Source organism: Kitasatospora sp. NPDC023120, from assembly GCF_055560835.1.
This window is the reverse complement of record NZ_JBVHHY010000017.1, coordinates 1-57671: the sequence shown is the minus strand read 5'-3', so window position 1 is coordinate 57671 and position 57671 is coordinate 1. Positions and strand designations below refer to the sequence as shown.

General features: G+C 72.5%; 47 protein-coding genes and 1 pseudogene (1 of these 48 running past the window's edge). 17 read left to right on the top strand and 31 right to left on the bottom strand.

The features are described from left to right. A protein-coding gene (folP, locus tag ACZ3TI_RS24570) for a dihydropteroate synthase (protein ID WP_465729829.1) crosses the window boundary here: on the top strand, positions 1-385 show its final stretch. Its footprint begins 428 nt before the window's first position; 385 of the gene's 813 nt are visible here — the last part of the coding sequence; its start codon lies off the left edge, out of view; the stop codon is at positions 383-385. Positions 386-417: 32 nt separating this feature from the next. Here the strand turns inward: folP and ACZ3TI_RS24565 are convergent, their stop codons facing one another. After that, on the bottom strand, positions 418-1227 hold the full coding sequence (locus tag ACZ3TI_RS24565) for an LOG family protein (RefSeq protein ID WP_465729593.1): 810 nt from the start codon (positions 1225-1227) through the stop codon (positions 418-420). A gap of 113 nt (positions 1228-1340) precedes the next feature. After that, positions 1341-2417 carry a succinyl-diaminopimelate desuccinylase gene (gene dapE / locus ACZ3TI_RS24560; RefSeq protein ID WP_465729591.1) on the bottom strand — a complete coding sequence of 359 codons (1077 nt, stop codon included), beginning with the start codon at positions 2415-2417 and terminating at the stop codon, positions 1341-1343. A 294-nt stretch (positions 2418-2711) separates the two neighbouring features. Here dapE and ACZ3TI_RS24555 point away from each other — a divergent pair, with 294 nt between their 5' ends. Both ACZ3TI_RS24555 and ACZ3TI_RS24550 read left to right on the top strand, forming a co-directional pair. Continuing rightward, positions 2712-3707, top strand: a complete 996-nt coding sequence (locus ACZ3TI_RS24555) for a VldE C-terminal domain-containing protein (protein ID WP_465729827.1) — start codon at positions 2712-2714, stop codon at positions 3705-3707. A gap of 305 nt (positions 3708-4012) precedes the next feature. Then, entirely contained in the window at positions 4013-4801 is a 789-nt protein-coding gene (locus ACZ3TI_RS24550; RefSeq protein WP_465729589.1) for a hypothetical protein, read from the top strand. Positions 4802-4924: 123 nt separating this feature from the next. Here ACZ3TI_RS24550 and dapC read toward each other — a convergent pair whose 3' ends face one another. Together dapC and fdxA are read right to left on the bottom strand one after the other, a co-directional pair. Beyond that, entirely contained in the window at positions 4925-6073 is a 1149-nt protein-coding gene (dapC, locus tag ACZ3TI_RS24545; protein WP_465729587.1) for a succinyldiaminopimelate transaminase, read from the bottom strand. 20 nt (positions 6074-6093) lie between these two features. Then, positions 6094-6420, bottom strand: a complete 327-nt coding sequence (gene fdxA, locus ACZ3TI_RS24540) for a ferredoxin (RefSeq protein ID WP_030061559.1) — start codon at positions 6418-6420, stop codon at positions 6094-6096. Positions 6421-6550: 130 nt separating this feature from the next. Between fdxA and ACZ3TI_RS24535 the strand changes: the two genes are divergently transcribed. Continuing rightward, positions 6551-7591 (top strand): GNAT family N-acetyltransferase, encoded by a 1041-nt coding sequence (locus tag ACZ3TI_RS24535; RefSeq protein WP_465729585.1) that lies wholly within the window; start codon positions 6551-6553, stop codon positions 7589-7591. 58 nt (positions 7592-7649) lie between these two features. Then, entirely contained in the window at positions 7650-8522 is an 873-nt protein-coding gene (locus ACZ3TI_RS24530) for a transglutaminase family protein (protein ID WP_465729583.1), read from the top strand. Between the two features lie 12 nt (positions 8523-8534). On the opposite strand, the gene ACZ3TI_RS24525 is transcribed toward ACZ3TI_RS24530, so the two are convergent. After that, entirely contained in the window at positions 8535-9164 is a 630-nt protein-coding gene (locus ACZ3TI_RS24525) for a response regulator (RefSeq protein ID WP_465729581.1), read from the bottom strand. 64 nt (positions 9165-9228) lie between these two features. Here ACZ3TI_RS24525 and ACZ3TI_RS24520 point away from each other — a divergent pair, with 64 nt between their 5' ends. Both ACZ3TI_RS24520 and ACZ3TI_RS24515 read left to right on the top strand, forming a co-directional pair. Further along, the gene (locus ACZ3TI_RS24520) at positions 9229-10173 is read left to right on the top strand and encodes a MerR family transcriptional regulator (protein ID WP_465729579.1); all 945 of its coding nucleotides are present in this window, start codon (positions 9229-9231) and stop codon (positions 10171-10173) included. After that, positions 10167-10658, top strand: coding sequence for a GNAT family N-acetyltransferase (locus tag ACZ3TI_RS24515; RefSeq protein WP_465729577.1), 492 nt, complete (start codon positions 10167-10169; stop codon positions 10656-10658). The genes ACZ3TI_RS24520 and ACZ3TI_RS24515 overlap by 7 nt, the downstream gene beginning before the upstream one ends. 159 nt (positions 10659-10817) lie before the next feature. On the opposite strand, the gene ACZ3TI_RS24510 is transcribed toward ACZ3TI_RS24515, so the two are convergent. From ACZ3TI_RS24510 to ACZ3TI_RS24495, 4 genes are all read right to left on the bottom strand, one after another. Then, on the bottom strand, positions 10818-12077 hold the full coding sequence (locus ACZ3TI_RS24510; protein WP_465729575.1) for a sensor histidine kinase: 1260 nt from the start codon (positions 12075-12077) through the stop codon (positions 10818-10820). 7 nt (positions 12078-12084) lie between these two features. Beyond that, positions 12085-12807: an ABC transporter permease gene (locus ACZ3TI_RS24505; protein ID WP_465729573.1), complete on the bottom strand. Its 723-nt coding sequence runs from the start codon at positions 12805-12807 to the stop codon at positions 12085-12087. Further along, on the bottom strand, positions 12804-13754 hold the full coding sequence (locus tag ACZ3TI_RS24500; RefSeq protein WP_465729571.1) for an ABC transporter ATP-binding protein: 951 nt from the start codon (positions 13752-13754) through the stop codon (positions 12804-12806). The genes ACZ3TI_RS24505 and ACZ3TI_RS24500 overlap by 4 nt, the downstream gene beginning before the upstream one ends. A gap of 195 nt (positions 13755-13949) precedes the next feature. Beyond that, positions 13950-16100, bottom strand: a complete 2151-nt coding sequence (locus ACZ3TI_RS24495; protein WP_465729569.1) for a S9 family peptidase — start codon at positions 16098-16100, stop codon at positions 13950-13952. 317 nt (positions 16101-16417) lie between these two features. Between ACZ3TI_RS24495 and ACZ3TI_RS24490 the strand changes: the two genes are divergently transcribed. From ACZ3TI_RS24490 to ACZ3TI_RS24470, 5 genes are all read left to right on the top strand, one after another. After that, positions 16418-16612 carry a DUF2304 domain-containing protein gene (locus tag ACZ3TI_RS24490; protein WP_465729567.1) on the top strand — a complete coding sequence of 65 codons (195 nt, stop codon included), beginning with the start codon at positions 16418-16420 and terminating at the stop codon, positions 16610-16612. Positions 16613-16642: 30 nt separating this feature from the next. Further along, complete coding sequence (mshB, locus tag ACZ3TI_RS24485) at positions 16643-17566, top strand: N-acetyl-1-D-myo-inositol-2-amino-2-deoxy-alpha-D-glucopyranoside deacetylase (protein ID WP_465729565.1); 924 nt, start codon at positions 16643-16645, stop codon at positions 17564-17566. Continuing rightward, a complete protein-coding gene (locus ACZ3TI_RS24480) occupies positions 17563-18021 on the top strand; it encodes a DUF6113 family protein (RefSeq protein ID WP_465729563.1) in 459 nt (152 codons plus the stop codon). The genes mshB and ACZ3TI_RS24480 overlap by 4 nt, the downstream gene beginning before the upstream one ends. 243 nt (positions 18022-18264) lie before the next feature. Next, complete coding sequence (locus ACZ3TI_RS24475) at positions 18265-20646, top strand: peptidoglycan binding domain-containing protein (RefSeq protein ID WP_465729561.1); 2382 nt, start codon at positions 18265-18267, stop codon at positions 20644-20646. Between the two features lie 130 nt (positions 20647-20776). Beyond that, on the top strand, positions 20777-22489 hold the full coding sequence (locus ACZ3TI_RS24470) for an ABC transporter family substrate-binding protein (protein WP_465729559.1): 1713 nt from the start codon (positions 20777-20779) through the stop codon (positions 22487-22489). A 24-nt stretch (positions 22490-22513) separates the two neighbouring features. On the opposite strand, the gene ACZ3TI_RS24465 is transcribed toward ACZ3TI_RS24470, so the two are convergent. The 19 genes from ACZ3TI_RS24465 to ACZ3TI_RS24375 form a co-directional block, all read right to left on the bottom strand. After that, a complete protein-coding gene (locus ACZ3TI_RS24465) occupies positions 22514-23563 on the bottom strand; it encodes an ABC transporter ATP-binding protein (RefSeq protein WP_465729557.1) in 1050 nt (349 codons plus the stop codon). A 163-nt stretch (positions 23564-23726) separates the two neighbouring features. Continuing rightward, on the bottom strand, positions 23727-24824 hold the full coding sequence (locus ACZ3TI_RS24460) for an ABC transporter ATP-binding protein (RefSeq protein ID WP_465729555.1): 1098 nt from the start codon (positions 24822-24824) through the stop codon (positions 23727-23729). Then, entirely contained in the window at positions 24814-25866 is a 1053-nt protein-coding gene (locus ACZ3TI_RS24455; RefSeq protein ID WP_465729553.1) for an ABC transporter ATP-binding protein, read from the bottom strand. Before ACZ3TI_RS24455 ends, ACZ3TI_RS24460 begins: the two co-directional genes overlap by 11 nt. A 16-nt stretch (positions 25867-25882) precedes the next feature. Beyond that, complete coding sequence (locus ACZ3TI_RS24450) at positions 25883-26797, bottom strand: ABC transporter permease (protein WP_465729825.1); 915 nt, start codon at positions 26795-26797, stop codon at positions 25883-25885. Positions 26798-26873: 76 nt separating this feature from the next. Further along, positions 26874-27800: an ABC transporter permease gene (locus tag ACZ3TI_RS24445; RefSeq protein ID WP_465729551.1), complete on the bottom strand. Its 927-nt coding sequence runs from the start codon at positions 27798-27800 to the stop codon at positions 26874-26876. A 164-nt stretch (positions 27801-27964) separates the two neighbouring features. Beyond that, positions 27965-29587, bottom strand: coding sequence for a peptide ABC transporter substrate-binding protein (locus tag ACZ3TI_RS24440; RefSeq protein ID WP_465729549.1), 1623 nt, complete (start codon positions 29585-29587; stop codon positions 27965-27967). Positions 29588-29834: 247 nt separating this feature from the next. Beyond that, on the bottom strand, positions 29835-30851 hold the full coding sequence (locus tag ACZ3TI_RS24435; protein WP_465729547.1) for an ABC transporter ATP-binding protein: 1017 nt from the start codon (positions 30849-30851) through the stop codon (positions 29835-29837). Next, a complete protein-coding gene (locus ACZ3TI_RS24430; protein ID WP_465729545.1) occupies positions 30844-31893 on the bottom strand; it encodes an ABC transporter ATP-binding protein in 1050 nt (349 codons plus the stop codon). The genes ACZ3TI_RS24435 and ACZ3TI_RS24430 overlap by 8 nt, the downstream gene beginning before the upstream one ends. Before the next feature lie 19 nt (positions 31894-31912). Then, the gene (locus ACZ3TI_RS24425) at positions 31913-32860 is read right to left on the bottom strand and encodes an ABC transporter permease (protein WP_465729543.1); all 948 of its coding nucleotides are present in this window, start codon (positions 32858-32860) and stop codon (positions 31913-31915) included. Beyond that, the gene (locus ACZ3TI_RS24420; RefSeq protein ID WP_465729541.1) at positions 32853-33779 is read right to left on the bottom strand and encodes an ABC transporter permease; all 927 of its coding nucleotides are present in this window, start codon (positions 33777-33779) and stop codon (positions 32853-32855) included. The genes ACZ3TI_RS24425 and ACZ3TI_RS24420 overlap by 8 nt, the downstream gene beginning before the upstream one ends. Positions 33780-33920: 141 nt before the next feature. Beyond that, on the bottom strand, positions 33921-35561 hold the full coding sequence (locus tag ACZ3TI_RS24415; protein ID WP_465729539.1) for a peptide ABC transporter substrate-binding protein: 1641 nt from the start codon (positions 35559-35561) through the stop codon (positions 33921-33923). A gap of 431 nt (positions 35562-35992) precedes the next feature. Beyond that, on the bottom strand, positions 35993-37897 hold the full coding sequence (gene typA / locus ACZ3TI_RS24410) for a translational GTPase TypA (RefSeq protein ID WP_465729537.1): 1905 nt from the start codon (positions 37895-37897) through the stop codon (positions 35993-35995). 238 nt (positions 37898-38135) lie between these two features. Continuing rightward, positions 38136-39887: an ABC transporter family substrate-binding protein gene (locus ACZ3TI_RS24405; RefSeq protein WP_465729535.1), complete on the bottom strand. Its 1752-nt coding sequence runs from the start codon at positions 39885-39887 to the stop codon at positions 38136-38138. A gap of 85 nt (positions 39888-39972) precedes the next feature. Then, positions 39973-42582: a SpoIIE family protein phosphatase gene (locus tag ACZ3TI_RS24400; RefSeq protein ID WP_465729533.1), complete on the bottom strand. Its 2610-nt coding sequence runs from the start codon at positions 42580-42582 to the stop codon at positions 39973-39975. Between the two features lie 240 nt (positions 42583-42822). Further along, entirely contained in the window at positions 42823-45567 is a 2745-nt protein-coding gene (locus ACZ3TI_RS24395; RefSeq protein WP_465729531.1) for a SpoIIE family protein phosphatase, read from the bottom strand. A gap of 138 nt (positions 45568-45705) precedes the next feature. Then, positions 45706-46194 (bottom strand): NUDIX domain-containing protein, encoded by a 489-nt coding sequence (locus ACZ3TI_RS24390; protein WP_465729529.1) that lies wholly within the window; start codon positions 46192-46194, stop codon positions 45706-45708. Positions 46195-46212: 18 nt separating this feature from the next. After that, a complete protein-coding gene (locus ACZ3TI_RS24385; protein WP_465729527.1) occupies positions 46213-46407 on the bottom strand; it encodes an SPOR domain-containing protein in 195 nt (64 codons plus the stop codon). A 158-nt stretch (positions 46408-46565) separates the two neighbouring features. Then, on the bottom strand, positions 46566-48053 hold the full coding sequence (locus tag ACZ3TI_RS24380; protein WP_465729525.1) for a DUF4190 domain-containing protein: 1488 nt from the start codon (positions 48051-48053) through the stop codon (positions 46566-46568). Positions 48054-48236: 183 nt separating this feature from the next. Then, a complete protein-coding gene (locus tag ACZ3TI_RS24375) occupies positions 48237-49055 on the bottom strand; it encodes a methyltransferase domain-containing protein (protein ID WP_465729523.1) in 819 nt (272 codons plus the stop codon). Between the two features lie 165 nt (positions 49056-49220). Here ACZ3TI_RS24375 and ACZ3TI_RS24370 point away from each other — a divergent pair. Further along, positions 49221-50362 (top strand): annotated as a pseudogene (locus ACZ3TI_RS24370) (dihydrofolate reductase family protein). A gap of 279 nt (positions 50363-50641) precedes the next feature. Continuing rightward, positions 50642-50917 carry a peptidoglycan-binding domain-containing protein gene (locus ACZ3TI_RS24365; protein ID WP_465729521.1) on the top strand — a complete coding sequence of 92 codons (276 nt, stop codon included), beginning with the start codon at positions 50642-50644 and terminating at the stop codon, positions 50915-50917. A gap of 81 nt (positions 50918-50998) precedes the next feature. On the opposite strand, the gene ychF is transcribed toward ACZ3TI_RS24365, so the two are convergent. Next, positions 50999-52072: a redox-regulated ATPase YchF gene (ychF, locus tag ACZ3TI_RS24360; RefSeq protein WP_465729519.1), complete on the bottom strand. Its 1074-nt coding sequence runs from the start codon at positions 52070-52072 to the stop codon at positions 50999-51001. Positions 52073-52320: 248 nt separating this feature from the next. Here ychF and ACZ3TI_RS24355 point away from each other — a divergent pair, with 248 nt between their 5' ends. Beyond that, positions 52321-52935, top strand: coding sequence for a DUF6542 domain-containing protein (locus ACZ3TI_RS24355; RefSeq protein WP_465729517.1), 615 nt, complete (start codon positions 52321-52323; stop codon positions 52933-52935). A 42-nt stretch (positions 52936-52977) separates the two neighbouring features. On the opposite strand, the gene ppgK is transcribed toward ACZ3TI_RS24355, so the two are convergent. Further along, positions 52978-53724: a polyphosphate--glucose phosphotransferase gene (gene ppgK / locus ACZ3TI_RS24350; protein WP_465729515.1), complete on the bottom strand. Its 747-nt coding sequence runs from the start codon at positions 53722-53724 to the stop codon at positions 52978-52980. A gap of 171 nt (positions 53725-53895) precedes the next feature. Next, the gene (locus ACZ3TI_RS24345) at positions 53896-54870 is read right to left on the bottom strand and encodes a 4-hydroxy-3-methylbut-2-enyl diphosphate reductase (protein WP_465729513.1); all 975 of its coding nucleotides are present in this window, start codon (positions 54868-54870) and stop codon (positions 53896-53898) included. A 109-nt stretch (positions 54871-54979) separates the two neighbouring features. Between ACZ3TI_RS24345 and ACZ3TI_RS24340 the strand changes: the two genes are divergently transcribed. Continuing rightward, positions 54980-56335 (top strand): APC family permease, encoded by a 1356-nt coding sequence (locus tag ACZ3TI_RS24340; RefSeq protein WP_465729511.1) that lies wholly within the window; start codon positions 54980-54982, stop codon positions 56333-56335. A gap of 10 nt (positions 56336-56345) precedes the next feature. After that, the gene (xseA, locus tag ACZ3TI_RS24335) at positions 56346-57575 is read left to right on the top strand and encodes an exodeoxyribonuclease VII large subunit (protein ID WP_465729509.1); all 1230 of its coding nucleotides are present in this window, start codon (positions 56346-56348) and stop codon (positions 57573-57575) included. The last annotated feature ends 96 nt before the right edge of the window (positions 57576-57671 follow it).

Below are 57671 nucleotides of genomic sequence, written 5' to 3'. Positions count from 1 at the left end.
GGACATCCTCCGGGTGACCGTGGGGCTGGCCGAGCGCGCAGTGGAGCTGGGCGTGCGACGGGACGCGGTGATCATCGACCCGGGGCACGACTTCGGCAAGAACACCCGGCACTCGCTGGAGGCCACCCGGCGGCTGCCGGAGATGACCGCGACCGGCTTCCCGGTGCTGGTCTCGCTCTCCAACAAGGACTTCGTCGGCGAGACCCTGGACAAGCCGGTGGACGAGCGGCTGCTCGGCACCCTGGCGACCACGGCGGTCTCGGCCTGGCTGGGCGCGCAGGTCTACCGGGTGCACCAGGTCGCGGAGACCCGCCAGGTGCTGGACATGGTCGCCTCGATCCGGGGCACCCGCCCCCCGGCGGTCGCCCGCCGGGGGCTGGCGTGAACCGTCGCCGGACGTCGCCGTTCGGCTAGCCCCTAGATCTCGTTCACGGGCCGACGGGCGTCGGCGAGGATCTTCATGACCTCGTCGACCTCGTCGGTGATGTGGAACAGCTCCAGGTCGTGCGGAGCCGCCTTGCCCTGCGCGACCAGGGTGTTCTTCAGCCACTCGAAGAGGCCGCCCCAGTACGCGGTGCCGTAGAGGATCACCGGGAAGCGGGTGACCTTCTTCGTCTGCACCAGGGTGAGCGCCTCGAACAGCTCGTCCAGGGTGCCGAGGCCGCCGGGCAGGACCACGAAGCCCTGCGCGTACTTCACGAACATCGTCTTGCGGACGAAGAAGTAACGGAAGTTCAGCCCCAGGTCGACGAACTCGTTGAGGCCCTGCTCGAAGGGCAGCTCGATGCCGAGCCCGACGCTGAGGCCGCCGGCCTCGGAGGCGCCGCGGTTGGCGGCCTCCATCGCGCCCGGGCCGCCGCCGGTGATCACCGCGTAGCCGGCCTCGGCGAGGGCCCGGCCGATGGTCACGCCGGCCTCGTACTCGGGCGAGTCGACCGGGGTCCGGGCGGAGCCGAAGACGCTGATCGCGGGCGGGAGTTCGGCGAGGGCTCCGAAGCCCTCGACGAACTCGGAGGTGATCCGCAGCACCCGCCACGGGTCGGTGTGCAGCCAGTCGGTCGGACCGGTGGTGTCCAGCAGGCGCTGGTCCGTGGTGCTCGTGCCGACCTGGTCCCGGCGCACCAGCACCGGGCCTTTCTGCTTCTCGGGCCAGGCCTTCTTCTTCCGCGGCACGCCGACCTGCTCGGGGCCGTGTCCGTAGTGCTTCTCGTCTCCTGTGCCTGTCATGACGAAACCCTACGCCCGCCTTCCCCCGTTTTCAGGCAACGGGGGAAGGTCGGTTGGGCAACCGGAAGATGGCGTTCGACCGGTGATCGGTTCAGCCGTCCGGGGCGCGGGACTCAGCTGGTCAGCCAGACCCGCAGCCGCTCCTCGGTCTCGGCGATGGCGCTCAGCGAGCAGTGCTCCTCCCGCTTGTGCGCGAGGTTCGGGTCGCCGGGGCCGTAGTTGACCGCCGGGACGCCCAGCGCGCTGAACCTGGCGACGTCCGTCCAGCCGAACTTGGCCCGGGCCTGGCCGCCGGTGGCCGCCAGGAAGGCCTGCGCGGCCGGCTGGGAGAGACCGGGCAGGGCGCCCGGGGCGAAGTCGGTGACGGTCAGCTCGAAGCCGTCGAAGACCTCGCGCACGTGCTTCTCCGCCTCCGCCTCGCTGCGGTCCGGCGCGTAGCGGAAGTTGACCGTCACGACGCACTCGTCCGGGATCACGTTGCCGGCGACGCCGCCGTCGATCCGGACCGCGTTCAGGCCCTCGCGGTACTCCAGGCCGTCGATCTCCACCCGGCGCGGCTCGTAGTTCGCCAGCCGGGTGAGCACCTCGGCGGCGTGGTGGATGGCGTTGTCGCCGAGCCAGCTGCGGGCCGCGTGGGCACGCACGCCGGTGAGCCGGACCTGTGCCCGCAGGGTGCCCTGGCAGCCGCCCTCGACCATCGCCCCGCTGGGCTCCATCAGCACCGCGAAGTCGGCGGCCAGCCACTCCGGGCGCTCCCGGGCGAGGTGGCCGAGGCCATTGCGGTGGGCCTCCACCTCCTCGCAGTCGTAGAACACGAAGGTGAGGTCCCGGTTGGGCTCGGCCAGGGTGGCGGCGAGCCGCAGCTGGACGGCCACGCCGGACTTCATGTCCGAGGTGCCGCAACCGTAGAGCAGGTCGCCCTCGACGTACGAGGGCAGGTTGTCGGCGATCGGCACGGTGTCCAGGTGGCCGGCCAGGACGACCCGCTCGGCGCGGCCCAGGTTCGTCCGGGCGACCACGTTGTTGCCGTACCGGTCCACGGTGAGGTGCGGGTAGCCGCGCAGGGCGGCCTCCACGGCGTCGGCGAGCGCCTGCTCGTCGCCGCTCACGGAGGGGAAGTCGACGAGGCGGGCGGTCAGCGTTCCGCCGTCGAGCGTGAGGTCCAGGGGCGTCGGGTTCGGGCTGCTCATGGCGCCAGCCTAGTCCCGGGGGTCGTGCGCCCTGCGTGGTCGTCCGGTGACAGGGCGGGACAGGGTCCGTGACATGGACAGGGCCCGGTTCGTGACATGGACCGGACGCGGTCTGTGACACGGATCGGCTTCGTTTCGGCAACCGGGGGGCGCCGCACATCCGTCCGAGTGGGTACGGTGTCGGATCAAGGTGCAGGCGCGAGAGGGGCGACGGTGGCCAGGAGAAGGAGCAGCGAGGAGCTGGGCGACGACGAGACGCCCGCCCGCCGCCGCGGGCCGCTGCGCGCGCTGCTGATGGTGATCGTCGGGCTGCTCGGCCTGGCGCTGGTCGCGGGTCTGGCCGTGGTCGGCATCTGGTGGTTCGGCTTCAAGCCGGGCGAGTCCGAGGAGTGCACGGTGAAGACCGCGGCCGGCAACGGCACGCTGGAGCTGCCGCAGGCCGCCAACGCCGCGACGATCGCCGCGGTGGCGCGCTCGCGCGGGCTGCCGGACCGGGCCACCACGATCTCGCTGGCGACCGCCATGCAGGAGTCCAAGCTGCGCAACCTGGCGGGCGGCGACCGGGACTCGATCGGCCTGTTCCAGCAGCGGCCGTCGATGGGCTGGGGCACCCCCGCGCAGATCTCGGACCCGGTGTACGCGACCAACAAGTTCCTGGACGGCCTGGTCAAGGTCCCCGGCTACACCCGGCTGCCGCTGACCGACGCCGCGCAGGCGGTGCAGAAGAGCGGGTACCCGCAGGCCTACGCCAAGCACGAGACCAAGGCGACCCTGCTCACCTCGGCGCTGGCCGGCCGGGAGCCCGGCTCCTTCTCCTGCGTCGTGCACGACTACGCCAAGCCGGACCCGGAGGACTCGGCCTCCGCCACCCCGGGCGCCTCCCCCGTCGCGGGCGCCTCCGCGACCCCGGTCGCGGCACCGGACCGGGCGCAGGTGCTGTCCGACCGGGTGCGCCGGGAGTTCGGCCGTACCGTCACCCCGGCCACCGGCTACGCCTCGACCATCAAGGGCGCCGAGAACGCCGTCGCGCTGACCCCGGACCCGGCCACCGCCGCGCTGACCTCCTCGGCGGACGCCGGGGCGGACGGCGGGGTGAGCGCCGAGCGGGCCAGCGGCTGGGAGGTGGCCCACTGGGCGGTCGCCCAGGCCCAGCAGCTGGGCATCGCGACGGTCGCGTACGACGGGAAGATCTGGCGCAAGACCAAGTCCGGGGACGGCTGGCAGCCGCAGCCCTCGGGCACGTCGACCAAGCTGGTCCAGGTCACCCTGGCCCCGTCCGACAAGAGCTGACGAACAGACGTACGGGTAGCCGCCGGACGGGTGATTCAGGTCAACCTCGGTGGACCGGTCCCCCGTTCCGGCACCCCTCGGTGGAGAACCGTCACTTCCCTTGGCGGGGGCCGGTCGGACGGCTCCCCGCCGGGCCCGGCGGGCGCCACTGCTGCGGTCGTACGATCCGATGGTCGGTCAGACACTTTCCTTGCACCGGCCGAAACCTTCTGGCTTCTCAAGCGGTAACCACGTCGTCCGCCCGGTCGTCCACGCCCGGTCCCACGGGCGGACGGGACGGAACCCAGACCCCTTCGAGGAGCCCCATGTCTCACCCCCTCACGCGCCGGATCGCCCAGGCCGCGCTCGTCGTGGCGGCCGGAGCGACCCCGCTGGTCGCGGCCGGCTCCGCGTCCGCACTGGGCGGGGACGCCCTGCTGCCCAAGAGCGACCTCGCGGCGCCGCTGGGCCAGCTGACCAACACCGACACCGGTTCCACCCTGCAGCACACCACCCACCAGCTCGGCCAGGCCGCCGGCACCACCGGCGCGGCCACCGTCGCCGCGGGCGTACCGGCCTCCGCCGACGCGGCCGGCAACATCGTCGCCCACCAGCTCCCCGAGGCGAACGAGAAGGCCGGCTCGCTGACCGCGCCGGTGGACCAGACCGCCGCCACCACCGGCCAGCTCTCCGCCGTCACCCCGAAGGTCGCCTCCGCGCTGGCCGGCAAGCTCGGCGAGGCCGTCACCGGCAAGGGCATGGGCACCCGCAGCGCCAACGCGGGCACCAGCCCGGTCGGCGGGCTCGCCCAGACCGGCTCCGTCGCCCAGGCCCTGCCGGGTGCCGACAAGCTCCCCGGCACCAACGCCGTCACCGACGCGCTGCCGCTGGGCTCGGTGCAGCGCGCGCTGCCGCTCGGCTCGGTCGAGCACACCCTCTCCGGCGCGCCCGGCGCCGACGTGCTGGGCCTGGCCGAGCACGGGTCGGCCAACCGCCTCGGTGGCGCCGACCTCGGCCCGAACAACCCGCTGTCCGGCCTCACCGGCGCGCTCGGCCCGCTGGGCGGCCTGCTGAACGGCGTGAACGGCGGCAGCGTCAGCGGCCTGCCGCTGTAGTCCGCGTGCGGTAGTCCGCACGGGCTGGTCCCAGGCCGAAGGGCCGGTGCTCCTCCTCGGAACACCGGCCCTTCGGCATGCCGTTCGGCGTGCGCCCGGCGCGCTACGTTCAGCGCGCTACGTTCAGCGCGCCGCGTTCAGCCGCTCCACGGCCGAGGCGACCCGCTCGTCGGTCGCGGTGAAGGCGACCCGGACGAAGCGCTCGCCCGCCGGCCCGTAGAAGTCCCCGGGCGCCACCAGGATCCCCAGCTGCGCCAGTTCGGCGACGGTCTCCCAGCACGGACGGTCCTGGGTCGCCCACAGGTAGAGGCTGGCCTCGGAGTGCTCGATCCGGAAGCCGTACGCCTCCAGCGCCGCCCGCAGCGCCGAGCGCCGGGCCGCGTACCGCTCGCGCTGCTCGGCCACGTGCGCGTCGTCCGCGAGCGCGGCGACGGTCGCCGCCTGGACCGGCGCGGGCACGATCATGCCGCCGTGCTTGCGCACCTCCAGCAGCTCCTTGACCACCACCGGGTCACCCGCGACGAAGGAGGCGCGGTAGCCCGCCAGGTTGGAGCGCTTGGAGAGCGAGTGGACGGCCAGCAGGCCCTCGTGGCCGCCCCCGCACACCTCCGGGTGCAGGACGGAGACCGGCTCGGCCTCCCAGCCCAGCTCCAGGTAGCACTCGTCGCTGACCAGCAGCGCCCGGTGCTCGCGCGCCCACTCCACGGTGCGGCGCAGCTCCTCCGCGCCCAGCACCCGGCCGGTCGGGTTGGACGGCGAGTTCACCCAGATCAGGCGCACCCGGGAGCCGTCCAGCTCGTCCACCGAGTCGTACTCGACCGGCTCGGCGCCGCACAGCCGGGCGCCCACCTCGTACGTCGGGTAGGCCAGCCGCGGGTAGGCGACCTGGTCGCCGGGGCCGAGGCCGAGCTGGGTCGGCAGCCAGGCCACCAGCTCCTTGGAGCCGACGGTCGGCAGGACGGCCTGCGGGCCGATCTCGGCGCCGACGCGGCGGTGCAGCCAGCCGGCGATGGACTCGCGCAGCTCCGGCGTGCCCCAGACGGTCGGGTAGCCGGGGGTGTCGGTGTGCGCGGCCAGGGCCTTCTGGATCACCTCGGGGACCGGGTCCACCGGGGTGCCGACGGAGAAGTCGCAGAGGCTGCCAGGGTGGGCCAGGGCCGTCTCCTTGTACGGCTCCAGCTTGTCCCAGGGGAAGACCGGCAGGAGGTCGGAAACGCGGCGCGCCGCCCCCGGGTGGCCCGGGAACGGCGCGTGCGTGCTGTCGTTGCTCACAGCTTCGATGCCACCGATCGTCAGTGGTCGGCGTTCTGCGGCGGCAGAGCGGCGATGAACGGGTGGTCACGCTCGATCAGGCCCAGCTTCGAGGCACCACCGGGCGAACCGAGGTCGTCGAAGAACTCGACGTTCGCCTTGTAGTAGTCCTTCCACTCCTCGGGAGTGTCGTCCTCGTAGAAGATCGCCTCGACCGGGCAGACCGGCTCGCACGCGCCACAGTCGACACACTCATCCGGGTGGATGTAGAGGGAACGCTCGCCCTCGTAGATGCAGTCAACCGGGCACTCTTCGATGCACGCCTTGTCCTTCACGTCGACACAAGGCTGCGCGATGACGTAAGTCACGCTGTCGTTCCTCCTCGGAAGGGCCTGGTGGCCCGTTCTGTTCTGCTCGCGTGCGCGGTGAGCGCGGCGTCGTCGATGCCCGCCCCTAGTATCGCGGGTCGGGGACCGCAAATGCACAGGAGGTGGCCAGATGGCGACAGGCAACCCGGTCGACGGCCGTCCAGAGGTCCGGATAGATCGCTCTGACGTGGGACTTCGCGTGTCCGTCCGGCGCCTCGCCGAGTTCGTCGACGACCGACCGGTGTTCCGGGATTCGATCGGCGTGCTCACATCGTGGGACGATCATGGGTTGACGATCGCGCCGCGGTCCGGGGATCCGGTCCTCGTGCCGGAGAAACTGCTGGTCGCGGGCAAGGTCGTCCCGCCGTTCCCGGCCCGGCGCGCTCCGCTGCCGGTCGCGACGCCGGTCGAACTGCAGCGGATCGCGGGCCGCGGCTGGCCGGCCGTCGAGGAGGAGCCGCTCGGCGAGTGGACACTGCGCGCCTCGGCCGGGTTCACCCGGCGGGCCAACTCCGTCCAGGCCCTCGGCGAGCCGGGCCTGCCGCTGCCGCAGGCGCTGGAGGCCGTCCGCGCCTGGTACGCGGAGCGCGGGCTGCCCTCGTACGTCGAGGTGATCACCCCCGGGTCCCCGGAGGCGCTGCGGGCGGAGCTGGACCGGCTGGGCGCCGGGTACGCGCCCACGCTGGTCCTCACCGCCCCGCTGGCCGGGCTCGCCCGGGCCGGCGGCGGGCACATGGGGGCACCCCCGGCCGGAGGCTGGGGGAGGGTACGGCTGGCGCGGACGGCGGACGCGGCGTGGCTGTCGCTGTACCGACGGGTGAGCGGCGACCCGGCGGTCGAGGAGGCGGCGCGGCAGGTGCTGCACGGCGGACCATCGGTCTGGTTCGCCACCGTGCCGGGGGCGCCAGGGCAGCCGCCGCTGGCGATCGGACGCTGCGTCATCGACGGCCCCTGGGCCTGCTTCGGCGCGATCGAGGTGCAGCCGTACGCCCGGCGGGCCGGGCTGGCGACGGCGGTCATGGCGGTGCTCGCCTCACGGGCGGCCGAGGAGGGGGCGAGCGGCGGCTACCTGCAGGTCGAGGCGGAGAACGCGGGGGCGATCGCGCTCTATGACGGACTCGGCTTCACGACCAGTCACACTTACCACTACGCCCTGCTTCCCCAGGGGTAGCAGCCCGCCCGTTCTTGCCCGATTGTCCGCCCGCCGTACGAAAGCCGTCGCCGTCACCGTGACCGAGCAGAGCAGAGACCGCTTCCGGACCGCCGCCCGCGCCGAGCACCCCGACCCGGTGCTGCTCTGCCTGCTCGCCGCCGCCGAACACGGCACGGCGCTCGACCCCGACGACCCCGGCGAACCGCCCAGCCCGGACGCCCTGCTCGCCGCCTGCGAGGCCGCGCTGGAGCGGCACGCGGCCGCCGTCCGGCAGGCCGTCGCCGAGCGCGCGCCCGCCGGGCCGGAGGAGACCGCCGCCCTGCTCGCCGCCGTCCTCGGCGGGCGGGAGCGCTTCCACGGGCGGCAGGCCGACTACCGGCGGCTGGAGTCCTCGCTGCTGCCCGAGGTGCTGCGGCGGCGGCGCGGGCTGCCGATCATGCTCTCGCTGGTGTGGATGGCGGTCGGGCAGCGGGCCGGGCTCGCCGTCCACGGCATCGCGCTGCCCGGGCACTTCATCGTCGCCGTCGGCGGGCCGGCCGGCGGCGAGGAGTACGTGCTGGCCGACCCGTTCCACGGCGGGCGGCTGCTCGACGCCGGGGACGTCCAGCAGCTGGTCGCCGCCGCCGGGCAGGAGTTCACGCCCGCGCTGCTCACCCCCGCCCAGCCGCTGGACATCGTGCTGCGGGTGCTCGGCAACATCCGCGCCTGGGCCGCCGACCGCCCCGAGCACGCCCGCACCCAGCTCTGGGCCACCGAACTCGCCCTGCTGCTGCCCCGGCACCCGGCGCAGCTCCGGCTGGAGCGGGCCGAACTCCTCGTCCGCACCGGGGACTTCCTCGGCGGCTCGGCGGAGATGGACGCCTACGCGCAGATCCTGGACGCCTTCGACCCGGACGGCGCCGCCAAGGTCCGCCAGGAGGCACGGGCGGCGCGGCACCGGCTCAACTGAGCTCCCGCGGGATCACAGCCAGCCCTTCTCGCGGGCGATCCGGACCGCCTCGGTGCGGTTGCGGGCCTCGGTCTTCTGGATCGCCATCGACAGGTAGTTGCGGACCGTCCCCTCCGACAGGTGCAGCCGCTTGGCGATGTCCGCGTTCACCGCGCCGTCGGCGGCCGCGCCCAGCACGTCCCGCTCGCGCGGGGTCAGCGGGTTGGCGCCCTCGGCCAGCGCGGCCGCCGCCAGCGCCGGGTCGATCACCCGCTCGCCGCGCAGCACCCGGCGGATCGCCTCGGCCAGCTCGGAGGCGGGCGCGTCCTTCACCAGGAACGCGTCCGCGCCGGACTCCATCGCCCGGCGCAGGTAGCCGGGGCGGCCGAAGGTCGTCGCGATGACCACCTTGGTGCGCGGCGCCCGCCGGTGCAGCTCGGCGGCCGCCTCGATGCCCGTCATCCCCGGCATCTCGATGTCCAGCACGGCGACCTGCACGTCGTTCGCCAGCACCGCCGCCACCACCTCGTCCCCGCGGCCGACCTGCGCGACGACGTCGATGTCCCCCTCCAGCCCGAGCAGCGCCGCCAGCGCCTCCCGGACCATCCCCTGATCCTCGGCGAGCAGCACGCGGATCGAGGCCCCGTTGTCAGTGTCGTTCATGGCCACGACCTTAGAGGGGAACGGGGTTGAGTCTCCCGTAGGGGGAGACGCCAAGGTGGACCGCATGGACGGCAGCGACACGCTCTACTCGATCGGCGACCTCGCCCGGCGCACCGGACTCACCGTCAAGACCATCCGGTTCTACGCCGACACCGGCCTCGTCCCGCCCACCGACCGCAGCGCCGCCGGCTACCGGCTGTACGACATCCACGCCCTCGCCCGGCTCGACCTCGTCCGCACCCTGCGCGACCTCGGCCTCGACCTGCCCGCGATCCGGCGCGTCCTGGAGCGGGAGGCGCCGCTGCACGAGGTCGCCGCCGCGCACGCCGAGGCGCTGGAGGTGCAGATCCGCACGCTGCGGCTGCGCCGGGCGGTGCTGCTCGCGGTCGCCGGGCGTGGCTCCACCCCCGAGGAGATGACACTCATGCACAAGCTGGCCAAGCTGTCGGACGCCGAACGCCGGCGTCTCGTCCACGACTTCATCGACGAGGCCTTCGGCGGCCTGGACGCCAACCCCGAGTTCGTCGCCATGATGCGCTCGGCGATGCCCGAACTGCCCGACGAGCCACGGCCGGAGCAGGTCGAGGCCTGGGTCGAGCTGGGCGAACTCGTCCAGGACCGGGACTTCCGCGCGGCCGTGCGGAGGATGGCCGAGCACCAGGCGCGCGAACGGGCGGAGGGCGACCGCACCGGCCTGCACACCGCGCTGACCGAGACCGTGACCTCCCGGGTCCGCGCCGCGCTGGCCGCCGACCTCGCCCCCGGCTCCCCCGAGTCCGACCCCGTCGTCGACGCCCTCACCGCCGCCTACGCCGAGACCTTCGACCGCCCGGACGACGCGGAGTTGCGGCGGTGGCTGTTGGACCGCCTCGGGACCGCCGACGACCCGCGCGCCGAGCGCTACTGGCAGCTGCTGGCGACCATCAACGGCTGGCCGCCCCAGGAGAGCCTGCGCGACGTATTCGAGTGGTTCACCGAGGCCCTGCGGACGAGACTGGCCGGATGCTGACCCTCGAACGCCTCCGCCCCGACCACGCCGACGCCCTGCTCGCCTTCGAACTCACCAACCGCGCGTACTTCGCCCGCACCGTCCCCGACCGCGGGGACGCCTACTTCGCCGAGTTCGCGGACCACCTCGCCGCCCGCCTCGCCGAACAGGAAGAGGGCACCTGCCGGTTCCACATCGTCCGCGACGCGGCCGGCGAGCTCGTCGGCCGCGTCAACCTCGTCGACCTCGCCGACGGCACCGCCGAACTCGGCTACCGCATCGCCGAATCCGCCACCGGCCGCGGACTCGCCAAGGCCGCCGTCGCCGAGGCCTGCCGGCTGGCAGCCCGCTCCTACGGCCTCCGCTTCCTCACTGCCGCCACCACCGTCGACAACCCCGCCTCACAAGCCGTCCTCGCCCACAACGGCTTCCGGTTCAGGTACGAGTTCCACCTCGACGACCGCCCGGCCCTCGCCTACCGCCGTGACCTGGCCGACCTCGTCTGAGGCCCGGGGCGTGGCCGTCGCCACCGTCTCCCCAGCACTGCAGCGCCTTCGGATGGCGACTCCGGAGTGGGAGGTCGGCCCGGCCGAGGATGAGAACAGTGGACATGTCCGGAACGACGATCGGCCCGGTCGGCCGGGTTCCCCGCGGAGGAACGGCCCCTAGAGCGGCTTCGGGGGCGGCGTCGACACCGTCCGCAGCGGTACCGCGGCCCGCAGGCGGAAGCCCTTGCCGCGCTCGCCCGGGCCGGCCTCGAGCCGGCCGCCGACCAGTGCCAGTCGCTCCTCCAGGCCGGAGAGCCCGTTGCCCGGCTGGGACTTGCCCGGGCCGGGCCCGTCGTCGGCGATCTCCAGGACGGCGTAGCGCTCGCCGTTCGTCTCCCAGCTCTCGTCCGCCCTCACCGTGCAGACGGTGGCGCCCTCGCCGTGCCGGACCACGTTGGTGACGGCCTCGCGCAGCGCCCAGGCCAGCGCGCCCGCCTCCTCGTTGGCCAGCCCCGGCCAGCTGTCCACCAGCTCCGGCGCGGCCTCCAGCCGGACCTGCGCGGCGGCCAGGGCCGTACGGGCGGCGGCGAGTTCGACCGGCAGGGTCGGACGGCGGAAGCCGGTGACCGCCTCCCGGACGTCGATCAGCGACTGCCGGGCGACCTGCTCGATGTCGGCGACCTGCGCCCGCGCCGCCTCGTCCTTGCCCGCGTCCATGAACCGTCCGGCCAGCTCGCTCTTGATGGTGATCAGCGAGAGCGAGTGCCCGAGCAGGTCGTGCAGGTCGCGGGCGAGCCGCAGCCGCTCCTCGGAGGCGGCCAGGTGGGCGACGGCGGCCCTCGCCTCGCGCAGCTCGTTCATGGTGGTGACCAGCCGCTGCAGGCCGGTCATCGCGATGCCGGAGAGGAAGGCGCTCAGCGCGAAGGTGGAGATGTTGTTCGCACTGGCGCCGATGCCCACCCCGACCGCGGCGGTGAGCACCGCCATGGCGAGCAGCGCCCGCAGCGCGTACTTCGCCGGGATGATGATGGCCACGCAGACCGAGGCGTAGATGAACAGCGTCAGGAACGCGGTGCCGAGCGCCACCGCGGCGGCGGTCGCCAGCCCGATCATCGTCGTGACGATCACCACGCAGGCCCGCGGCCGCATCCCCGCCTGCGAGCGGAAGATCACCAGCAGGACGTACGCGGCCACGAACCCGGCCAGGCAGCACCAGCCGAGCACCGTCCCGGCCGGGCCGTGCCCGCCGCCCAGCAGGTCGCCCGCCGGGTACGCCAGGTAGAGCATCCACAGCAGCATCCAGGCGATCTTGACCAGCAGCTGCCGCCTGGTCTCCACCGGGGAGCCGGGGACGTTCATGAACGAGGCGCGGGCCGCGCCCACCTCCGGCGGTTCGTCGGGGCGGTGGGCCCGGCCTGCGTCACTCATGTCGATCATGACGCCATCATGCCGCTCGGGTGTCGCGGCGGTACAGCACTGCCGCGGCGGCACCGAACACCGCGAGGAAGGCCGCCAGCCCGCCGACCGCGGCGGTGTCCAGGGAGTGCCCGGGCTGGGTGAAGGTGGCCAGGTGGTTGTACAGGTACACCGGGTTCAACCGGGCGAACCTCTCCAGGGTGCCGGTCACCGGGAACCACGTCCCGCCGAACAGCGCCATCACCATGTAGGTCACCATCACGATGGTCTGCACCGAGTCCGGCGCCGCCGCGTAACCGAGCGCCACCCCGAGCGCCGCGAAGACGAAGCTGCCCAGCCACAGCGCCAGCAGCAGGCCGGCCCACTGCGCCGCGCTCAGCGAGACGCCCTGGGTGGCGCCGATCGCGAAGACCACCAGGATCGCCGGCAGCGTGGTCACCGAGCTCGCGGCGATCTTGCCGACGGTGTACGCCCGCCCGGGCAGCGCGGTCAGCCGCAGCTGGCGCGTCCAGCCGCTCTTGCGCTCCAGCGAGATCCGCTGCGCGCTGCCGCTCAGCACGCCGCCGACCGCGCCGAAGGTGGCCATCGAGACCATGAAGTACGTCTTCACCGGCAGGCCGCCGGCCAGCTTGGTGGAGTCGTAGGCGTGGATGAAGAAGAAGTACATCAGCGCCGGGTAGGCGATGGTGAAGAGCAGGTAGCGACGGTTGCGGAGGGTCCGCAGGATCTCCAGCTTGATCAGGGTGGTCATCGCGCACTCTCCATGGCGGCCTCGTTCTTGTCCTGCTCCCCGGTGATGGTCAGGAACGCCTGCTCCAGGCCCAGCCCGGCGACCTCCAGCCCGCGCGGGTACAGGCCCGCCCGGTAGAGCCCGGCGACACTCGCGTCGGCGTCCGCGGTCCGGATCCGGACCGTGCGCACCCCCGGGACCCTCGCGGTGACGTCCAGCGACTGCACGCCCGGCAGGGCGCGCAGCAGGCCCTCGTCGAAGAACTGCCCGTCCGCGTCGTGGAGTTCGAAGGCGATCCGGCGGGCGCCGGCGCGCGCCTTGATCTCGGCGGAGCTGCCGTCGGCGATCAGCCGGCCCCGGTGCAGCACCAGGACGCGGTCGGCGATCGAGTCGGCCTCCTCCAGGTAGTGGGTGGCGAACAGCACCGTGCGCCCGGCGTCGGCCTGCGCCCGCATGCTCGCCCAGAACGCCTGCCGGACGCTGACGTCCATGCCGGTGGTGGGCTCGTCCAGCACGATCAGGTCGTTGTCGCCGGCGATCGCCAGGGCGAAGCGGACCCGCTGCTCCTGGCCGCCGGACAGCTTGTCGACCCGCCGCTCCGCCAGCTCGGTGATCCCGGCGTCGGTCAGCACCCCCGTGACCGACCGACCGCGCGGGTGCACGTCGCAGGCGAGCCGGACCAGCTCGCGCACCTTGACGTCGGACATCAGCCCGCCGCTCTGCAGCATCGCGCCGACCCGGCCGGTCGCGATCGCCGCCCGTGGGGTCCCGCCGAACAGCGTCACGCTGCCCTGGTCGGGCTCCCGCAGGCCGAGCAGCAGGTCCAGGCTGGTGGACTTCCCGGCGCCGTTCGGACCGAGCAGCGCCACGGTCTCGCCCGGCCTCAGCACGAGGTCCAGTCCGTCCACGGCGCGTACCCGCCCGTAGCTCTTGCCCACGCCGCGGAAGGCGGCCACCTCGGTGTCCATCGCCCGGCTCCTCTCCCCTGATGGTGTCGCGCTCGTGGTGTCACGACCGGTGCTGTTCGCACCACCTCAGAGTCCCGCGCGGGCGGCTTCCGGCGGCAGTGTCCGCCGTCGTGCCTTCGGCATGACATCCGTCATGCCGGCGGCCGGTACCCGAGTCACCGGTACCGGCCGCCGAAGGTGCCGGTCAGGGCTGCGTCAGCGGGCCAGCGCGCGCTTCACGAAGTCGACCTGGAGCAGCAGCAGGTTCTCCGCGACCTCCTCCTGCGGGGTCATGTGCGTGACGCCGGACAGCGGCAGCACGGTGTGCGGGCGCCCGGCGGCGAGCAGCGCCGAGGAGAGCCGCAGGGTGTGCGCGGCCACCACGTTGTCGTCGGCCAGCCCGTGGATGATCATCAGCGGGCGCTCCAGCCCGGCCGCGTACCCGCTCAGCGAGTTGGCGGCGTACACCTCGGGCCGCTCGGCCGGATCGCCCAGGTAGCGCTCGGTGTAGTGGGTGTCGTACAGCTCCCAGTCGGTCACCGGCGCGCCGGACACCGCCGCGTGGAAGACGTCCGGGCGCCGCAGCACGGCGAGCGCCGAGAGGTAGCCGCCGTACGACCAGCCGCGGATCGCGACCCGGTCGAGGTCCAGCGGGAACTCCCCCGCGAGCGCCTGCAGCGCGTCCACCTGGTCGTCCAGGGTGGCTCCGGCGAAGTCGAAGGCGATCGACTTCTCCCAGGCCGGCCCGCGCCCCGGGGTGCCGCGCCCGTCGGCGACGACCACCGCGAAGCCCTGGTCGGCGAACCACTGCGAGTTGAGGTGCGGGTTGTGCGCCTGGACGACGCGCTGCCCGTGCGGGCCGCCGTACGGGTCCATCAGGACGGGCAGCAGGCCGTCGCGCTCGCGGTCGTAGCCGGTGGGCAGGAAGACGGCGGCCGGGATGCGGCGCTCGCCGGCGAAGCGGAAGACCGGGCGGGCGGTGATGACCGGGGTCTCGGCGTACGAGGCGATGGTGGCGACGTCGTCGACCACCACGCCCTCGGGCAGGTCGCGGGCGACCCGGACGAGGGCGCCGGGCAGGTCGGGCTCGGCGGTGGCCCGGACGGTGATCCCGCCGCCGTGTACCGCGCCGGTGACGGAGGTGAACGGCCGGCCGTTGGCGGACTCCCAGCCGAGCCGCTTGCCGTCGTGGCTGATCCGGCCGACGGCGATCCAGCCGGGCTCCGGGTCGGTCTCGGTGGCACCGCCGGAGGCGGTGAAGAACACCTCGTCCTCGGTGACGGTGATGACGGACCTGAGGTGCAGGTCGGCCCCGGTGACGGCCTGGTCGCCGACCACCAGCGCCCTGACCCCTCCCTCGTCGGAGATCCGCACCAGCTTGCCGTCCGGGGTCCACGCCGGGACGCCCGGGAAGGCCTCCAGCCAGGCGTCGTCGCGCTCCTCGTGCAGCACCTTGGTGGCGCCGGTGGCCACGTCCAGGCCGAGGATCCGCTGGCCGCGCTGGTCGCGGGACTGCACCTGCAGCAGCGGCACGCCGCCCTTCGACCAGTGCACGCGGGCGAGGTACGGGAAGGCGGTGCGGTCCCAGATCACCTCGGTGCGCCCGCCGTGCAGGTCGAGCAGCCAGAGGCCGACCTCGGCGTTGGCGGTGCCGGCCGCCGGGTAGGCGACCTCGGCGGGCTCGCGCTCGGGGTTCGCCGGGTCGGCGATCCACCAGCGGCGCACCGGGCTGTCGTCGGCGCGCTCGACCAGCAGCCGGTCGCTGTCCGGGGACCACCAGAAGCCGCGGTCGCGGTCCATCTCCTCCTGGGCGATGAACTCGGCCTGTCCCCAGGTGACGTTCGGGCCGTCCGGCTCGGCGAGCACCCGGTCGCCGCTGCCGTCGGTCCGGGTCAGCCGCAGCTCGCCGGCCGTGTTGGCGTATGCGACGTACCTGCCGTCCGGGGCCGGGCGCGGGTCCAACAGCGGCCCCTGGGCGGGCAGTTCGGCGGTGGTGCCGGCGGTCAGGTCGGCGGTGAAGAGGCGACCGGAGAGGGCGAAGGCGGCCAGTTCGCCGGCCGCGTCCAGGGCGTAGCCGACGATGCCGGCCGAGCCCTCGCGGCTGCGCTCGCGGCGGGCCTTCTCGGCCGGGGAGAGGTCCTCCTCGCCGCCGCCGAGCAGGACCGCCGGGTCGGCGGCGATCCGCTCCTCGCCGGTGGCGGTGTCGAGGGCCCAGAGCAGGTTGGCCCGGTCGCCCGAGCGCGAGCGGAGGAAGACGACCCGCGAGCCGTCCGGTGCGACGGAGAAGGAGCGGGGCGCGCCGACGGTGTAGCGCAGGGTCCGCGCGTACTGCCGGGGAAAGGTGTCCGCAGGGGTGTGGGAGGTCATGACACCAGACCCTACGACGCCGAACTCCCGCTGCCGGGAGGCTGGTGATCACTCGTTCGGAGCATCGCCCCCGAGTACGCCCCAAAGAGGTCCGAACCCCCTCCGACCGGCCCATGCGCCCCGCGAGTGCCCCGATGCCCCGACGCGCGGGGACTCACTGAATGTAATGCTCCCCTTACCCATCGGGTATGACTTGTCAGGCGAGTGATCGGCGGCCCCGTCCCGGGCCCCGCCCACCCGCAGCCCCCAGTTCCCGCACCGTCCCACCGCCGCCCTCCCCCAACGGGCGGCGTGCCCGAGAAGGGGTGTGAGCCGACATGGCCATGAACATCTCCGCAGCCGTGCTGATGCTGGTCATCGTGGTGGTGCTGATCCGCCGCAACGGCCTGAAGCTGTCGCACGCGATCGTCTGCGCGCTGCTCGGCTTCTACCTGGCCTCCAGCTCGATCGCCCCGTCGATCAGCCAGGTCACCAGCAACCTCGCCGGCATGATCAACGGCCTTCGGCTCTGAGGCCCCGCGGCGGTCGTTAGGCTTCCTCCCATGACCGCGACTACCGGGACCGCCACCACCGGCCGCCGACTCCTCCTCGTGCACGCACACCCCGACGACGAGTCGATCGGCAACGGCGCCACCATGGCCCGGTACGCCGCCGAGGGCGCCCGGGTCACGCTGGTGACCTGCACCCTCGGCGAGGGCGGCGAGGTGATCGTCCCGGAGCTGGCCCGGCTGACGGCCGATCGGGACGACACCCTCGGCGCGCACCGGATCGGCGAGCTCACCGAGGCGATGGACGCCCTGGGCGTCACCGACTTCCGCTTCCTCGGCGGCCCGGGGCGCTACCGCGACTCCGGGATGATGGGCGTGCCCGACAACGACGCGCCCGGCTGCTTCTGGCAGGCGGACGTGGAGGAGGCGGCCGGCCACCTGGTCGCGGTGATCCGCGAGGTGCGGCCGCAGGTCCTGGTCACGTACGACGAGAACGGCGGCTACGGACACCCGGACCACATCCAGGCGCACCGGGTCGCGATGCGCGCGTACGAGCTGGCCGCCGACCCGGCGTACCGGCCCGAGCTGGGCGCGGCCTGGCGGACCGCCAAGGTGTACTGGAACCGGATGCCCCGCTCGGTCATCGAGGCCGGGCTCGCCGAGGCCGCCGCCAAGGCGTCCTTCCCGGGGGTCGCCCAGCCCGCGGACGTCCCCGGCGTGGTCGCCGACAAGGTGGTCACCACGGTGCTGGACGGCGCCGCGTACGCCGGGCGCAAGGCGGCCGCGATGGCCGCGCACGCCACCCAGATCACCGTGGACGGCGCCTTCTTCGCGCTCTCCAACGACCTCGCCCAGCCGCTGCTCGCCACCGAGTACTACCAGCTGGTGCGCGGCCAGGCCGGGCCGGGCGAGCCGGAGGACGACCTGTTCGCGGGCCTCGACGCCGCCGCCGCGGGCACCGCGGAGGACGTGCGATGAGCAAGCCCGCCCCGCAGCCGCCGCGCCGCTCGGTCCCGGCGACCGTCCTCGGCACCCGCGAGGAGCGGCTGGCCGAGTCTCAACCCCCGCGCACTGCCCGGATCGCGGCGTATGTCCTGTTCTTCCTGCTCGGCTTCGCGGTGTCGGTCTGCGGATCCTTTGTGCAGGCCCTGTGGCCGCCCGTGGGAGTCCTGCTGGCGCTCGCCGCGACCGCCGCCACCTTCTACGCCGGCCTGCGGGTCACCGGCACCAAGCTCGGCGCGGGCGCGCCCGCGGCCGGCTGGTTCCTGGCGATGCTGCTGCTGATCGTGCCCCGGCCGGAGGGCGACAACGTGCTGTGGTCCAACGCCACATCGCTGGCCTGGCTGTTCGTCGGCTCGGTGCTGGGCGTGATCTGCGCCACCCTGCCCACCCGTACCAGCTGGTTCCCGGGGGTCCCCGGCCCGCCGCGCTGACCCCGGCCGAGCGCTGCGTACGGTACCGCGTACGACGCGCAGTCAGGAGCACACGGCCTTACTCTCATACCGGAGGAACCGGACGTATCAGGATCTGTCCGAAGCCGTTCACCGCTCAGTTCTTCCCAGTATGGTGGTCCCGCAGAACGCCGTACCCGACCGCCGCCCGCCCCAGCCGGGCCCGGCGACCACGAACCGCGGTCGCGCCGCACGGCCCGCCCGCGAACCCGGAGCAGAGCAGCATTGAGCAGCCGCGAATCTGACAACGCCCACCCGACGCCTCGGCGCACGGGCCCGGACGCCTACCCGTCGGGCACCCCGCCCTACGGCACGCCCGGGCTCCCCGGCGGCGACCGGGCCGCGGCCGGCGCCGGCCAGGGCGCCGCGTCGGGCGGCGAGGACGACGGTCCGAAGACCGAGACCACCCTGACGACCCGGGTCCGGATCAACATCCCCGGCTCGCGTCCGATCCCGCCGGTCGTCGTCCGCAGCACCGTCAAGAACGAGGACGGCCCGGCCGAGGACGCCGCGGCCGCCGCCGAGCAGGGCGGTCCGCGCCACCGCTCGGCGCCCGCCTCGCCCGTCCTCGGTGTGATGGACGGCGGCGGCACCGCCACCCCGGACCTGCCGCCGGAGTGGGAGATCCCGGCGATCCCGCCGGCGACCTCGGAGTCCGAGTCCACCGGCGCCTGGTTCCGGCCGCGCCAGAAGAAGGCCGCCACCGCCGAGCCCGCGCCGGCCGCCGTGCCGGCCGGGGCCCCGAGCGCGTCGGCTGCCCCGACCGCGCCCGGCACCGCCGCCGAGGCCCGGCCGCAGGGCGCCCGCCAGGGCGGGGGCGCTGCCGCCCGTGCCAACGGCGCCGCGAACGGCCGCCCGGTGCCCGCCCAGGGCAAGTCGCCCAACCCGGGTGCCCCCGCCGCGCCGCGCCGCGCCGAGTCCCCGGTCGAGGAGCCCGGCGTCTACGAGGCCGCCGACCCGTTCGCGCCCGGCGCCGATCCCTTCGGTCCGACCCCCGGCCCCGACGCCGGCACCCGTGGCCCGCGCGGCGGCCGCCCCCAGCAGAACGGGGCGCAGCAGAACGGCGCGCGGCAGAACCGGCCGCAGCCGAACGGCGCCCGCCAGGGCGGCCCGCAGCAGGGCGGCCCGCAGCGGCCCGGCCCGCAGAACGGCTTCCCCCAGGGTGCGCCGGCCGCCGAGCCGAACTCTGAGGACACCTCGGTCGACGGCTTCTCACCGATCCGCGAGAACACCCCGCCGCCCGCCGGGATATCCGGCCGACCCCGCAACGGCGCCCCCCGCGGTGCCGACAGCCGTCCGCAGCCGGGCCTGTTCGCCTCGGCGCCCACCGGCGCCGACCCGTTCGCCGCCCAGCGTCCGGCCGCCCCCGGCCAGGACGGCCCCGTCGCCCCGGCGGCTCCCGGCGGGCTCTTCCCGAGTGCTCCCGGTGCGGGCCCGCAGTCCGGCCGTCCCCAGCAGCCCGGCCGCGACCCCGAGGCCACCGCGGTCACCCCGCTGCCCGTTCCGGGCACCGGCCCCCGGCCCGAGGCCGCCCAGGGCCCCAACGCTCCCAAGGGTCCGAAGGGCCCCAACGGCGCACCCGCGCCCGCCCCGACGCCACCCCCGGCACCCGCCAAGGCCTCCCCGGCGCCCGCCAAGGGCAAGGCCAAGGCCGGCGGCGGCAAGAAGCTGGTCAAGCTGGGCGTCTACGGCATCGGCGGTGTGCTGTTCCTCGGCGCCGCCGCGTACGGCACCGGCCTGATGCTCAACCAGTCCGACGTGCCCAAGGGCACCGTGGTGCTCGGCACCGACATCGGTGGCAACAGCCGTGACCAGGCGATCCACTCGCTGGACGAGTCGGTCGGCAAGGCCGGTCAGCAGCCGCTGAAGCTGAAGATCGGCGACCAGACCGTGGACCTCGACCCGACGGTCGCCGGTCTGGGCTTCGACACCACCGCCACCGTGGACGGCCTGGCCCAGCACAGCTACAACCCGGTCGACGTCATCAAGTCGCTCCAGGGCGGCAGCAAGGCCGTCGCACCGGAGGTCAAGGTCGACCGGGCCAAGCTCAAGGCCGCCCTCGACTCGCTGGCCGTCGGCTCGGGCCAGGGCCTGCAGGAGGGCTACGTCAAGTTCGGCGACCCCAACGGCGAGCCGATCGTCGTCCCCGGCCGGGCCGGTCAGGCGGTGGACTCGGCGGCCGCCCTGGACGCCGTCGAGCAGGCCTACCGCGACCGCGCGGCCGGCAAGGCCGACCAGCCGATCGCCCTCGCCGTCACGGCCGCCCAGCCGAAGGTCTCCGCCCAGGCCCTGCAGGCCGCCGCCGACAGCCTCGGCAAGCAGATCGCCAATGGCAAGGTGCACGTGCTGGCCGGTACCAAGAACTGGGACTTCGGCCCGAAGACCGCCGCCAAGGTGCTCACGCTCGTCCCGGACGCCTCCGGCAAGATCGTGCCCAAGTGGGACCTCGACGCGCTCGGCGCCCAGCTGGGCAACGTGTTCGACAAGGTGAAGGTCAAGAAGAACGGCCAGCTCGTCCCGGTCACGCCGCAGGACGTCGCGGACGGCATCGCCTCGGTCTTCGACAAGACCGGCGACAAGGACCGCACCTTCAAGTTCGCGGTCTGATCCGCGTCCGACGTTCCGACCGCCGTCGGGGGGCGGGTCCGCATCCGGGCCCGCCCCTCGACAACTCCACCCCCGGTCAGCAAGATGTGACGCCACACCTTCCGTCACATCCACCTCGGGGAGCACGCCGATGGGCCGCCGCCTCCAGCACCACGGGACGGCCCTGCTCGCCGGCCTCACCGCCCTCACCCTCTCGCTGACGCTCTGCTCCTGCGCCTCCGGCCAGGGCGACGCCGCCGACGCGCTGCCGTCCCCCGCGTCGCCCAAGCTCACCTCGGTCGACATCAACCCCCACGACCGCGGGCAGCTGCGCCAGGGCGGCACCCTGAACCTGGCGATCGCCCAGTTCTCCCACCAGTGGTCGCCGATCCACACCGACGGCAGCGAGTCCTCGACCATCGCCGTCACCAAGCCGCTGCTGCCGACCTTCTTCCGTTCGGACGCGGCCGGCGCCCAGACCGTCAACCCGGCCTACCTGCAGGAGGCCCACTCCGAGCTGAAGGACGGCCGGCAGGTCGTCACCTGGACGCTCAACCCGAAGGCGCACTGGTCCGACGGCACCCCGATCACCTGGCGCGACATCGAGGCCAACTGGCGGGCCCTGAACGGCAAGGACCCGGCCTACAAGCCGTCCAGCACCTCCGGCTTCGAGCTGGTCTCCTCCGTCGAGCGCGGCAAGGACGACTTCCAGGCCGTGATGACCTTCGACCGGCCGTTCTCGGAGTGGCAGTCGATGTTCAACGGCGCCGGCAACGCCCCGCTGCTGCCGGCCGCCCGGATCTCCACCCCCGAGCTGTTCAACTCCGCCTACCTGGACGCGATCCCGGTCACCGCCGGTCCGTTCAGGCTCGAGCAGCTCGACCGCACCGCGCAGACCGTCACCCTGGTCGCCGACCCCGGCTGGTGGGGCGACAAGCCGATGCTGGACCGGATCGTCTTCCACGCGATGCTCCCGGACGCGATGTCCGCCGCCTTCGCCAAGGGCAAGCTCGACCTGGTCAACATCGGCCCGGACGTGGCCGGTTACCAGACCATCCGGGCCACCAAGGGCGCCGTGGTCCTCCGGGCCGGCGGCCCGGACTTCCGGCAGTTCACCCTGAACGCCCGCACCCCCGCGCTGAGCGACGCGACCGTGCGCCAGGCCGTGTTCCAGGCGATCAACCGGGACGTCGTCATCCGCTCCGACCTCAACGGCCTGGACTGGCCCGCCGTCCCGCTCAACAACCACCTGCTGGTCGTCAACCAGAACGGCTACCGGGACAACTCCCTCGGCCTGGCCCGCTACGACCCCGCCGAGGCCGCCCGCAAGCTGGACTCCGCGGGCTGGAAGCTCGACGGCGACGTGCGCCAGAAGGACGGCCGGGAGCTGAACCTGCGGATGGTCATCCCGGCCGGTGTCACCCAGGCGCAGAACGAGGCCGCGAACACCACCAAGATGCTCAAGGACGTCGGGATCAAGGTCAGTGTCGTGACCGCCCCCGTCAACGAGTTCTTCGACAAGTACGTCAACCGCGGCGACTTCGACATCACCGCCTACTCGCTGCTCGGCACGCCCTTCCCGGCCAGCGGCAACCGCGCCAACTTCGTCCAGAACGGCGGCACCAACCACGTCGGCGCGGGCAGCTCCGCGGTCGACGCCGCGCTCGACCGGGCCGCCGCCGCCACCGACGCGGCCACCGCCACCGAGGCGACCAACCAGGCCGACGGCGAGCTCTGGAAGGTGGCCGGCGTCCTGCCGCTCTACCAGCGCCCGCAGCTGTACGGCGCCCGCGCCGACCTCGCCAACATCGGCGCGCAGGGTCTGTCCGACATCGTCTGGGAGAACGTCGGCTTCGTGAAGTGACCTCGTGAGCGGCCGCCGGCGGGCTCAGCCGTGCAGTGTGTCCTGCGCGTAGTGGCAGGCGCTGCGGCGACCCGCCAGCTCCTCACCGTGCTCGCCCACCACCGGTACCAGCGGCGGGAGTTCGGCCCGGCAGCGGTCCTGCACCCGGTCACAGCGGGGGTTGAAGGCGCAGCCCTCCGGGATCCGCAGCAGGCTCGGCGGCAGGCCCTTGATCGCGTGCAGGTCCTGGCCCTTCTGGTCCAGGCGCGGGATCGAGTCCAGCAGTCCCTTGGTGTACGGGTGCGCCGGGCGCGCGTACAGCTCGTGCACCGGTGCCGTCTCCACGATCCGGCCCGCGTACATCACGGCGATCTTGTCCGCGACGTCCGCGACCACACCGAGGTCGTGGGTGATCAGGATCAAACCCATGTTGAACTCGGACTGCAGGTCCGCCAGCAGGTCCATCACCTGGGCCTGCACCGTGACGTCCAGGGCGGTGGTGGGCTCGTCCGCGATGATCAGGTCCGGCTCCAGGGCCAGCGCCATCGCGATCATGATCCGTTGGCGCATGCCGCCGGAGAACTGGTGCGGGAAGTCGCCGACCCGCTGCCTGGCCGCGGGGATGCGCACCCGGTCCATCAGCTCGACGGCCTTCTCCCGGGCCTCCTTGCGGCCGACGCCGTGGTGGGTCCGGAACATCTCCCCCAGCTGGTAGCCCACGCTGAGCACCGGGTTGAGGGCGGACAGCGCGTCCTGGAAGATCATCGCGATCCGGCGGCCCCGGACGGCCCGCCGGGCGTTGGCGCTCATGGTCAGCAGGTCCTCGCCGCGGAACAGGATCCGCCCCGAGGTGATCCGCCCCGGCGGGATGTCCAGGATGCCCATGACCGCCTGCGCCGTCACCGACTTGCCCGACCCGGACTCCCCCAGCACCGCCAGCGTCTCGCCCGCCGACACCGCGTAGCTCACCCCGTTGACGGCCTTCGCGACCCCGTCCCGGGTGTGGAACTCCACGTGCAGATCCTCGACCTCCAGCAACGGGGTCCCGGGCGCCAGGCTCTCCCGTCCGCCGCCGATCACCTCCACCGCGTCCATGTGAGCAGCCCTCCTCAGCGCAGCAGCGACCATCGATAGGCGCAGAGCAACTATCAAGGACGGGAACGCACTTGGCGAGTGTGCGGCAGATCTCTTTTCCATCACGGGGCAAACGGAGAAGGGCACGCCCCCGACGGGAGGACGCGCCCTCGGGACGGCACCTTCAGCCGGCGCCCTGCTCCCCCGCCTCGCGCTCCGCGGCGAAGTGGCACGCCGAGTCGTGGAACGCCGCCCCGTCCAGCCAGGACGGCGAGGCGAGCAGCGGCACCTCGACCTCGCACCGCTGCTGCGCCTTCCAGCACCGGGTCCGGAAGCGGCAGCCCGACGGCGGATTGGCCGGCGAGGGCACGTCCCCGGTGAGCACGATCCGGTCCCTGGACTCGCGCGCTGTCGGGTCGGGCACGGGCACCGCCGAGAGCAGCGCCTGGGTGTACGGATGGGTGGCGTGGTCGTAGATCTCGGCGTCGCTGCCGATCTCGACCAGCTTCCCGAGGTACATCACGCCGACCCGGTCCGAGATGTGGCGGACGATCGAGAGGTCGTGCGCGATGAACATGTACGAGAGGTTGAACTCGCCCTGCAGCTGCTCCAGCAGGTTGATCACCTGCGCCTGCACCGACACGTCCAGCGCGGACACCGGCTCGTCGCAGATGATGATCTCCGGCTTGAGCGCCAACCCCCGCGCGATGCCGATGCGTTGGCGCTGCCCGCCGGAGAACTGGTGCGGGTACCGGTTGATGTACTCCGGGTTGAGCCCGACCACGTCCAGCAAGTCCTGGACGGCCTTGCGGCGGTCGCCCCTGGGCGCCACCTCCGGGTGGATCTCGAACGGCTCCCCGATGATGTCGCCGACCGTCATGCGCGGGTTGAGCGAGGTGTACGGGTCCTGGAACACCATCTGGATGTTCCGCCGGACGGCCTTGAGCGCCGACCCGGTCAGCCGGGAGATCTCCTCCCCCTTGTACCGGACCGAGCCCCCGGTGGCCGGCTCCAGGTTCATCAGCACCTTGGCCAGCGTGGACTTTCCGCAGCCGGACTCGCCGACGATGCCGAGCGTCTCACCCTGCATCAGGTCGAAGCTGACCCCGTCGACCGCCTTGACCGCGCCGACCTGCTTCTTGAACAGGACGCCCTGGGTCAGCGGGAAGTGCTTGACCAGGTCCCGGACTTCGAGGATCGGCTCGCCGCGCGGCACCTCCTGTACGAAGACGGCCTCCTCCGGCACCGCCGCGCCCAGTGCGCTGGCCCCGTTAGCGGTCATGGAGGGTCTCCTTCCAGAAGAAGCAGGCGCTGCCGCGCCCCTCCAGCGGCGTCCCGTCGTCCTCGGTGACCGGGAACAGCTCCGGCACCTCGGCCCGGCAGATGTCCTGCGCGCGCGGGCAGCGCGGGTTGAAGGCGCAGCCCGGGGGAATCCGCAGCAGGTTGGGCGGCAGGCCCTTGATCGCGTAGAGCTCCTGGCCCTTCTGGTCCAGCCGCGGGATGGAGTCCAGCAGCCCCCGGGTGTACGGGTGCGCCGGGCGCGCGTAGAGCTCGTGCACCGGTGCCGTCTCCACGATCCGGCCCGCGTACATCACCGCGATCTTGTCCGCGACGTCCGCGACCACGCCCAGGTCGTGGGTGATCAGGATGAGCCCCATGTGGAACTCGGCCTGCAGCTCGGCCAGCAGGTCCATCACCTGGGCCTGGACGGTCACGTCCAGCGCCGTGGTGGGCTCGTCCGCGATGATCAGGTCCGGCTCCAGGGCCAGCGCCATCGCGATCATGATGCGCTGGCGCATGCCGCCCGAGAACTGGTGCGGGTAGTCGTTGACGCGCTGCTTGGCAGCCGGGATGCGCACCCGGTCCATCAGCTCGACGGCCTTCTCCTTCGCCTCCGCGCGCGAGACCCCGCGGTGGGCCCGGAACATCTCGCCGAGCTGGAAGCCCACCGACAGCACCGGGTTGAGCGAGGAGAGCGCGTCCTGGAAGATCATCGCGATCCGCCCGCCGCGGATCCTGCGCCTCTCGTCCTTGCTCATCTTGAGCATGTCCTGGCCCCGGAACCGGATCTCGCCGCGCGGGATCCGGGCCGGCGGCATGTCCAGGATGCCCATGATCGCCTGCGCGGTCACCGACTTGCCGGAGCCGGACTCCCCGAGCACGGCGAGCGTCTCGCCGGCCGAGACCGAGTAGTTGACGCCGTTGACCGCCCGGGCCACACCGTCCCGCGTGACGAACTCGACGTGCAGGTCCCGCACGTCGAGCAGCGGTCCCTCGTACGGCGCCTCCCGCTCGTGCTCGGTGGTGTCCACCGCTGTGTTCACGATGCGCTCCCCTCGCTCAGCGAAGCTTCGGATCGAGGGCGTCGCGCACCGCGTCGCCCATCATGATGAAGGCCAGCACGGTGACGGAGAGCGCCGCGGCCGGGAAGAACATCACGTACGGCGCGGTCCGGATCACCTTCTGGGCGGAGGAGATGTCGATGCCCCAGGAGATGGTCGGCTCTTGCAGGCCGATGCCGAGGAAGCTCAACGTCGCCTCGGTCGCGATGTAGCCGCCGAGCGCGATGGTCGCCACCACGATCACCGGTGCGACCGCGTTCGGCAGGATGTGCCGGAACATCAGTCGCCCGGTCCCCGCGCCGAGCGCCCGGCCCGCCACCACGTAGTCGGACTGTTTGACGGTGAGCACCGCGCCGCGCATGACGCGGGCGATCTGGGTCCAGCCGAGGACGGCCAGCGCGACCACCACCGTCCACACCGTACGGATGGTGAACGCGTTCAGCAGCACCAGGGCGCCGAGCAGCAGCGGGATGCCGAAGAAGATGTCGACGATCCGGGAGATCACCGCGTCGACGGCCCCGCCGTAGTACCCGGCGACCATCCCGGTCAGCCCGCCGAGCAGGGTGACCGCGGCGGTCACGAAGATGCCGACGGTGATCGAGGCGCGGGCGCCGTAGACCACCCGGGCGTAGATGGACCGGCCCTGCGCGTCATAGCCGAACCAGCCGGCGCCGAAGAAGTCCGTGGCGTCCGGCCGCTTGAGGTAGTCGTTCACCAGGTCGGCCTTGCGCGGGTTGGCGTCGGTGAAGGCCCAGGGGAAGATCGCCATGATCACCAGCAGCACGATCAGCACGACGGAGAGCAGGAAGATGGGACGCCGCCGCAGGTCCCGCCAGGCGTCGCCCCAGAGGCTGCGGGCCTCTTCCCGCTTCTCGACGTCGCGTTCGACCAGGGTCTCCTGCTCGACCGCCATGCCCTGCTCCCCTGCGTAGTCGAGGCGCGAGACGCCCGGCTTGGGGTGGGGTTCGTACGAGTCCTCGTCGTGGATGTCAGGCATAGCGGATCCTCGGGTCCAGGACCGCGTACAGCAGGTCGACGAGCAGGCTGGCGACCAGGTAGATGATCACCAGGACGGTCACGATGCCGACCACGGTCGGGCCTTCCTTCTGGTTGATCGCCCGGTACAGGACGTTGCCGATGCCCTGCACGTTGAAGATGCCCTCGGTGACGATCGCCCCGCCCATCAGCGCGCCGAGGTCGGTCCCCAGGAAGGTGACCACCGGGATCAGCGAGTTGCGCAGCAGGTGGCGGGAGATGATGGTCCGCCGGGGCAGTCCCTTGGCGGTCGCGGTGCGGATGTAGTCGGCCCGCAGGTTCTCGCCGATGGACGTCCGGGTGAGCCGGGCGACGTACGCGAGCGACAGCGAGCCCAGGACGATCGCCGGCAGGACCAGCTGGGAGAGGTCGTAGCTGTCCTGCACCGTCGGCGTGACCCAGCCCAAGTTGGTGGCGAACACCGTCTGGGCGATGTAGGCGAGCACGAAGACCGGGATCGAGATCACCAGCAGCGTCAGGATGAGCACCAGGGTGTCCGCGATGCTGCCGCGCTTCAGGCCGGAGAGCACCCCGAGGGCGAGGCCCGCGACCATCTCGAAGACGAAGGCGAGCAGCGCGAGCCGGATGGTGACCGGGAAGGCGTCCGCCATGATGTCGGCGACCGGGCGGCCGGTGAAGCTGGTGCCGAAGTCCCCCTGGAAGAGGTTCCCCATGTAGTGCAGGTACTGCTTCCAGAGCGGCTGGTCCAGGTAGTACGTGTGCTTGATGCTCGCGACCACGGTCGGGTCCGCGGCCTTATCGCCGAACAGCGCCACCACCGGGTCGCCCGGCAGCGTGTAGACCATCACGAAGATCAGCAGCGTGGTGCCGAAGAACACCGGGATCATCTGCAGCACCCGCCGCAGCACGTAACTGCCCATCCGGGCCTCCTTCCTAGGTGCCCGACCGGCCGGGCCGGTCGACCGGGAGACCGCGCCCCGCCCTCCGTGCGGGGAGGGCGGGGCCGGCGCGAGGGATCAAGGGCCTGTCCGGTGGATCTCGCGGGCCCGGAGGAGATCCACCGGACCGGCCCCAAGCCCGGGGATCAGCCCTTGACCTCGACCTGGGTCCAGGCCGGGTTGCCGAAGGAGTCGAACTTCACGTTCTGCACCTTGGTCGAGTAGCCCGAGTTGGTGCGGTAGTACCAGAGCGGGATGGCCGGCATGCTGCTCGCGAGCACGGCCTCGGCCTTCTGGTAGCCGGTCGTCGAGTCGCTGACGCTCGGGGCCTCGTCGGCCTGGGTCGACAGCTGGTCGAACTGCGGGTTGCTGTAGCCGGTGTCGTTGGAGGCGGCACCGGTGCGGTACACGTCGGCCAGGAAGTTGGCGTTCAGCGGGTAGTCCTGCACCCAGCCGGTGCGGAAGGCGCCGTTGAGCTGGTGCTGGGTGATGGCCTGGCGGGCGGTCTTGAAGTCGGGCTTCGGGTCGCCCAGGCAGTCGACACCGGTGTTCTGCCGGATCGAGTTGCAGACCGCGTCCACCCACTCCTTGTGGCCGCCGTCCGCGTTGTAGGTGATCAGCACCTTGTTGCCGGGGACGCCGCCGCCCTGCTGGATCAGCTGCTTGGCCTTGGCGGGGTCGAAGTTGCAGAAGTCCCCGCAGGTGCCCGCCTTGTAACCCTGGACGCCCTCGGCCACCCAGGCGCTGGCCGGCGCGCGGGAGCCCTGCAGCACCGTCTTGGTGATGGTCGCGCGGTCGATCGCCATCGACAGGCCCTGGCGCACCTGGGCCTTCTCCGGAGCGGCCCAGTCGGCCTGGTAGAGCGTGAAGCCGATGTTCTGGATGGCGCCCTGCGGGGCGTCCACCGCCCGGTCCCCGAGGTCGTTCTTGTACGTCGCCAGCGCGGACGGCGGCACCTGGTCCATCACGTCCAGGTTGCTGGACTGCAGGTCGGCGTAGGCGGCCTCGGACGTGGTGTACATCTTGAAGACGATGCCGCCGTTCTTCGGCTTGTCCACGCCCTGGTAGTCCGGGAAGGCCTTGGTGGTCACCTGGGTGTTGTGCGCCCAGCTGACGAATTGGTACGGGCCGTTGCCCACCGGCTTCTGCCCGTACCCGGCCGGGTCGCTGAAGAACCCGTCCGGCAGCGGGGAGAAGGCGATGTAGCCGAGCTTGTACTCGAAGTACGAGACCTTGTGGTTCAGCTTGATCGTGAAGTGCAGGTCGTCGGTGACGGCCAGACCGGACATCTTGTCGACGGTCGGCTTGCCGGTGGCCGGGTGGAGGTCCTGGTAGCCCTCGATGTCGGAGAACCAGGAGCTGTTGATCTGGGCGTTGGCGGGGTTGGCGGCCCAGTTCCAGGCGTCGACGAAGTTCTTGGCGTGCACCGGGGTGCCGTCGTGGAACTTCCAGCCGTCCTTCAGCGTGACGGTGTAGGTCTGGGAGTCGGTGGTGTCGATCTTCTCGGCCACCTGCATCCGGAGCTGGGCGTTGCTCGGGTCGTAGTCCACCAGCCCCTTGAAGAGGTTCTGGATGATGCGACCGCCACCGACCTCGTTCGCGTTGGCGGGCTGCAGCGGGTTCTGCGGCTCACTGCTCTGGTAGCTGAAGGTCTTGGTGGCGTCCGACGAGCTGCTGCCTCCTCCGCCGCCGCTGCTGCACCCGGTGGCCACCAGGACCACGGACGTCGCAGCGGCGAGGACCAGGCGAGCGCGGGCGGCTCCGGGCATGAAGGTCCCTCCTCAAGGTGTGTGTCGCATCACACCCCATGAGAAGCTCGGCCCGGCGACGGCGCGAGTCGGGTGCACCCGGACGGGTGCCGTGACCGCCTGCGGAGTTGACGCAGCGCCTGATCCGCGCAGCGGAGAACCACCCGCGCCGATTCCACGCAGCGCGGAACCCGCGAAGCGCCCGGACACGAGAATGCCGGAAGGGCCCGCGGCGGGAAGCCACGGGCCCTTCCGGGGAGAGCGGGGGTCAGGCCGCGGCCTGCTCCCGGACCTCGGGGAAGTGGCAGGCCGACTCGTGCGCGGCCGCGCCCTTCAGCACCGAGGGGACCGCGAGCAGCGGCACCTCCTCGGCGCAGCGGTCCTCCGCCTTCCAGCAGCGGGTGCGGAAGCGGCAGCCGGACGGCGGGTTGGCCGGCGAGGGGATGTCACCGGTCAGGATGATCCGCTCGCGGGACTCGCGCGCCGTCGGGTCCGGCACCGGCACCGCGGAGAGCAGCGCCTGGGTGTACGGGTGGGTGGCGTTGTCGTAGATCTGCTCGTCGCTGCCGATCTCGACCATCTTGCCCAGGTACATCACGCCGACGCGGTCGGAGATGTGCCGGACGATGGAGAGGTCGTGCGCGATGAACATGTACGACAGCTCGAACTCGCTCTGCAGCTGCTCCAGCAGGTTGATCACCTGCGCCTGGACGGACACGTCCAGGGCGGAGACCGGCTCGTCGCAGATGATGATCTCGGGCTTGAGCGCGAGACCGCGGGCGATGCCGATGCGCTGGCGCTGGCCGCCGGAGAACTGGTGCGGGTACCGGTTGATGTACTCCGGGTTCAGACCCACGACGTCCAGCAGGTCCTGGACGGCCTTGCGGCGGTCGCCCTTCGGCGCCACCTCCGGGTGGATCTCGAACGGCTCCCCGATGATGTCGCCGACCGTCATGCGCGGGTTGAGCGAGGTGTACGGGTCCTGGAACACCATCTGGATGTTCCGCCGGACGGCCTTGAGGGCCGCGCCGGACAGCTTGGAGATGTCCTCGCCCTTGAACAGCACCTGGCCGGAGGTGGCCCGCTCCAGGTTCATCAGCACCTTGGCCAGCGTGGACTTGCCACAGCCGGACTCGCCGACGATGCCGAGCGTCTCACCCTTCTTCAGCTCGAAGGAGATGCCGTCGACCGCCTTGACGGCGCCGACCTGCTTCTTGAACAGGACGCCCTGGGTCAGCGGGTAGTGCTTGACCAGGTCCTTGACCTCCAGGATGTTCTCAGCCATGGAGGGTCTCCTTCCAAAGGTGGCACGCGCTGCGGCGGCCGGTGAGCTCCTTGCCGTCCTTGTCGGTCACGTGGTGCAGCGCCGGGATCTCCGTGCGGCACAGGTCGGTGGCGACATCGCAGCGGGGGTTGAACGCGCAGCCGGCCGGGACCTTCAGCAGGTTCGGGGGGAGGCCCTTGATCGCGTACAGCTCCTGGCCCTTCTGGTCCAGGCGCGGGATGGAGCGGAGCAGGCCCTTGGTGTACGGGTGCGCGGGGTTCGCGTACAGCTCGTGCACCGGGGCGGTCTCCACGATCCGGCCCGCGTACATCACGGCGATCTTGTCCGCGACGTCGGCGACCACGCCGAGGTCGTGGGTGATCAGGATCAGGCCCATGTTGTACTCGGCCTGCAGCTCGGCGAGCAGGTCCATCACCTGGGCCTGGACGGTGACGTCCAGGGCGGTGGTGGGCTCGTCGGCGATGATCAGGTCGGGCTGCAGGGAGAGCGCCATCGCGATCATGATGCGCTGGCGCATGCCGCCGGAGAACTGGTGCGGGTAGTCGTTCACCCGCTGCCGGGCGGCGGGGATGCGCACCCGGTCCATCAGCTCGATGGCCTTCTCCTTCGCCTCCTTCTTGGAGGCGCCCTGGTGCACCCGGAACATCTCGCCGAGCTGGTAGCCGACGCTGAGCACGGGGTTGAGGGCGGAGAGCGCGTCCTGGAAGATCATCGCGATCTTCTGGCCGCGGATCTTCCGGCGGTCCTCGTTGCTCATCTTGAGCATGTCCTGGCCGCGGAACAGGATCTCGCCCTGCGTCACCTTGCCCGGAGGCATGTCCAGGATGCCCATGATGGTCTGCGCCGTCACGGACTTGCCGGAGCCGGACTCGCCGAGCACGGCGAGGGTCTCGCCGGCCGCGACGGAGTAGTTGACGCCGTTCACGGCCTTGGCGACGCCGTCCCGGGTGTGGAACTCCACGTGGAGGTCCTTGACCTCCAGGAGCGGGGTACCGACTTCGAGACGGTCGTTCTTCTGGTTGTTCTCGATCACGGTGGTCATCGGGTCGTCACCTCTTCTCTCAGCGGAGCTTCGGGTCGAGGGCGTCGCGCACCGCGTCGCCGAGCATGATGAACGCGAGCACGGTCAGGGAGAGCATGCCGGCGGGGAAGAACAGGGCGAACGGTGCCGTACGGATCACCTTCTGGGCGGTGTTGATGTCGATGCCCCAGGAGATGGTCGGGTCCTGCAGACCGATGCCGAGGAAGCTCAGCGTCGCCTCGGTGGCGATGTAGCCGCCGAGCGCGATGGTGGCGACGACGATCACCGGGGCGAGAGCGTTCGGCAGGATGTGCTTGAACAGGATCCGGCCGGTTCCGGCGCCGAGCGCCTTGGCCGCCGTCACGAAGTCGGCCTGCTTGACCGTGATCACCGAACCGCGCATGACACGGGTCATCTGGGTCCAGCCCAGGGCCACCAGGGCGAAGACCACGCTCCAGATCGTGCGCGAGGTGAAGGCGTTGAGGATCACCAGGGCGCCGAGCAGCAGCGGGATACCGAAGAAGACGTCGGTGACACGGGAGATGATCGTGTCGGTCCAGCCGCCGAAGTAGCCGGCCAGCATGCCGGTGATGCCGCCGAGGATGGTCACACCCACGGTGACGCAGATGCCGACCACGACCGAGGCGCGGGCGCCGTAGATGACGCGGGCGTAGATGCTGCGGCCCTGGAGATCGTAGCCGAACCAGTCGGCCTGGAACAAGTGGCTGTAGTTCGGCTTCGTCAGGTAGTGGTTGCGCAGGTCGCCGGCGCGCGGGTCCACCGAGGTGAACAGGCCCGGGGCGATCGCGATGATGACCAACAGCAGGATCAGCAGCGCGGAGATCACGAAGATCGGCTTGCGGCGCAGGTCGTGCCAGGCGTCCGAGCCGAGGCTGCGGGCCTTCTCCGGCTTGGTCGCCGGGGTGTCGGCGGTGCGCTGGGCCGGGATGTTGTCCCCGGCGGTCTTCTTCTCGGTCAGGTCAGGCATAACGGATCCTCGGGTCCAGGACCGCGTAAAGCAGGTCGACGATCAGGCCGGCGGCCAGGTACACGAGCACCAGGAAGGCGACGAAGCCGGAGACCGTCGTGCCCTCCTTCAGGTTGATCGCGTGGTAGAGCGCGTTACCGACGCCCTTGACGTTGAAGATGCCCTCGGTCACGATCGCGCCGCCCATCAGGGCACCGAGGTCGGTACCGAGGAAGGTGACCACCGGGATCATCGAGTTGCGCAGCAGGTGGGTGCCGATCACCTTGCGCCGCGGCAGGCCCTTGGCCACCGCGGTGCGGACGTAGTCGGCCTTGATGTTCTCGGCTATGGAGGTACGGGTGAGGCGCGCGACGTACGCCAGCGACAGCGAACCGAGCACAACGGCCGGCAGCACGAGCTGGGTGATGTCGTTGGAGTCCTGGACGGTCGGCGTGACCCACTTCAGGTTGGTCGCGAAGACCGCCTGGAAGATGAAGCCGAGCACCGGGACCGGGATCGAGATCAGCAGCAGGGTCATGATCAGGGTGCCCTTGTCGAACGCCTTGCCGCGGCGCAGACCGGCGAAGAGGCCGATGGTGACGCCGAGGACGATCTCGATGGCGAACGCGAACAGCGACAGCCGGACCGTGACCGGCAGCGCCTCGGTGATCACGTCGAGCACCGGCCGTCCGGCCATGGTGGTACCGAAGTCGCCGGTGAGCAGGCCCCCCATGTAGTCGAAGTACTGTGCGTACCACGGCTTGTCGAAGCCCATCTGGTGCTTCAGAGCGGCCATCTGTGCCGGGTCGGGCGCCTTGTCGCCCCACATCGCAGCCACCGGATCACCCGGCAGCGCGTGCACCATCAGAAAGATGAGCAAGGTCGTTCCGAAGAAGACCGGGATCATCTGGAGCAGTCGCCTCGCGACAAAGCGCCCCATCGTGCCTCCATGTATGACTCTGCCGGGCCCGTCAACCCGGCCAGAGATAAGTCGGCGTGCCAACGGCCGGTGCCAGTCCCCGCCCTTGTGGGGATGGGACGGGCACCGGCCGTTGTCACCGGGTCAGGCGGTGCCGACCGATTACTTCTTCTTGACCTCGACGTCGGTGTAGACCGGGTTGCCGAAGGAGTCGAACTTCACGTTCTGGACGTTGTTGGACCAGCCGGAGCTGGTCTTGTAGTACCAGAGCGGGATGGCCGGCATGTCCTTGGCCAGCACGGCCTCGGCCTGCTGGTAGAGCTCGGCGGTCTTCTCGACCGAGGTGGCCTCGTCGGCGGCCTTGGCGAGCTTGTCGAACTCCGGGCTGGAGTAGCCGGCGTCGTTCGCGGAGGCGCCGGTGCCGTAGACGTCACGCAGGAAGTTCGCGTTCAGCGGGTAGTCCTGCACCCAGCCGGTGCGCATCATGCTCGGCACGGTCTTCTTGCGGATGATGTCGCGCGAGGTCTTGAAGTCCGGCTTCGGGTCGCCGAGGCACTCGACGCCGGTGGCCTGGCGGATCGAGTTGCAGACCGCGTCGACCCACTCCTTGTGACCGCCGTCGGAGTTGTAGATGATGCCGATCTTGTTGCCCGGGACGCCGCCGCCCTCGGCGATCAGCTGCTTGGCCTTCTCCGGGTTGTACTTGCAGGCGTCGCCGCAGGCACCGGCCTTGAAGCCCATGACGCCGGGCGCCACGAACGCGTCGGCGGCCTGACGCGTGCCGTTCAGCACGGTCTTGGTGATGGTCTCGCGGTCGATGGCCATCGACAGACCCTGGCGGACCTTGGCCTTCTCCGGCGCGCTCCACTCCGCGTTGTACAGGGCGAAGGAGATGTTCTGGATGGCACCCTGCGGCTGGTCGACCGCGCGCTTGCCCAGGTCGTCCTTGTACTTCGGCAGGTCGGTCGGGTCGACCTGGTCCAGGACGTCCAGGGTGTCCGACATCAGGTCCTTGTACGCAGCCTCACCAGCGGTGTAGTTGCGGAAGACGATGCCGCCGTTCTTGGCCTTGTTGGCGCCGGCGTACTTGTCGTAACGGGCCAGGGTGATGGCCTTGTTGTGCTCCCACGAGACGAACTTGTAGGGGCCGTTGCCGACCGGCTTCTCACCGTAGCCCTTCGGGTCGGCGAAGAAGCCGGCCGGGAGCGGGTAGAAGGCCGAGTAGCCGAGCTTGTACGTGAAGTACGAGACCGGGCCGGTCAGCTCGATGGTGAAGTGGGTGTCGTCGACGACCTTCAGGCCGGACATGGTGTCGGCGGTCGGGTCACCCTTCTCCGGGTGCACGGCGTCGTAGCCGACGATGTCGGAGAACCAGTCCGAGTTGATCTGGTTGTTCTTGGTGTTGGCGGACCAGTTCCAGGAGTCCACGAAGGACTTGGCGGTCACCGGGGTGCCGTCGTGGAAGGTCCAGCCGGACTTCAGGGTGACGGTGTAGCTCTTGGCGTCGGTGGTCTCGATCTTGTCGGCCACCTGGTTGCGCAGAGCACCGGTCGCGGGGTCGTAGTCCACGAGACCCTGGAACAGCTGCTTGACGATGCGGCCGCCCTGGTTCTCCATGGCGTTGGCCGGCTGCAGCGGGTTCTGCGGCTCACCGCTCTGGTAGCTGAAGATGCCGTCGGCGTTGACCGCAGCGCCATCGGAGCTACCCCCGGAGGAGTCGCTGCTGCCGCCACCACAAGCAGTCGCGGCGAGGGCGACCGCAACAGCTGCGACAACCCACTTGGCCTGGCTCGCACCACGCATCGGTGTGCCTCCTGAATTCGACGTTGCAACGAGGAGAGCACTGCGGAACGGTTCTCACCTGGCCCGCCGTGCCATCCGCGCTCGTGGTTTCGGCGCGCACCCCTGCGCGTTAACCCTTGACCCGAGCCTGACTGGCTCCACTATCCGTCACGCACGGACACGAAAGTGACCAGTGACGATCTCAATTAGGTCACATGAACAGTCGGTAAGTTTCGAAAACCGGACATTTGAGACATAGCCAGACAGGTACCAAACGGACAGTCGTCATGCATGACGAACCGTCGCGTCCGCTCAGCGGACACCCGGGTGTGATGAGCGTTATTCCGTTAATACCGGCCCTGACAACTTGGAGTAGTTGAAAAAGTTCGCCCCCCTCTCCAATGGAAAGGGGGGCGAATCATTCCGGCCAATGGCCGTTCAGTGCGTCCGGATCACGCCTTCTTGGCGCGCGAGGCAGTGCGTCCGCGGTCCTTCTGGTCCAGGACGACCTTACGGATGCGAACCGTCTCCGGGGTCACCTCGATGCACTCGTCCTCGCGGCAGAACTCCAGCGACTGCTCCAGCGAGAGCTTGCGCGGCGGGACGATCGACTCGGCCACGTCGGCGGTCGAGGACCGCATGTTGGTGAGCTTCTTCTCCTTGGTGATGTTCACGTCCATGTCGTCGGAGCGCGAGTTCTCGCCGACGATCATGCCCTCGTACACCTCGGTGCCCGGCTCGCAGAAGAGCACGCCGCGCTCCTGCAGGTTGGTCATCGCGAAGGCGGTCACCACGCCGGCCCGGTCGGCGACCAGGGAGCCGTTGTTGCGGGTGGTCAGCTGGCCGAACCACGGCTCGTGGCCCTCGTGGATCGAGTGGGCGATGCCGGTGCCGCGGGTGTTGGTCAGGAACTCGGTCCGGAAGCCGATCAGACCGCGGGACGGGACGACGAACTCCATCCGGACCCAGCCCGAGCCGTGGTTGGACATGTTGTCCATCCGGCCCTTGCGGATGCCCATGAGCTGCGTGACCGCGCCCATGTGCTCCTCCGGCACGTCCACGGTGAGGCGCTCGACCGGCTCGTGGGTCTTGCCGTTGACCTCCTTGGTGACCACCTGCGGCTTGCCGACGGTCAGCTCGAAGCCCTCGCGGCGCATGGTCTCGATCAGGATGGCCAGCGCCAGCTCACCGCGGCCCTGCACCTCCCAGGCGTCCGGGCGCTCGGTGTCCAGCACGCGCAGCGAGACGTTACCGATCAGCTCGCGGTCCAGACGGTCCTTCACCTGGCGGGCGGTGACCTTGCGGTCGACCTTGGCGCCGGACTTGGCGTCCGCGCCCTTGCCGCTGCCGCCACGGCCGACCAGCGGCGAGGTGTTGGTGCCGATGGTCATCGAGATGGCCGGCTCGTCCACGGTGATCAGCGGCAGCGCGACCGGGTTCTCCGGGTCGGCGAGGGTCTCGCCGATCATGATGTCGGAGATGCCGGCGACGGCGCAGATGTCACCCGGGCCCGCCACCTCGGCCGGCTTGCGGGTGAGCGCCTCGGTCATCAGCAGCTCGGAGATGCGGACGTTCGAGATGCTGCCGTCGCGCTTGATCCAGGCCACGGTCTGGCCCTTGCGCAGCTCGCCCTGCTCGACACGGAGCAGCGCGATGCGGCCGAGGAAGTTGTCGGCGTCGAGGTTGGTGACGTGCGCCTGCAGCGGCGCGTCCTCGTCGTACGTCGGCGCCGGGACGTGCTCCAGGATGGTGGAGAAGAACGGCTCCAGGCTGGTGCTGTCGGCCGGGACGGTGCCGTTCTCCGGCTTGGTCAGCGAGGCGACGCCGTCACGGGCGCAGGCGTAGACGATCGGGAACTCGATCTGGTCCTCGTCCGCGTCCAGGTCCAGGAACAGGTCGTAGGTCTCGTTGATGACCTCGTCGATCCGGGAGTCCGGGCGGTCCGTCTTGTTGATGCAGAGGATGACGGGCAGGCGGGCGGACAGCGCCTTGCGCAGCACGAAGCGGGTCTGCGGCAGCGGGCCTTCGGAGGCGTCGACCAGCAGGACGACCGCGTCCACCATCGACAGACCGCGCTCGACCTCGCCACCGAAGTCGGCGTGGCCCGGGGTGTCGATGATGTTGATGGTGATCGGCGCGCCACCGTCCTTCGGGTGGTACTTGACCGCGGTGTTCTTCGCGAGAATGGTGATGCCCTTCTCGCGCTCCAGGTCGTTCGAGTCCATCATGCGGTCGTCGAGCTGCTGGTGGGCGGCGAAGGCGCCGGCCTGCTTCAGCATGGCGTCGACCAGGGTGGTCTTGCCGTGGTCGACGTGGGCGACGATGGCGACGTTACGGATGTCGTTGCGCGTGGGCATGCCTTGCGGATTCTCCCGGAATCGTGGGTTGCGGCGCCCGGCTGCGTGACGCGCACTTGCGATCCCTGTCGATCGCCGCCGCCCGTTCCGCCTGCTACTACCGGTCCACCCGCCGGGCATATGGACATGCCTCGGCTTCCTCCTATCGTACGGGGAACCGCCCAGATGGGCGGAAACGAGCAGGTCGGGCGGGATCAAGATCACAGCTGGGTCACGCACCGTCCACCCCGTAGCCGCCCTACTCGCCCCTGATCCACCCCACGTCCTGGAAGCGCGGCCAGCCGAAGCCCCAGGCGCCGGCGCCCGCGATGCCGGTCCGGACGGCGACCAGCTCGGGGCGCTGGTAGAGGGGGATCGAGTGGCCGAGCTGCCAGATCCGGATGTCGGCCTCCTGCAGCAGGTCCAGGCGGGCTGCCGGGTCGGGTTCGGCGGCGGCGCGGTCGAAGAGGCGGTCGATCTCCTCGGTGCCGCTGCGGCCGTAGTTGGTGCCGGCGGTGAGGGTGCCGTCGGGGTCGGGCCGGGGCTTGGCGTAGGCGGGGCGCTGTTCGCTCGCGGGGCTGGGGCCGGCCGGCCAGGAGAAGAGCGCGAGGTCGTAGTCCCCGGTGGTGAGGTGGTCCCGGACGAAGGTGTCGGCGGGCGCGGTCACCGGCTTCAGGGCGATCCCGGACTCGGCGAGGTCGGTGGTGAGCGCGTCGGCGGTGCGCTGGGCGGTCGCCGAGCCGGCCGGGACGAGCAAGGTGAGGGTGAGCTCCTTGCCGCCCTTCGTCCGGGTGCCGCGGCCGGCGGGCCGTTTCCAGCCCGCTCCGTCCAGCAGTCGGCCCGCGTCCTCCGGCCCGGCGGCGGCGCTGTTGTCCCGGTAGCCCTCCTGGTCCCCGGCGAGCAGGTGGCTGCCGAGCGGGGCGGCAGGCAGGCCGAGCGGGGTGAGCGCGGCCTCGGCGATCCGCCGCCGGTCGACGGCCCGGGTCAGCGCCCGCCGGACGGCCGGGTCGGTGAGCGGGGCGCGGGCGGCGTTGAGGGTGAGCTGGGTGAGCGAGGCCGCGGCCGCCCGGTGCACGGTGATGTCGGGCGGCACGGCGGCCGCCGACGGGCTGCCGGACGACGAGCTGCCGGGCGGCGGGGCCGGCACCGCCCGGTCCAGCGCCGCGGTGAGCGGGGCGATGTCCAGCCGGTCCCGGTGCAGCGCGTCCGGCCGCTGCTCGGGCGGCACGGGGAGGAAGTCGATCCGGTCGGCCTTCGGCGGGTCGCCCCACCAGTGCGGGTTGCGCACCACCGTGACCCGGTCGGCCTCGTACCGGGAGACGGTGTACGGCCCCGCGGTCAGGTGATCGCCGCCGGTCAGCGCCCGGTTGAAGGCGTCCGGCCGACCGGTCTCGGCCGCCGGGTAGAGCGGCCCGAACAGCGAGCGCCACTCCGCGTACGGCCGCCGGAAGGTGACCCGCACCTCGGCCGGGTCGGCGCCCCGGGCGACCGAGTCGACGGCGTCGTACCCGGCCGGGTGCCCGCCCCGGTAGGACGGGTCCAGCCCGGAGAGGGCGGCCCGCTGGGCGGCGAAGTCCGCGACCGACAGCGGGCTGCCGTCGCTCCAGACGGCGCTCGGGTTGAGCCGGTAGGTGACCACCTGCGGCACCTGCCCGGGCGGGGTGGACTCGGCGCCCGCCAGGTAGTCCGGGTCGGGCACGAGCCGGCCGTGCTCGTCGGGGCGGAACAGCGAGGGGTAGAGCGCGTGGGCGAGCAGTGCCGAGTCGGCGGTCGCCGCCTCCTGGTAGACGTTCAGCGTGGCCGGGACGCCGTCCACCGCCCAGCGGAGCGTGCCGCCGTCCCCGACGGCGGTGCGGTCGGCGGGCCGGACGTCCCCGGTGGTCGCGGTGGGGTCGGCCGAAGTCGGCACCGGGGCGGGGGTGCGGACGGGGACCGGATCGTCGGAGCAGCCGCCGAGGCCGGCGGCGAGCAGCAGTGCGACGGCTGCGGCGGTGAGCTGGCGGACGCGCATGGCCGCCATCGAACGCCGCCCGTACGGCCCGGCCCGCGCCGACACGGCGGGCCGCCGGGCGACTACACCCGTACGGCCCTGCGCGTCAGAGCGCCAGCTCGAACCAGACGATCTTGCCCTTCGGCGTGCGCCGGCTGCCCCAGCGCTCGGCCAGCAGACTGACCAGCTGCAGGCCGCGCCCGCCCTCGTCGGTCTCCTGGGCGCGCCGCTGCCGGGGCTGCGCGTAGCCGTCGTCCCAGACCTCGCAGACCAGGCCGCGCTCGCGCAGCAGCCGCAGCCGGATCTCGCCGCGCCCGTGCTTGAGCGCGTTGGTGACCAGCTCGCTGACCAGCAGCTCGGTGGTGTCGACCAGCTCCTCCAGCCCGCGGGCCAGCAGCCAGCTACAGGCCAGCTCACGCGCCTTGGCGACGGAGGTCGGCTCGGGCGGCAGGAACCAGTTGCCGACGGCGTCCTCGGGGAAGGCGTGCACCTTGGCCATCAGCAGGGCGATGTCGTCCTCGCCGTGGTGCGGGTTGAGCTCGCCGAGCACGTGGTCGCAGAGGTCCTCCAGGGCCTTGCCCTCGGCCGACAGCGCGACGCGGAAGGCACGCAGGCCCTCGTCCAGCTGGTGTTTGCGGCTCTCCACCAGGCCGTCGGTGTAGAGGCCGAGCACGGAGCCGTCCGGGAGGTCCACCTCGACCTCCTCGAAGGGCTCGCCGCCGACGCCCAGCGGCAGGCCGGGCGGCACGTCCAGCATCCGGGCGCCCTCGCCGGGGCTGAGCAGGACGGGCGGCAGGTGGCCGGCGTTGGCGATCCAGCAGCGCCGGGTGACGGCGTCGTAGACCGCGTAGACGCAGGTCGCCAGGTAGACCTCGCGGGCCTCCTCGTCGGCCGTCGAGGTGAGCCGCCCGTACGGGGTGGGCGGCCCGGCGGGCACGGAGTCGTCGCCGAGGCCGCGGGCGATCTCGTCGAGGGCGGTGAGCACCTCGCCCGGTTCCAGGTCGAGCATGGCCAGGGTGCGGACGGCGGTGCGCAGCTGGCCCATCGCGACGGCGGCGCGCAGGCCGCGGCCCATCACGTCGCCGATGACCAGCGCGGTGCGGTTGCCGGGCAGCGGGATGACGTCGAACCAGTCGCCGCCGACCTCGGTGTTGTTGTTGCTCGGCAGGTAGCGGCAGGCGATCTCCAGGCCGCTGGCGGCCGGGTTGCCCGGGGGCAGCAGGCTGCGCTGGAGGATGAGGGCGCGCTCGTGCTCGCGGCGGTAGAGCCGGGCGTTGTCGATGCAGACGGCGGCGCGGGCGACGAGCTCCTCGGCGATCGCGACGTCGCGGGCGTCGAAGGGCTCGCTGCCGATCGCCCGGGAGAGCTGGACGAGGCCGAGCACCTGGTCGCGGGCGACCAGCGGGACGATCAGGGTGGAGCGCAGCAGCGGGTCGCGTCCGGGCTCGGGGACGACGCTGCGGCCGGTGCGCAGCGCCCGCGCGTGCGGGGAGCGGCGCGGGTAACAGAGGGTGCCGCCGGCCTCGGCGATGGGCAGGGCGGTGACCGAGCCGAGCACCGAGGAGGCGCCGCCGACCACGCTGGAGACGGCGACCCGGCGCAGTTCGCCGCTGCCGTCGGTGAGCACGGTGTCGCCGAGCCGCCCGGCGCTGGGGACGGTTTCGCCGGAGAGCAGCGCGGTGTAGAGGTCGACGGTGGCGAGGTCGCAGAACGGCGGGACGACGACGTCCAGCAGTTCCTTGGCGGTGGTCTCCAGGTCGAGCGTGGAGCCGATGTGCGCGCTGGCCTCGTTGAGCAGGGCGAGGTTGCGGCGCACCCCGTCGGCCTCGCGCTCGGCCACGTGCCGGCTGGTGACGTCGGAGACCTGCCCGGCCACGCCCATCGGCTGGCCGGCGGAGCCGTTGAGGCGGTACAGCGAGACGGCCCAGAGCCGGTTGCCCTCGCGGGTCGGGACGGCGCCGTGGAAGCGCAGGTCGAAGACGGGCTCGCCGGTGGCGAGGACCTTGCGCAGGGCGGCGGTGAGCCGGTCGGCCTCGGACGGCGGGAAGATGTCGTGCGGGGTGAGGCCCTCGAGGTCGGTGGGGACCAGGCCCATGCCGGAGGCGAAGGCGTCGTTGACCCGCTGCAGTCGCAGCCGGTCGTCGAACAGCACGAAGCCGGTGGGGGTCTGCCCGAAGACGGCCTCGGAGGCGGCGAGGTCGGTCTCGATCCGGCGCAGCCGTCCGAGGTCGACGGCCAGGCAGGTGGCGCCCGCGGTGGGCAGCGCGCTGTCGGGCATCAGGTAGAGCTCGGCGAGGCCCTCGCCGCCGCCGGCGTCCCGGTACGGGGTGGTGCCGACCCACTCCTCGCCGGCCAGCGTGCGCTCCAGCCGGGCGCGGCCGCGCTGCCAGAGCTCGCGGGGGACGAAGGTGGCGATCGGGTCGGCGCCGACGGCGTCGGCGGCCGGGACGCCGAAGAACTCGGCGGCGCGCTCGCTCCACTGGCTGATCCGACCGTCCGGGCCGATCGCGAAGGTCGCGACCCGGATGTAGTCGTAGATCGAGCCGGGGTCGCCGGCGCCCCAGGGTTGGGCCTCGGCGACGGGGTGGGCGCCGCGGCTCGTGGTGTCGCCGCCCGGCGGGGTCGCCGGGACGGGCAGGTGCAACGAGCCGGCCTGCCCGGGTACAGCGGCATGACCGCTGCTGCTCGGCGCGTTCCGCGCCGGAGTGCTGTTCAACGGACCGACCCCTCCAACCCGCGACCGTCCGGATGTCGAGAAGACCGAGTATTCATCATCGAGGGGTGCGTTCACACGCCCTCAACATCACAACATCAGATCGGGCGAAGGTTTTTGTCCTACCGCCCGCGCAACCACAATGCCACGCTCGCGCCCCCTTCCGGGGCGCGCGCTCCCCCCGGGCCCCCACTGGCATATGCGGCACCGCTCTCCTGGCACTTCTTCCGGTGTTCGACCGAGTCACGACTCGTCGGGGTCATTACCCGGCAGCGCCTGCTCGAACCAGACCACCTTGCCGATGCCCTCGGCCCTGGCGCCCCAGCGCAGCGCCAGCCGGCGGACCAGCTCCAGGCCCCGGCCGCCCTCGTCCGCCTCGGCCGCGTGCCGCTCCCGGGGCGGGTCGGGCAGCGGGTCGGAGATCTCGACCAGCAGCGTCTCGCCGAGCGTCAGCCGTACCCCGATGGGGGCGCTGGCGTACCGGACGGCGTTCGTGACCAGCTCGCTGACCAGCAGCTCGGCTGTGTCGGTGAGCGCCTCGACGCTCCACTCGGCGAGCGTGGAGCGGACCAGCCGGCGGGCCCGGGAGACAGCGGTGGGCTCGGCCGGCAGGGTCCAGCCGGCCGTCGGGGTGCCGGCCTGTCCGTGGCCGAGCCGGGCCAGCAGCAGCGCGACGTCGTCCGGCTCGCGGCCCTGCTCCATGGTGTCGAGCACCGCCTCGCAGGCGGCCTGGATGGACGCGTACGGTTCCTGGAGGACGGTGATCAGCCGGCCGAGGCCGACGTCCAGGTCCTTGTCCCGGGACTCCACCAGGCCGTCGGTGCACAGTGCGAGCAGGCTGCCCTCGGGGATCTTCAGTTCGACGGATTCGAACGGGACTCCGCCCACCCCGAGCGGGGCGCCGGAGGGCAGGTCGAGGATCCGGCCGGCGCCGCCGGGCAGCGGGCTGCCGGTGCGGGTCGGCTCCTCGGTCTCCTGGCCGGGCACCACCAGCACCGGCGGGATGTGCCCGGCCTTGGCGACGGTCAGCCGGGCCGTCGCCGGGTCGAAGACCGCGTAGACGCAGGTGGCGAGCAGTGCCTCGTCCGGGCCCTGGGCGAGGTCGTCGGCCAGTTCGTGGACGTGCCGCAGCAGGACGTCCGGCGGCAGGTCGAGGGCGGCCAGCACCCGGACGGCGGTGCGCAGCCGGCCCATGGTGGCGGCGGCCCGCAGGCCGTGGCCCATCACGTCGCCGACCACCAGCGCGGTGCGGTCGCCGGGCAGCGGGATGACGTCGAACCAGTCGCCGCCGACCTCGGTGCCGCTGCTGCCGGGCACGTAACGGTAGGCGACCTCGACGCCGGTGGGCTGCGGGACCTGCTGCGGGAGCAGGGTGCGCTGGAGGGTGAGCGCGGCGGTGCGCTCGCGGGCGTAGAGCCGGGCGTTGTCCAGCGAGCTGCCGGCCCGGTCGGCGAGTTCGACGGTGAAGGCCAGGTCGTCCCGGTCGAAGCCCTCGCGGTAGCCGGCCCGGCTGACCAGCAGCAGGCCGATCACGATGCCGCGGGCGCGCAGCGGGACGACCAGCATCGAGTGCACGCCGAGGTCCCGGGCGGCCTGCATCTTCGGGTCGCCGGGGTAGGTGACGTCGTCGAGCTGGTCGGCGCCGGAGAGCAGCTCGGGCACGCCGGTGCGCAGCACCCGCCCGCAGGCGGAGTCCTCGGCGAAGGTGATCCGGGCGCCGCGGCGCAGCATCACGTCGACCTCGGGGCCGTCCTGGACGGAGGCGGTGCCGAGCTGGAGCAGCGAGGTGCGCCGGTCGTGGCCGTGCCGGGGCAGGTCGTCACCGTGGGCGACGGCCTGCAGCAGGATCACGGCGGAGTGGTCGGTGAGCCGGGGGACGACCGAGCCGGCCAGCTCCTGGGCGATCCGGGAGGCGTCCAGCAGGTCGCCGACGCGGGAGCCGAACTCGTTGAGCAGCGAGAGCCGGCGCCGGGCGTGCTCGACCTTGGCGACCGCCCGGTAGCGCTCGGTCACGTCCATCACGGTGCCGGAGATGCCGAGCACCCGGCCGGAGCGGTCGGTCATCCGGCTGTAGGAGATCGAGCGGTAGCCGGCCCTGGTGGTGACCGGGGAGGCCAGAGTGACGTCGATGACCGGCTCGCCGGTCGCCAGCACCTGGCGCTGGATGGAGGTGATCTCGTCGGCGGCCCGCTCGGGGAGGGTCTCGCCGGTGGTGCGGCCGACGTGGTCGTCCGGCGCGACGCCGTTCATCTCGGCGAGGGTCCGGTTGACCGCGGTGTAGCGCAGCTCGGTGTCCAGGATGGCGATGCCCAGCGGGGACTGCTCGAACAGCGCGTCGCGCACCGCGAGGTCGCGCTCGACGGCCCGTACGGCGGCCGACTCGGCCATGCTGACCTGCAGGAACGGGGTGCCGTCGCCGTCCACCAGGAGGGAGATCCGGGCTTCCACCGCGACCGGTACGCCCTCCCGGTCGCGCAGCTCCGCGTAGCCGGCCCAGCGGCCGTGTCGCAGGGTGTCCTGAACCGCGGCCCGGATCCGGACGACCTGCTCCTGGTCGGGGATCAGCTCGTCGATCCGGCGGCCGACCAGCAGCTCGTTCGGCCAGCCGAGCAGCTCCTCGGCGGCGGGGCTCCAGAGCACCACCCGGCCCGCGGTGTCCAGGATCGCGATGGCGACCTTGAGCATGTCGAGCAGGCTGCCCTCGGATGGCGCGCCGGGGCCGTGCGGGGCGTCGCCGGGCCCTCCGGGGAACGGGCGGCCGGGGCGGCTGCGCAGCCCGGACAGGTCGCCCGGCTCGGGGAGGGCCAGGGTCGGCGCGGGCTGGGCGGTCGGCTCGGTGTCGGGGGCGGCGACCGTGCCGCGGCGGCGGCCGGTCGGCGGCTGGGGGGCGGTCGGACGGGCGGCGCGGCGTAGTCGGGCGCGGGCGGCGGCGCTGCCCGCGGTTCCTGCCCGCCGCTCTCCCCCGCCGCCGTTCCCGGTACTCGACACCGACGGGGCCTCCGGCTCTGGTCGGGATCGGTGTCGCCGGCTGGGGCGGCTCACCGATGGTGACGAATAGTGCCGAAAAGTGACATACCCAGCGGAACCCAGGCTATCCCGGCCGCCGGGTCGTCTTGTCCGATTGACCTACCCGGCGGACTGCGCGTCGCCCGCGGCTCCCGCCCCGGTGAGAAGACGCGCGACGTACGGCAGCACGTCCCGGTCGTGGTCGATCCAGTCGACGGCGTCCAGCTCGTCCGGGCCCAGCCAGCGCAGTGCGTCGTGGTCCTGCAGCGCGCGCGGCTCGCCGGACAGCAGTTCGGCGGCCCAGAAGCGCAGCTCCAAGCCGGGGCGCACGGCCCACGCGCCGGGCAGGCGGCTCAGCGCCCGCGCCCGGACGCCCAGCTCCTCCAGCAGTTCGCGCTCCAGCGCCTGCGCCTCCGTCTCGCCGGGCTCGGCCTTCCCGCCGGGGAACTCCCACCGCCCGGCCACCGCCTCGGGCGCGCTGCGCCGGGCCGCGAGCACCCGCCCGTCGTGGACCAGCGCGCCGCCGACCACGATCCGGGGCTCGGCGGAGGGGCCGTCGGAGGGGTCGGCAGCCCGGTCCCTGGGGTATGCGGGGTGCGTGGCGTCCATGGCCCCGACCCTACGGCCTCAGGCGTTCCGGGCGGCGCCGTGCCCGGTCCCGGCATCCCCGGCCGCACCGGACTCCTCCACCCAGTACAGCTGCTTGTGGCCGCGGGCCTCGAGCTCGTCGGCCAGCCGCCGCGCCTCGGCGCCGTCCAGGTCCTTGGCGACCACGAAGCGGTTGCCGTTGTCGTCCTGCCGCATCACCCGGTAGGTGCCCATGGCGGGAGGGTATCCGGCGCTCGCCGGGGCACACGGCGAATGCCCTCGTGCCCCCGGCTCGCGTGGGGGTCGGGCCGGGGGCACACCCGCGACGCTACGCGCCGTTCGCTACTGGCAGGTACAGGCGTTGTTAACGGCTGGTAACCATGGCCGGTGGCTCAGACCCGCAGGTCGGGCGCCTGCTCGCCGGTGGACAGGCCCAGCGAACGGCGGATGTCCACCGTCACCGGCGCCGTCTTGGCCACCAGCGCCTGGGCGCGGCGGATGCCGCCCTCCAGGTCGTCGGCGGCGGCCGCGGCGTCCCAGGCGGCGGCCGCCTGGGTCTGGGCCTCGGTCAGCTTGGCGATCTTCGGCTGGACGTCGGCCGGCCAGTTCGCGGCCGGCGAGCCGAGCACGGCGGCCTCGTTGCGGGAGGCGAGGGCCATCCGGCGGGCCCAGCTCCGGTAGTCGGCCTCGGCGGCGGAGACGTCCTTCTTCGGCTCGTCCAGGTAGGCGTCGTTGAACCCCCGGACCGCCTCCAGGTAGGACAGCTGAGGCGCGGTCAGGCTGCCGCGGTCGGTGCGGACCGTGCCCCGGTGCTGGTCGTCGCGGTCCTCGAAGGCGCAGGTGACGTACCGTTCGCCGGCCGCCCAGTTGCTCGCGGTCGGGTAGAGGTAGACGTCGTCCATGCCGTCCGGGACGGTCCACTGGTCGAGCGCGTAGTCGTCGAGCACCTTGCGGCACAGCCGGGCGGCCGACTCGCGGACGTCGCTCTCGCCCGGGTAGGGGCCGTTGCTCGCGGGGAGCTTGACGGTGCCGGCCACCTCGCCGTGGTGCGGATCGGCGCAGGCCACCCGGCGCACCCAGGACACCGTCTCGTCGCCGTCGCCGTCGGTCACCGATCCCCCGTCGGGCGAGCTGTAGCAGTCGCCGACCTTGAGGTCGGACCAGTGCACGGAGCCGGCCGGGGCCTTCGGGGCCTGGGCGAAACGGGGGCCGCGCGCGGAGCTGAAGTCCCCCGCGCCCAGCAGCAGCGAGATCAGCACCGTGCCGATCGTGCCGAGCACCACGCCGGTCACCGCCATGCCGAGGCCGCGCTCCTTGCGGCGGTTGATCTGGACCAGCGCCACGATGCCGAACACCAGGGCCAGCGGCGCCACCAGGACCAGGCCGGTCACCAGGGAGCCGACCGCGAAGCCGTTGGTGGGGGCCGGGCCGGGCGCGGGGGCGGGGCCGAAGGGCTGCGCGTACGGGTGACCGGGCTGGGGGCCGGGCTGGAAGCCGGACTGGGCGGAGGGCGTGACGGAGGCCCAGCCGCCGGCGGGCAGCGGGTGCGGCGGCTGGGGCGGGGCGGCCGAGGGCGGCGGGACGGCCTGCGGGTGCGCGGCGGCGGGGGCGGGGGCGGTGAAGTCGGGGGCGGCCCAGGGGTCGGCGGGGGGCGCGGGGGCAGGGGCCGGGGCGGGCTCGGCCGGGGCGGCCTCGGCGTCCGCCGGGGCGGGCTCGGGCCCGGACTCGTCGGTCTGCTTGCGGAAGTCCACCCGGGGGTCCTGGCCCGCCGCCGGAGCCGCTGCGGCGGCGTCCGCGTCCGTCCCGGTCCCCGCGTCCGTCCCCGTCCGCGCGGGCGGCTCCGACCCCGGGGCGGGCAGCTCGGACTCAGGCTTGGACACGTGGACTCCCCCAACCCGCCGGGGCGGGCGTCGCCTCGGCGTTCGGCACCATGGCTCGGTCCCGAACGGGCCCGAATGTGAACGGTCGCGCGACTTTACCCGATCGTTCCGAACACCTGCGCCCCGCCCGGAGCCCGCAGCCTGAGCCCCCGTCCGCGCCTCGTCCGCGCCCCGCCGGGCCGCTCAGCCGCGGGCCAGGACCTCACCGTGCAGCATCGAGAACCAGCCGTCCCCGGCGGCGCTCCACTTCCGCCAGCCGGCCGCGATCCGCTCCAACTCGTCCCGCTCCGCGTAGCCCCGCTCGACCACCGTCCGGCCCAGCGCGGTGCCGGTCACCCGGTCCGCCCACATCCCGCCCCACCAGGCGCGCTGCTCGGGCGTCGCGTACGTCCAGGTGGTGGCGCTCGCGGCGATCTCGGTGAAGCCGGCCGCGCGGGCCCAGGACAGCAGCCGCCGGCCCGCGTCCGGCTCGCCGCCGTTGGCGCGGGCGGTCCGCCGGTACAGCTCCAGCCACCGGTCCAGCGCCGGCACTTCGGGGAACCAGGTCATCGAGGCGTAGTCGACGTCCCGGACCGCGACCACGCCGCCGGGCGCCGTCACCCGTCGCATCTCGCGCAGCGCGGCCACCGGATCGGCCACGTGCTGCAGCACCTGGTGCGCGTGCACCACGTCGAACTCGCCGTCCCGGTACGGCAGCCGGTGCACATCGGCGCGCTCGAAGACGACGCCGGCCAGGCCTCGCGCGGCGACGTACCCGGCGGCCTGCTCCAGCACCTCGGCGGAGGTGTCCACGGCCACCACCCGACCGCTCGGTCCGACCAGCTCGGCCAGGTCCGCGGTGATCGTGCCGGGCCCACAGCCGATGTCCAACAGCGCCTGCCCGGGCCGCAGTTCGGGCAGCAGGTAGGCCGCCGAGTCGGCGGCGGTACGGGAGCGGTGCGAGCGCAGCACGGCCTCCTGGTGGCCGTGGGTGTAGACGGCGGAGGGCTGCGGTCCGGACATGGGATCCCCCTGGAGCGTGGTCGGTCTTCCGTTCTCCTCGACACCTCGACGCTACTCCTCGTCCCGCATCGCGAGAAGATCCGTCTCACATTCCGATCGCCGGGCACTCCGGCGGCACCCCGCCGCCGTACCGTGGAGGCGCCCCCGACAGAACGGTCCCCGCCCATGCCCGGCCAGCGCCCCTTCGTCCTGCTGAGCGCCGCCGTCTCGCTCGACGGCCACCTCGACGACGCCTCCCCCGACCGGCTGCTGCTCTCCAACGCCGCGGACTTCGACCGGGTGGACGAGGAGCGGGCGGCCGCCGACGCGATCCTGGTCGGCGGCAACACCCTGCGCGCCGACAACCCGCGCCTGCTGGTCAACGACCCCGCGCGCCGGGCCGCCCGGCTGGCGGCGGGCCGACCCGAATACCCGCTGAAGGTGACGCTCAGCGCGAGCGGCGACCTCGGCGCCGGCCTGCGGTTCTGGCACACCGGCGGCGCCAAGCTCGCCTACACCACGGACGCCGGGGCGGCGGAGCTGCGCCCCCGGCTGGACGGCCTGGCCGAGGTGGTCGCGCTCGGCGGCGCGGTGGACCTGGGCGCGGTGCTGGACGACCTGGGCGCGCGCGGTGTGCGCCGGCTGATGGTCGAGGGCGGCGGGGGCGTGCACACCCAGTTCCTGGCCCACGGCCTCGCGGACGAGCTGCAGCTGGCCGTCGCCCCGCTGCTGGTCGGTCAGGCCGAGGCGCCCCGGTTCGTCCGCCCGGCCGCCTTCCCCGGCGGCCCGGCCCGGCGGATGCGGCTGCTGGAGGCACGTACCGTGGGCGACGTCGTCCTGCTCAGGTACGCCCCGAAGGAGCCCGCGCCGTGAACCGCCCCGCGACCGCCGACCTCGCCCACCTGCGCCGGGCCGTCGAGCTCTCCCGCAGCTGCCCGCCCTCCGAGACGGCCTTCTCGGTCGGCGCGGTGATCGTCGGCGCCGACGGCGAGGTGCTGGCGGAGGGCTACAGCCGGGAGGCGGACGCCCACGACCACGCCGAGGAGGCGGCCCTGGCCAAGCTCCCGGCGGGCGACCCCCGACTGCGCGGGGCGACGGTCTACAGCTCGCTGGAGCCGTGCGGGCAGCGCGCCTCCCGTCCGGTGCCGTGCGCCCGGCTGCTCATCGCGGCGGGCGTGCCGCGGGTGGTCGTCGCCTGGCGCGAGCCGGACCTCTTCGTCACCGACTGCCAGGGGACCGCGCTGCTGCAGGCGGCCGGGGTCGAGGTGGTGGAACTGCCGGAGCTGGCCGAGGAGGCCCGCGCGGTCAACGCCCACCTGCTCGGCTGAGCGTTCGCCCCGTCGCCGACGCCAACCCGTCGACGGGCGGCTTCTCCGCGCCTCGACCACCTCGGCATGCTCACCGGCGTCGTCGCCCACTCCGCGGCCTCCATCGCCCCGATCCTCACCGTCGCGCGATGACCCGGCGGGGCCACCCGTCGCAATCGGTGCACGCGTGGCCGCGTTTGCGGCTCCACTGGGCTGCGCCCCCCAGGGGCCTGTGCTTCTCTGGAAATGCCCGGACACGCCGCCCACAAGTTCGGGTCCGAACGCAAAGGAATTCCGAAAGTGACAGAAACCCCGACCCAGCGCTGCAACTTCACCAATTCCCGGCCGACGCTCAAGCAGGGCTCGTCGGGGGACGCGGTCAAACAGGCGCAGTGCTACCTCAATTCCTCACTGACCGGAGAGGCCCTTCTCGTGGACGGCGACTTCGGCCCCGTGACGGACGCCGCGACGAGACGGTTCCAGGTGTGCGCCAAGATCACGGTCGACGGCATCATCGGCGCCCAGACCTGGTCGTTCCTGACGTTCTGGTCCAACTCGCCGGGCTTCGTCTGCTGAGCGCGCCCGAAAGGCCGTCGGGAAAAGCCGAGAGGCCGTCCACCCCGCGTCGCGCGGGCCGGACGGCCTCTCGGAATACCACTAGACGTTGAAGCGGAACTCCACCACGTCGCCGTCCTGCATGACGTACTCCTTGCCCTCGATGCGGGCCTTGCCCTTGGCGCGGGCCTCGGCGATGGAGCCGGTCTCGACCAGGTCGGCGAAGGAGATCACCTCGGCCTTGATGAAGCCCTTCTGGAAGTCGGTGTGGATGACACCGGCGGCCTCGGGGGCGGAGGCGCCCTTCTTGATGGTCCAGGCGCGGGCTTCCTTGGGGCCGGCCGTCAGGTAGGTCTGCAGGCCGAGGGTGTCGAAGCCGACCCGGGCGAGGGTGGCGAGGCCGGGCTCCTCCTGCCCCATGGACTGGAGGAGCTCCAGGGCCTCCTCGTCGTCCAGCTCGATCAGCTCGGACTCGATCTTGGCGTTGAGGAAGATCGCCTCGGCCGGGGCGACCAGCTCGCGCTGTGCGTTCTTGAAGTCCTCGTCCGCCAGCTCGTCCTCGTCCACGTTGAAGACGTAGAGGAAGGGCTTGGCGGTCAGCAGGTGGAGCTCGCGGATCGGGGTGGTGTCGAAGCCGGCCTCGAAGAGGGTCTTGCCGGTCTCCAGGATCGCCTGCGCGGCCTCGGCCGCGGCCAGCACGGGGGCGGTGTCCTTCTTGAGGCGCGCCTCCTTCTGGAGTCGCGGCAGGACCTTCTCGATGGTCTGGAGGTCGGCCAGGATCAGCTCGGTGTGGATGGTCTCGATGTCGTCCTTGGGCGACACCTTGCCGTCCACGTGCACCACGTCGGGGTCGGTGAAGGCGCGCACGACCTGGCAGATCGCGTCCGACTCACGGATGTTGGCGAGGAACTTGTTGCCCAGGCCCTCGCCCTCGCTCGCGCCGCGCACGATGCCGGCGATGTCGACGAAGTCGACGGTGGCCGGGAGGATGCGCTGGGAGCCGAAGATCTCGGCGAGCTTGGTCAGCCGCTCGTCCGGGACGCCGACCACGCCGACGTTCGGCTCGATGGTGGCGAACGGGTAGTTGGCCGCCAGCACGTCGTTCTTGGTCAGGGCGTTGAACAGGGTCGACTTGCCGACGTTCGGCAGGCCGACGATTCCGATCGTGAGCGACATGAAGCGCAGTCCCGGGGGCTTGGAGGAGTTGGGTCGGCACCGTGGGGGCCGACCCCCAAGTCTACGGGCAGCGCCCGCACTGCCTCACGCCCCGATACCGGCGGTCCGATGATCATGGTTCGCGGACCCGGCCGAGCAGGTCGGTCCACCTGAGTCACGATCACATGACTGCACCGTCCGGAGACACGGGACGGGACCTGAACGGTCCATTACACAGTGTGGCGATGATCGGACCGTACGTTGGGCGGGTGGAGCAGAGCATCCGAACCCAGCCGCCAGGGCCCAGACGCCGTCCGCCGAACGGCGCGGCCGCAGCCGCCGTCCCCGGTCCGGGCCGGGCTCCCGGGACCGCCGAGGGCGCGCCCGCCTCCCGGCTGCGCCCGGTGGCCGGCCCGTCCGGGACCGCCCGACCGCCCGCCCCGCGACTGCGTCTGCCGCTGCGCGGACGCGGCGACGAGCGGGTGTACGGGCGGCGCCGGACCGGTCGGCCGACCCGGCTGACGGCCGTCGGCACCGGCGTCGCCGCCGTGCTGGCCACGCTCGCGGTGGCGGGCGTGGACCGGCTGCTCTTCGACGACCTCGGCTGGCTGTTCGGCCTCGGCTACCTGGTGGTCTGCTTCCACCTGGCCGTCCGGGTCCGCTACGCCGACCTGCTGGCCGCGCCGATCAGCGGACCGATCGCCTTCGCCCTGGCCCTGCTGCTGCTCGCCCCGGTCGGCTCCTCGGGCGTCACCGCCCAGCTGGTCTCGCTGGCGACCGGCCTGGCGCTGCGGGCGGGCTGGCTGTTCTCCGGCACCGGACTCGCCGCGCTGATCGTGCTCGCCCGCTTCGTCGCCCAGCGCCGGATCCACCGCTCCCGCTGAAGCCGCTCCCGCGCCGCTGCGGGGCCCACCGGGGAGCGGGCCTCAGCCTGCCGCCCGGGCCGCCGCCATGGCCGCCCCGACGATGCCCGCGTCGTTGCGCAGCTCCGCCGGCACCACCCGCGCCTCGCGGTGCTTCAGCAGCGGCAGGAACTTCTCGTGCTTGCGGCTCACCCCGCCGCCGATCACGATCAGCTGCGGCGAGAACAGCATCTCCACCAGGTCCAGGTACTCGTCGACCCGCCCGGCCCACTGCTCCCAGTTCAGCCCGTGCCGCTCCTTGGCGGCCGAGGAGGCCCGGCGCTCGGCGTCCTTGCCGCGCAGTTCCAGGTGGCCCAGCTCGGTGTTGGGCACCAGCGCGCCGTCCACGAAGAGCGCGCTGCCGATGCCGGTGCCGAAGGTGAGCACCAGGACAACGCCCGACTGGTCCCGGCCCGCGCCGTGCGTCAGCTCGGCGAACCCCGCCGCGTCCGCGTCGTTGAGGACGGTCGCGGGCAGGTCCAGCGCCTCGCGGAACAGGCCCTCGGCGTCCAGCCCGATCCAGCCCTTGTCCACATTGGCGGCGGTTCTGGTGCGGCCGTCGACCACCACGCCCGGGAAGGTCAGCCCGACCGGTCCCCGGTGGTCGAAGTGGCGGACCACCTCGCGGACGGCGGCGACCACGGCCTCGGGGGCGGACGGCTGCGGGGTGAGCACCTTGTAACGCTCCTCGGCGAGCGCGCCCCGGGCGAGGTCGACCGGCGCGCCCTTGATCCCCGAGCCGCCGATGTCCACGCCGAATACCGCCGTCATCACGTCCACCCTCCGCCGGGGCCCGGACCGCTCGTCCACAGCCTGTGAACAAAGCTACGAGAGCGTGCACGGGCCCGCACAGCAGACGAGCGACAGGAAGCCGAGCAGCGACGGACAGCACAGCGAAGAGCCCGGCACCCCGCTGACGGGGTGCCGGGCTCCGCGGAAGCGTCAGAGCTTGCCGGCCGCCTCGGCGCGCAGGTCGCGGCGCAGCTCCTTGGGCAGCGAGAAGGTCAGGTGCTCCTCGGCGGTCTTGACCGTCTCGACCGTGTCGTAGCCGCGCGCGGCCAGGAACTCGAGCACGCCGTCGACCAGGATCTCCGGGACGGAGGCGCCGCTGGTCAGGCCGACGGTGGTGACGCCCTCCAGCCACTCCTCGCGGATCTCCTCGGCGAAGTCCACCAGATGGGCGGCCTTGGCGCCGTACTCCAGGCCGACCTCGACCAGGCGGACCGAGTTGGAGGAGTTCTTGGAGCCGACCACGATCAGCAGGTCGGTCTCGGGGGCCAGCTGCTTGACCGCGACCTGGCGGTTCTGGGTCGCGTAGCAGATGTCGTCGCTGGGCGGGCTGACCAGCGCCGGGAAGCGGTTCTTCAGCTCGCCGACGGTGGCCATGGTCTCGTCCACCGACAGGGTGGTCTGGGACAGCCAGACGACCCGGGACTCGTCCCGGACCTTCACGTTGGCGACGTCCTCGGGACCGTCCACCAGGTGGATCCGGTCCGGGGCCTCGCCCATGGTGCCGATGACCTCCTCGTGGCCCTCGTGGCCCACCAGCAGGATGTCGTAGCCCTCGTCGGCGAAGCGCACGGCCTCCTTGTGCACCTTGGTGACCAGCGGGCAGGTGGCGTCGACGGTGGCGAGCTTGCCGGCCCGCGCCTCGTCGTGGACGGACGGGGCGACGCCGTGCGCGGAGAAGACCACGATCGAGCCCTCGGGCACCTCCTCCGTCTCGTCGACGAAGATCGCACCCTTCTTCTCCAGGGTCTGCACCACGTACTTGTTGTGGACGATCTGCTTGCGGACGTAGATGGGCGCCCCGTACTGCTCCAGGGCCTTCTCCACGGCGATCACGGCGCGGTCGACACCCGCGCAGTAGCCCCGGGGGGCGGCGAGCAGGACACGGCGCGGCGCGGTGTTGGACATGGCTCCATCGTACGGGCGGCGGCGAGCGGCGCCGCCCGCGGCGGCGAGCCGCGCCGACGGCGGACATTTTCCGTGCGGCGCCGACCGCGAGTGCTCAAATGTGGTGTCTATGAGCTCTGTGAGCGGGCAGGCGACGCCGAGCGGCCTGCGCCGCAGCCTGGGCGTCCGCGATCTGATGGTCTACGGGCTGCTGTTCATCGCCCCGATGGCCCCGGTCGGCGTGTTCGGTGTGCTGGACGCCAAGAGCCACGGCGCGGTCGCCGCGGTCTACCTGGCCGCGACCGTCGCGATGGGATTCACCGCCTTCTCGTACGCCCAGATGGTGCGCGCGGTGCCGCAGACCGGCTCGGTGTTCGCCTACGCGCGGGCCGGGCTGGGCGAGGGGCCGGGGTTCATCGCCGGATGGATGGCGATGCTCGACTACCTGCTGATCCCCGCGGTGGCCTACCTGTTCTCGGGGATCGCGCTGCACTCGCTGGTGCCGGGCGTCTCGCGCTGGGTGTGGACGGCGATCGCGGTCGTGGTGACCACCGCGCTCAACCTGATCGGGGTGCGGACGGCGGCGGTGGTCGGCTTCGCGGTGCTGGCGATGGAGATCGCGGTGCTGGCGGTGTTCGTGGCGGCGGCGGTGGTGGCGCTGGTCCAGGACGGTGCCCGGCGCGGCTGGGACACCCCGTTCACCGCCGTCGGCGACTTCTCGCTGACCGCGGTGATCTCGGCGGTGTCCGTCGCCGTGCTCTCCTACCTGGGCTTCGACGCGATCGCGACCTTCGTGGAGGAGGCGGTCGGCTCCTCGGCGGCGGTGGCCCGGGCGGTGCTGTGGTGCCTGGCGCTGGCCGGGGTGCTGTTCGTCGCGCAGACCTACCTGGCGGCGCTGCTGGAGCCGACGGGCCCGCAGCAGCTGGCCGCCGACCCGGCCGCGCAGGGCTCGGCCTTCTACGACACCGTGGAGAGCGGCGTCGGGCACTGGCTGCACGTGCTGGTGGCGGCGAGCAAGGCGATCGGCGCGGCCTTCGCGGCCCTGGCCGGGCAGGCGGCGGCCGGGCGGCTGGTCTTCGCGATGGGCCGGGATGGGCGGCTGCCGCGCGTCCTCGGCACGGTCGACCCGGCCAGTGCGGTGCCGCGCCGGGCCCTGCTGGCGGCCGCCGTGATCACGATGGCGGCGGCGGTCTGGGCGGCGAACCGGGACGACGGGCTGGACCAGCTGACCTCGGTGGTGAACGTGGGCGCGCTGACCGCCTTCGCGCTGCTGCACGCCTCGGTAATCGGCTGGTACACGGTGCGGCACGGCTCGCGGGACCGGCTGCGGCACCTGGTCGTCCCGCTGCTGGGGATCGCGGTGATCGGCGCGGTGGTCTACGAGGCCTCGACCACCGCCCAGCTGGCCGGGCTGTGCTGGCTGGCGATCGGCCTGGTGGTGCTCGGCGTGCAGGGTTCCCCGGGAACTGTCGGCCCGCGCCGCTAGCCTCGTACGCATGGCCAACACCAGCTCCCCCGAAGCCCCGCTCCCGGTCGGCAAGGTCTCCGCGCTGATCGGCGGCTGGATCGACCGGCTCGGCTCGGTGTGGGTGGAGGGGCAGATCACCCAGCTCAGCCGTCGGCCCGGGGCGGGCGTGGTGTTCCTGACCCTGCGCGACCCGCAGGCGGACGTGTCGCTCACGGTGACCTGCTTCCGCTCGGTGTTCGAGCAGGTCGCGGAGGTCGTGCAGGAGGGCGCGCGGGTCGTCGTGCACGCCAAGCCGGAGTGGTACGCGGCGCGCGGGCAGCTGTCGCTGCGCGCCTCGGAGATCCGGCCGGTGGGGCTGGGCGAGCTGCTGGCCCGGCTGGAGCAGCTGAAGCGGCGGCTCGCCGGGGAGGGCCTGTTCGCGGCCGAGCGCAAGAAGCCGCTGCCCTTCCTGCCGCAGTGCGTCGGGCTGGTCACCGGGCGGGGCTCGGCGGCCGAGCGGGACGTGCTGGAGAACGCCCGGCGGCGCTGGCCGGCCGTCCGCTTCGAGGTGCGCAACGTCCCGGTGCAGGGGGTCAGCGCGGTGGAGCGGGTGTGCGCGGCGGTGCGGGAGCTGGACGAGCACCCCGAGGTGGACGTGATCGTCGTGGCCCGCGGCGGCGGCAGCGTGGAGGACCTGCTGCCGTTCTCGGACGAGGGGCTGGTGCGGCTGGTGGCGGCCGCCCGTACGCCGGTGGTCAGCGCGATCGGGCACGAGCCGGACCAGCCGCTGCTGGACTTCGTCGCCGACCTGCGCGCCTCCACCCCGACCGATGCCGCCAAACGGGTGGTTCCGGACGTCGGCGAGGAGCTGGCCAAGGTCCGCCAGCTGCGCGACCGCGCCCGTCGGCACGTACTGGCCCGGGTCGAGCGCGAGCAGCACGGGCTGGACGGGCTGCGCAGCCGCCCGTCGCTGGCCGCCCCGCACCGGATGCTGGACGGGCGCGGCCAGGAGGTGGACGGCCTGCTGGAGCGGGCCCGGCGCACCCTGCGGCACCGGCTGGACCACGCGCAGAGCGACCTCGGGCACACCCTGGCCCGGGTGGTCGCGCTCTCCCCGGCGGCCACCCTGGAGCGCGGCTACGCGGTGCTGCAGCAGGCGGACGGCACGGTGGTGACCGACCCGGCGCAGGTCGCGGGCGGCGAGGCGCTGCACGCCCGGGTGGCGGGCGGCAGCTTCGGGGTCACCGCGGCCGGGGTCGCCGTGTCGGACGAGCGCTAGCTGTACTGACCACGGAGGTTGGTGACGGGGTTCACGGTCGGGTGATCTTGAAATGAGTGAGGGCCTTCTGGCTCGGTGTGGATTGCGACATCTGCA

Bases quoted from the DNA above. Each gene is read 5' to 3' on its own strand.
- ACZ3TI_RS24565 (WP_465729593.1), bottom strand. From the start codon at position 1,227: ATGACAGGCACAGGAGACGAGAAGCACTACGGACACGGCCCCGAGCAG.
- dapE (WP_465729591.1), bottom strand. From the start codon at position 2,417: ATGAGCAGCCCGAACCCGACGCCCCTGGACCTCACGCTCGACGGCGGA.
- ACZ3TI_RS24555 (WP_465729827.1), top strand. From the start codon at position 2,712: ATGGTGATCGTCGGGCTGCTCGGCCTGGCGCTGGTCGCGGGTCTGGCC.
- ACZ3TI_RS24550 (WP_465729589.1), top strand. From the start codon at position 4,013: ATGTCTCACCCCCTCACGCGCCGGATCGCCCAGGCCGCGCTCGTCGTG.
- ACZ3TI_RS24535 (WP_465729585.1), top strand. From the start codon at position 6,551: ATGGCGACAGGCAACCCGGTCGACGGCCGTCCAGAGGTCCGGATAGAT.
- ACZ3TI_RS24525 (WP_465729581.1), bottom strand. From the start codon at position 9,164: ATGAACGACACTGACAACGGGGCCTCGATCCGCGTGCTGCTCGCCGAG.
- ACZ3TI_RS24520 (WP_465729579.1), top strand. From the start codon at position 9,229: ATGGACGGCAGCGACACGCTCTACTCGATCGGCGACCTCGCCCGGCGC.
- ACZ3TI_RS24515 (WP_465729577.1), top strand. From the start codon at position 10,167: ATGCTGACCCTCGAACGCCTCCGCCCCGACCACGCCGACGCCCTGCTC.
- ACZ3TI_RS24510 (WP_465729575.1), bottom strand. From the start codon at position 12,077: ATGATCGACATGAGTGACGCAGGCCGGGCCCACCGCCCCGACGAACCG.
- ACZ3TI_RS24505 (WP_465729573.1), bottom strand. From the start codon at position 12,807: ATGACCACCCTGATCAAGCTGGAGATCCTGCGGACCCTCCGCAACCGT.
- ACZ3TI_RS24500 (WP_465729571.1), bottom strand. From the start codon at position 13,754: ATGGACACCGAGGTGGCCGCCTTCCGCGGCGTGGGCAAGAGCTACGGG.
- ACZ3TI_RS24495 (WP_465729569.1), bottom strand. From the start codon at position 16,100: ATGACCTCCCACACCCCTGCGGACACCTTTCCCCGGCAGTACGCGCGG.
- ACZ3TI_RS24490 (WP_465729567.1), top strand. From the start codon at position 16,418: ATGGCCATGAACATCTCCGCAGCCGTGCTGATGCTGGTCATCGTGGTG.
- mshB (WP_465729565.1), top strand. From the start codon at position 16,643: ATGACCGCGACTACCGGGACCGCCACCACCGGCCGCCGACTCCTCCTC.
- ACZ3TI_RS24480 (WP_465729563.1), top strand. From the start codon at position 17,563: ATGAGCAAGCCCGCCCCGCAGCCGCCGCGCCGCTCGGTCCCGGCGACC.
- ACZ3TI_RS24470 (WP_465729559.1), top strand. From the start codon at position 20,777: ATGGGCCGCCGCCTCCAGCACCACGGGACGGCCCTGCTCGCCGGCCTC.
- ACZ3TI_RS24465 (WP_465729557.1), bottom strand. From the start codon at position 23,563: ATGGACGCGGTGGAGGTGATCGGCGGCGGACGGGAGAGCCTGGCGCCC.
- ACZ3TI_RS24460 (WP_465729555.1), bottom strand. From the start codon at position 24,824: ATGACCGCTAACGGGGCCAGCGCACTGGGCGCGGCGGTGCCGGAGGAG.
- ACZ3TI_RS24450 (WP_465729825.1), bottom strand. From the start codon at position 26,797: ATGGCGGTCGAGCAGGAGACCCTGGTCGAACGCGACGTCGAGAAGCGG.
- ACZ3TI_RS24445 (WP_465729551.1), bottom strand. From the start codon at position 27,800: ATGGGCAGTTACGTGCTGCGGCGGGTGCTGCAGATGATCCCGGTGTTC.
- ACZ3TI_RS24440 (WP_465729549.1), bottom strand. From the start codon at position 29,587: ATGCCCGGAGCCGCCCGCGCTCGCCTGGTCCTCGCCGCTGCGACGTCC.
- ACZ3TI_RS24435 (WP_465729547.1), bottom strand. From the start codon at position 30,851: ATGGCTGAGAACATCCTGGAGGTCAAGGACCTGGTCAAGCACTACCCG.
- ACZ3TI_RS24430 (WP_465729545.1), bottom strand. From the start codon at position 31,893: ATGACCACCGTGATCGAGAACAACCAGAAGAACGACCGTCTCGAAGTC.
- ACZ3TI_RS24425 (WP_465729543.1), bottom strand. From the start codon at position 32,860: ATGCCTGACCTGACCGAGAAGAAGACCGCCGGGGACAACATCCCGGCC.
- ACZ3TI_RS24420 (WP_465729541.1), bottom strand. From the start codon at position 33,779: ATGGGGCGCTTTGTCGCGAGGCGACTGCTCCAGATGATCCCGGTCTTC.
- ACZ3TI_RS24415 (WP_465729539.1), bottom strand. From the start codon at position 35,561: ATGCGTGGTGCGAGCCAGGCCAAGTGGGTTGTCGCAGCTGTTGCGGTC.
- typA (WP_465729537.1), bottom strand. From the start codon at position 37,897: ATGCCCACGCGCAACGACATCCGTAACGTCGCCATCGTCGCCCACGTC.
- ACZ3TI_RS24405 (WP_465729535.1), bottom strand. From the start codon at position 39,887: ATGCGCGTCCGCCAGCTCACCGCCGCAGCCGTCGCACTGCTGCTCGCC.
- ACZ3TI_RS24390 (WP_465729529.1), bottom strand. From the start codon at position 46,194: ATGGACGCCACGCACCCCGCATACCCCAGGGACCGGGCTGCCGACCCC.
- ACZ3TI_RS24385 (WP_465729527.1), bottom strand. From the start codon at position 46,407: ATGGGCACCTACCGGGTGATGCGGCAGGACGACAACGGCAACCGCTTC.
- ACZ3TI_RS24375 (WP_465729523.1), bottom strand. From the start codon at position 49,055: ATGTCCGGACCGCAGCCCTCCGCCGTCTACACCCACGGCCACCAGGAG.
- ychF (WP_465729519.1), bottom strand. From the start codon at position 52,072: ATGTCGCTCACGATCGGAATCGTCGGCCTGCCGAACGTCGGCAAGTCG.
- ppgK (WP_465729515.1), bottom strand. From the start codon at position 53,724: ATGACGGCGGTATTCGGCGTGGACATCGGCGGCTCGGGGATCAAGGGC.
- ACZ3TI_RS24345 (WP_465729513.1), bottom strand. From the start codon at position 54,870: ATGTCCAACACCGCGCCGCGCCGTGTCCTGCTCGCCGCCCCCCGGGGC.
- ACZ3TI_RS24340 (WP_465729511.1), top strand. From the start codon at position 54,980: ATGAGCTCTGTGAGCGGGCAGGCGACGCCGAGCGGCCTGCGCCGCAGC.
- xseA (WP_465729509.1), top strand. From the start codon at position 56,346: ATGGCCAACACCAGCTCCCCCGAAGCCCCGCTCCCGGTCGGCAAGGTC.